Annotated in this window: 56 protein-coding genes and 1 tRNA gene (2 of these 57 cut by a window edge); 27 read left to right on the top strand and 30 right to left on the bottom strand. The window is 66.5% G+C overall.

Annotated elements, in window-relative coordinates:
• From AC07O0_RS27870 to AC07O0_RS27915, 10 genes are all read right to left on the bottom strand, one after another.
• On the bottom strand, nt 1–336 hold the 5' end (the start) of the coding sequence (locus tag AC07O0_RS27870) for a glycosyltransferase (protein WP_494627724.1). 831 nt of this gene lie to the left of the window's left edge; the window shows 336 of its 1,167 coding nt (coding positions 1–336); the start codon lies at nt 334–336; its stop codon lies off the left edge, out of view.
• Between the two features lie 178 nt (nt 337–514).
• Nucleotides 515–1,615, bottom strand: a complete 1,101-nt coding sequence (locus AC07O0_RS27875; RefSeq protein ID WP_494627726.1) for a glycosyltransferase family 4 protein — start codon at nt 1,613–1,615, stop codon at nt 515–517.
• Nucleotides 1,612–2,769: a DegT/DnrJ/EryC1/StrS family aminotransferase gene (locus tag AC07O0_RS27880; RefSeq protein ID WP_494627728.1), complete on the bottom strand. Its 1,158-nt coding sequence runs from the start codon at nt 2,767–2,769 to the stop codon at nt 1,612–1,614. The genes AC07O0_RS27875 and AC07O0_RS27880 overlap by 4 nt, the downstream gene beginning before the upstream one ends.
• Nucleotides 2,769–3,353 carry an acyltransferase gene (locus AC07O0_RS27885; protein ID WP_494627730.1) on the bottom strand — a complete coding sequence of 195 codons (585 nt, stop codon included), beginning with the start codon at nt 3,351–3,353 and terminating at the stop codon, nt 2,769–2,771. Before AC07O0_RS27885 ends, AC07O0_RS27880 begins: the two co-directional genes overlap by 1 nt.
• Nucleotides 3,354–3,373: 20 nt before the next feature.
• Entirely contained in the window at nt 3,374–4,312 is a 939-nt protein-coding gene (locus tag AC07O0_RS27890; protein WP_494627732.1) for a Gfo/Idh/MocA family oxidoreductase, read from the bottom strand.
• 61 nt (nt 4,313–4,373) lie between these two features.
• A complete protein-coding gene (locus AC07O0_RS27895) occupies nt 4,374–5,714 on the bottom strand; it encodes a nucleotide sugar dehydrogenase (protein WP_494627734.1) in 1,341 nt (446 codons plus the stop codon).
• 153 nt (nt 5,715–5,867) lie between these two features.
• Nucleotides 5,868–6,611, bottom strand: a complete 744-nt coding sequence (locus AC07O0_RS27900; RefSeq protein ID WP_494627736.1) for an FkbM family methyltransferase — start codon at nt 6,609–6,611, stop codon at nt 5,868–5,870.
• Between the two features lie 72 nt (nt 6,612–6,683).
• Nucleotides 6,684–8,414 carry an L-arabinonate dehydratase gene (araD, locus tag AC07O0_RS27905; RefSeq protein ID WP_494627738.1) on the bottom strand — a complete coding sequence of 577 codons (1,731 nt, stop codon included), beginning with the start codon at nt 8,412–8,414 and terminating at the stop codon, nt 6,684–6,686.
• A gap of 154 nt (nt 8,415–8,568) precedes the next feature.
• Nucleotides 8,569–9,483, bottom strand: coding sequence for a dihydrodipicolinate synthase family protein (locus AC07O0_RS27910; protein WP_494627740.1), 915 nt, complete (start codon nt 9,481–9,483; stop codon nt 8,569–8,571).
• Entirely contained in the window at nt 9,476–10,180 is a 705-nt protein-coding gene (locus AC07O0_RS27915) for a GntR family transcriptional regulator (RefSeq protein ID WP_494627742.1), read from the bottom strand. Before AC07O0_RS27915 ends, AC07O0_RS27910 begins: the two co-directional genes overlap by 8 nt.
• 206 nt (nt 10,181–10,386) lie before the next feature.
• Between AC07O0_RS27915 and AC07O0_RS27920 the strand changes: the two genes are divergently transcribed.
• From AC07O0_RS27920 to AC07O0_RS27930, 3 genes are all read left to right on the top strand, one after another.
• Complete coding sequence (locus AC07O0_RS27920) at nt 10,387–11,361, top strand: Bug family tripartite tricarboxylate transporter substrate binding protein (RefSeq protein WP_494627744.1); 975 nt, start codon at nt 10,387–10,389, stop codon at nt 11,359–11,361.
• A gap of 158 nt (nt 11,362–11,519) precedes the next feature.
• The gene (locus tag AC07O0_RS27925; RefSeq protein ID WP_494627746.1) at nt 11,520–12,236 is read left to right on the top strand and encodes a ribonuclease activity regulator RraA; all 717 of its coding nucleotides are present in this window, start codon (nt 11,520–11,522) and stop codon (nt 12,234–12,236) included.
• A gap of 124 nt (nt 12,237–12,360) precedes the next feature.
• Nucleotides 12,361–13,455 (top strand): SMP-30/gluconolactonase/LRE family protein, encoded by a 1,095-nt coding sequence (locus AC07O0_RS27930; protein WP_494627748.1) that lies wholly within the window; start codon nt 12,361–12,363, stop codon nt 13,453–13,455.
• Between the two features lies 1 nt (nt 13,456).
• On the opposite strand, the gene AC07O0_RS27935 is transcribed toward AC07O0_RS27930, so the two are convergent.
• Nucleotides 13,457–14,494, bottom strand: a complete 1,038-nt coding sequence (locus AC07O0_RS27935) for an LLM class flavin-dependent oxidoreductase (protein WP_494627750.1) — start codon at nt 14,492–14,494, stop codon at nt 13,457–13,459.
• Between the two features lie 245 nt (nt 14,495–14,739).
• On the opposite strand from AC07O0_RS27935, the gene AC07O0_RS27940 reads away from it, so the two are divergent.
• Nucleotides 14,740–14,937, top strand: a complete 198-nt coding sequence (locus tag AC07O0_RS27940; protein WP_494627752.1) for a hypothetical protein — start codon at nt 14,740–14,742, stop codon at nt 14,935–14,937.
• 96 nt (nt 14,938–15,033) lie between these two features.
• Here the strand turns inward: AC07O0_RS27940 and AC07O0_RS27945 are convergent, their stop codons facing one another.
• Nucleotides 15,034–15,498, bottom strand: coding sequence for a hypothetical protein (locus AC07O0_RS27945; RefSeq protein WP_494627754.1), 465 nt, complete (start codon nt 15,496–15,498; stop codon nt 15,034–15,036).
• A 220-nt stretch (nt 15,499–15,718) separates the two neighbouring features.
• On the opposite strand from AC07O0_RS27945, the gene AC07O0_RS27950 reads away from it, so the two are divergent.
• Complete coding sequence (locus AC07O0_RS27950; RefSeq protein ID WP_494627755.1) at nt 15,719–16,375, top strand: cyclic nucleotide-binding domain-containing protein; 657 nt, start codon at nt 15,719–15,721, stop codon at nt 16,373–16,375.
• A 12-nt stretch (nt 16,376–16,387) separates the two neighbouring features.
• Here AC07O0_RS27950 and AC07O0_RS27955 read toward each other — a convergent pair whose 3' ends face one another.
• A complete protein-coding gene (locus AC07O0_RS27955) occupies nt 16,388–16,588 on the bottom strand; it encodes a hypothetical protein (RefSeq protein WP_494627757.1) in 201 nt (66 codons plus the stop codon).
• Between the two features lie 130 nt (nt 16,589–16,718).
• On the opposite strand from AC07O0_RS27955, the gene ccoN reads away from it, so the two are divergent.
• Genes ccoN through ccoS form a run of 8 tightly spaced genes read left to right on the top strand, consistent with a single transcriptional unit; the run spans nt 16,719 to nt 24,522 of the window.
• On the top strand, nt 16,719–18,332 hold the full coding sequence (ccoN, locus tag AC07O0_RS27960; protein WP_494627845.1) for a cytochrome-c oxidase, cbb3-type subunit I: 1,614 nt from the start codon (nt 16,719–16,721) through the stop codon (nt 18,330–18,332).
• An 8-nt stretch (nt 18,333–18,340) separates the two neighbouring features.
• Nucleotides 18,341–19,105, top strand: a complete 765-nt coding sequence (gene ccoO, locus AC07O0_RS27965; RefSeq protein WP_494627759.1) for a cytochrome-c oxidase, cbb3-type subunit II — start codon at nt 18,341–18,343, stop codon at nt 19,103–19,105.
• Nucleotides 19,106–19,113: 8 nt separating this feature from the next.
• Entirely contained in the window at nt 19,114–19,269 is a 156-nt protein-coding gene (locus AC07O0_RS27970) for a cbb3-type cytochrome c oxidase subunit 3 (RefSeq protein WP_057191412.1), read from the top strand.
• A gap of 3 nt (nt 19,270–19,272) precedes the next feature.
• Nucleotides 19,273–20,157 carry a cytochrome-c oxidase, cbb3-type subunit III gene (ccoP, locus tag AC07O0_RS27975; RefSeq protein WP_494627762.1) on the top strand — a complete coding sequence of 295 codons (885 nt, stop codon included), beginning with the start codon at nt 19,273–19,275 and terminating at the stop codon, nt 20,155–20,157.
• Nucleotides 20,129–21,613: a cytochrome c oxidase accessory protein CcoG gene (ccoG, locus tag AC07O0_RS27980; protein WP_494627764.1), complete on the top strand. Its 1,485-nt coding sequence runs from the start codon at nt 20,129–20,131 to the stop codon at nt 21,611–21,613. Before ccoP ends, ccoG begins: the two co-directional genes overlap by 29 nt.
• Nucleotides 21,610–22,155, top strand: a complete 546-nt coding sequence (locus AC07O0_RS27985; RefSeq protein WP_494627766.1) for a FixH family protein — start codon at nt 21,610–21,612, stop codon at nt 22,153–22,155. The genes ccoG and AC07O0_RS27985 overlap by 4 nt, the downstream gene beginning before the upstream one ends.
• Before the next feature lies 1 nt (nt 22,156).
• Nucleotides 22,157–24,349, top strand: a complete 2,193-nt coding sequence (locus AC07O0_RS27990; RefSeq protein WP_494627768.1) for a heavy metal translocating P-type ATPase — start codon at nt 22,157–22,159, stop codon at nt 24,347–24,349.
• Nucleotides 24,346–24,522 (top strand): cbb3-type cytochrome oxidase assembly protein CcoS, encoded by a 177-nt coding sequence (gene ccoS / locus AC07O0_RS27995; RefSeq protein ID WP_494627770.1) that lies wholly within the window; start codon nt 24,346–24,348, stop codon nt 24,520–24,522. The genes AC07O0_RS27990 and ccoS overlap by 4 nt, the downstream gene beginning before the upstream one ends.
• 80 nt (nt 24,523–24,602) lie before the next feature.
• On the opposite strand, the gene AC07O0_RS28000 is transcribed toward ccoS, so the two are convergent.
• The 3 genes from AC07O0_RS28000 to mnmA all read right to left on the bottom strand — a co-directional run bounded on the left by AC07O0_RS28000 (nt 24,603) and on the right by mnmA (nt 26,580).
• Nucleotides 24,603–24,679 (bottom strand) — tRNA-Met (locus AC07O0_RS28000).
• 90 nt (nt 24,680–24,769) lie between these two features.
• The gene (locus AC07O0_RS28005) at nt 24,770–25,399 is read right to left on the bottom strand and encodes a class I SAM-dependent methyltransferase (RefSeq protein ID WP_494627772.1); all 630 of its coding nucleotides are present in this window, start codon (nt 25,397–25,399) and stop codon (nt 24,770–24,772) included.
• On the bottom strand, nt 25,396–26,580 hold the full coding sequence (gene mnmA, locus AC07O0_RS28010; RefSeq protein ID WP_494627774.1) for a tRNA 2-thiouridine(34) synthase MnmA: 1,185 nt from the start codon (nt 26,578–26,580) through the stop codon (nt 25,396–25,398). The genes AC07O0_RS28005 and mnmA overlap by 4 nt, the downstream gene beginning before the upstream one ends.
• 246 nt (nt 26,581–26,826) lie before the next feature.
• Here mnmA and AC07O0_RS28015 point away from each other — a divergent pair, with 246 nt between their 5' ends.
• The 8 genes from AC07O0_RS28015 to flbD all read left to right on the top strand — a co-directional run bounded on the left by AC07O0_RS28015 (nt 26,827) and on the right by flbD (nt 34,842).
• Nucleotides 26,827–28,422, top strand: coding sequence for a flagellar hook-length control protein FliK (locus tag AC07O0_RS28015; RefSeq protein ID WP_494627776.1), 1,596 nt, complete (start codon nt 26,827–26,829; stop codon nt 28,420–28,422).
• A 14-nt stretch (nt 28,423–28,436) separates the two neighbouring features.
• Nucleotides 28,437–29,114, top strand: coding sequence for a flagellar hook assembly protein FlgD (locus AC07O0_RS28020; RefSeq protein WP_494627778.1), 678 nt, complete (start codon nt 28,437–28,439; stop codon nt 29,112–29,114).
• Between the two features lie 112 nt (nt 29,115–29,226).
• Entirely contained in the window at nt 29,227–29,502 is a 276-nt protein-coding gene (gene sciP / locus AC07O0_RS28025; RefSeq protein ID WP_057191455.1) for a CtrA inhibitor SciP, read from the top strand.
• Nucleotides 29,503–29,702: 200 nt separating this feature from the next.
• Nucleotides 29,703–31,388: a flagellar basal-body MS-ring/collar protein FliF gene (gene fliF / locus AC07O0_RS28030; protein ID WP_494627780.1), complete on the top strand. Its 1,686-nt coding sequence runs from the start codon at nt 29,703–29,705 to the stop codon at nt 31,386–31,388.
• Between the two features lie 95 nt (nt 31,389–31,483).
• A complete protein-coding gene (fliG, locus tag AC07O0_RS28035) occupies nt 31,484–32,488 on the top strand; it encodes a flagellar motor switch protein FliG (RefSeq protein ID WP_494627847.1) in 1,005 nt (334 codons plus the stop codon).
• Between the two features lies 1 nt (nt 32,489).
• Nucleotides 32,490–33,074 carry a FliH/SctL family protein gene (locus AC07O0_RS28040; RefSeq protein WP_494627782.1) on the top strand — a complete coding sequence of 195 codons (585 nt, stop codon included), beginning with the start codon at nt 32,490–32,492 and terminating at the stop codon, nt 33,072–33,074.
• 5 nt (nt 33,075–33,079) lie between these two features.
• Nucleotides 33,080–33,433, top strand: a complete 354-nt coding sequence (gene fliN, locus AC07O0_RS28045) for a flagellar motor switch protein FliN (RefSeq protein ID WP_092156582.1) — start codon at nt 33,080–33,082, stop codon at nt 33,431–33,433.
• Nucleotides 33,434–33,477: 44 nt separating this feature from the next.
• Nucleotides 33,478–34,842, top strand: coding sequence for a sigma-54-dependent transcriptional regulator FlbD (flbD, locus tag AC07O0_RS28050; RefSeq protein ID WP_494627785.1), 1,365 nt, complete (start codon nt 33,478–33,480; stop codon nt 34,840–34,842).
• Between the two features lie 62 nt (nt 34,843–34,904).
• On the opposite strand, the gene AC07O0_RS28055 is transcribed toward flbD, so the two are convergent.
• The 3 genes from AC07O0_RS28055 to AC07O0_RS28065 all read right to left on the bottom strand — a co-directional run bounded on the left by AC07O0_RS28055 (nt 34,905) and on the right by AC07O0_RS28065 (nt 37,250).
• Complete coding sequence (locus tag AC07O0_RS28055) at nt 34,905–35,189, bottom strand: hypothetical protein (protein ID WP_494627787.1); 285 nt, start codon at nt 35,187–35,189, stop codon at nt 34,905–34,907.
• Between the two features lie 190 nt (nt 35,190–35,379).
• Nucleotides 35,380–36,810 (bottom strand): MFS transporter, encoded by a 1,431-nt coding sequence (locus AC07O0_RS28060; protein ID WP_494627789.1) that lies wholly within the window; start codon nt 36,808–36,810, stop codon nt 35,380–35,382.
• 83 nt (nt 36,811–36,893) lie between these two features.
• A complete protein-coding gene (locus AC07O0_RS28065; RefSeq protein ID WP_494627791.1) occupies nt 36,894–37,250 on the bottom strand; it encodes a hypothetical protein in 357 nt (118 codons plus the stop codon).
• A 225-nt stretch (nt 37,251–37,475) separates the two neighbouring features.
• Here AC07O0_RS28065 and flhA point away from each other — a divergent pair, with 225 nt between their 5' ends.
• Together flhA and AC07O0_RS28075 are read left to right on the top strand one after the other, a co-directional pair.
• Nucleotides 37,476–39,602, top strand: a complete 2,127-nt coding sequence (gene flhA, locus AC07O0_RS28070; protein WP_494627793.1) for a flagellar biosynthesis protein FlhA — start codon at nt 37,476–37,478, stop codon at nt 39,600–39,602.
• Nucleotides 39,603–39,802: 200 nt separating this feature from the next.
• Nucleotides 39,803–40,306 (top strand): hypothetical protein, encoded by a 504-nt coding sequence (locus tag AC07O0_RS28075; protein ID WP_494627795.1) that lies wholly within the window; start codon nt 39,803–39,805, stop codon nt 40,304–40,306.
• 12 nt (nt 40,307–40,318) lie between these two features.
• On the opposite strand, the gene AC07O0_RS28080 is transcribed toward AC07O0_RS28075, so the two are convergent.
• On the bottom strand, nt 40,319–40,873 hold the full coding sequence (locus AC07O0_RS28080) for a helix-turn-helix domain-containing protein (RefSeq protein ID WP_494627797.1): 555 nt from the start codon (nt 40,871–40,873) through the stop codon (nt 40,319–40,321).
• Between the two features lie 140 nt (nt 40,874–41,013).
• Here AC07O0_RS28080 and AC07O0_RS28085 point away from each other — a divergent pair, with 140 nt between their 5' ends.
• Nucleotides 41,014–41,901 (top strand): DMT family transporter, encoded by an 888-nt coding sequence (locus AC07O0_RS28085; protein WP_494627799.1) that lies wholly within the window; start codon nt 41,014–41,016, stop codon nt 41,899–41,901.
• A 4-nt stretch (nt 41,902–41,905) separates the two neighbouring features.
• Here the strand turns inward: AC07O0_RS28085 and AC07O0_RS28090 are convergent, their stop codons facing one another.
• The gene (locus tag AC07O0_RS28090) at nt 41,906–43,000 is read right to left on the bottom strand and encodes a lysylphosphatidylglycerol synthase transmembrane domain-containing protein (RefSeq protein ID WP_494627801.1); all 1,095 of its coding nucleotides are present in this window, start codon (nt 42,998–43,000) and stop codon (nt 41,906–41,908) included.
• A 178-nt stretch (nt 43,001–43,178) separates the two neighbouring features.
• The gene (gene copM / locus AC07O0_RS28095) at nt 43,179–43,562 is read right to left on the bottom strand and encodes a CopM family metallochaperone (protein WP_494627803.1); all 384 of its coding nucleotides are present in this window, start codon (nt 43,560–43,562) and stop codon (nt 43,179–43,181) included.
• A gap of 291 nt (nt 43,563–43,853) precedes the next feature.
• On the opposite strand from copM, the gene AC07O0_RS28100 reads away from it, so the two are divergent.
• The 3 genes from AC07O0_RS28100 to AC07O0_RS28110 all read left to right on the top strand — a co-directional run bounded on the left by AC07O0_RS28100 (nt 43,854) and on the right by AC07O0_RS28110 (nt 47,654).
• Nucleotides 43,854–45,641: a peptide ABC transporter substrate-binding protein gene (locus tag AC07O0_RS28100; RefSeq protein ID WP_494627805.1), complete on the top strand. Its 1,788-nt coding sequence runs from the start codon at nt 43,854–43,856 to the stop codon at nt 45,639–45,641.
• A gap of 146 nt (nt 45,642–45,787) precedes the next feature.
• The gene (locus tag AC07O0_RS28105; protein ID WP_494627807.1) at nt 45,788–46,747 is read left to right on the top strand and encodes an ABC transporter permease; all 960 of its coding nucleotides are present in this window, start codon (nt 45,788–45,790) and stop codon (nt 46,745–46,747) included.
• Nucleotides 46,713–47,654, top strand: coding sequence for an ABC transporter permease (locus AC07O0_RS28110; protein ID WP_494627809.1), 942 nt, complete (start codon nt 46,713–46,715; stop codon nt 47,652–47,654). Before AC07O0_RS28105 ends, AC07O0_RS28110 begins: the two co-directional genes overlap by 35 nt.
• Before the next feature lie 55 nt (nt 47,655–47,709).
• On the opposite strand, the gene AC07O0_RS28115 is transcribed toward AC07O0_RS28110, so the two are convergent.
• From AC07O0_RS28115 to soxZ, 8 genes are all read right to left on the bottom strand, one after another.
• On the bottom strand, nt 47,710–48,096 hold the full coding sequence (locus tag AC07O0_RS28115; protein ID WP_494627811.1) for a c-type cytochrome: 387 nt from the start codon (nt 48,094–48,096) through the stop codon (nt 47,710–47,712).
• A gap of 65 nt (nt 48,097–48,161) precedes the next feature.
• Nucleotides 48,162–49,436 carry an FCSD flavin-binding domain-containing protein gene (locus tag AC07O0_RS28120; RefSeq protein WP_494627813.1) on the bottom strand — a complete coding sequence of 425 codons (1,275 nt, stop codon included), beginning with the start codon at nt 49,434–49,436 and terminating at the stop codon, nt 48,162–48,164.
• Nucleotides 49,437–49,483: 47 nt separating this feature from the next.
• Nucleotides 49,484–50,011: a DsrE family protein gene (locus AC07O0_RS28125; protein WP_494627814.1), complete on the bottom strand. Its 528-nt coding sequence runs from the start codon at nt 50,009–50,011 to the stop codon at nt 49,484–49,486.
• A 34-nt stretch (nt 50,012–50,045) separates the two neighbouring features.
• Nucleotides 50,046–50,363: a c-type cytochrome gene (locus tag AC07O0_RS28130; protein WP_494627815.1), complete on the bottom strand. Its 318-nt coding sequence runs from the start codon at nt 50,361–50,363 to the stop codon at nt 50,046–50,048.
• The gene (locus tag AC07O0_RS28135) at nt 50,363–51,094 is read right to left on the bottom strand and encodes a c-type cytochrome (protein ID WP_494627817.1); all 732 of its coding nucleotides are present in this window, start codon (nt 51,092–51,094) and stop codon (nt 50,363–50,365) included. The genes AC07O0_RS28130 and AC07O0_RS28135 overlap by 1 nt, the downstream gene beginning before the upstream one ends.
• Nucleotides 51,078–52,352, bottom strand: a complete 1,275-nt coding sequence (gene soxC / locus AC07O0_RS28140) for a sulfite dehydrogenase (RefSeq protein ID WP_494627819.1) — start codon at nt 52,350–52,352, stop codon at nt 51,078–51,080. Before soxC ends, AC07O0_RS28135 begins: the two co-directional genes overlap by 17 nt.
• Before the next feature lie 43 nt (nt 52,353–52,395).
• Entirely contained in the window at nt 52,396–54,093 is a 1,698-nt protein-coding gene (gene soxB / locus AC07O0_RS28145; RefSeq protein ID WP_494627820.1) for a thiosulfohydrolase SoxB, read from the bottom strand.
• Nucleotides 54,094–54,304: 211 nt separating this feature from the next.
• Nucleotides 54,305–54,419, bottom strand: partial view of a thiosulfate oxidation carrier complex protein SoxZ gene (soxZ, locus tag AC07O0_RS28150; RefSeq protein ID WP_092160332.1) — the 3' portion only. 215 nt of this gene lie beyond the right edge of the window; 115 of the gene's 330 nt are visible here — the last part of the coding sequence; its start codon lies beyond the right edge, outside the window; the stop codon is at nt 54,305–54,307.

Here is a 54,419-nt window from a genome sequence, read left to right on the forward strand (position 1 = left end):
TTTCGCGGCGTCGGCGGCGACCAGCGTTTGCCAATCATTGGCGTGGATGATGTCGGGGCGGAGCGCGAGCAGGGCGGCCCTGGCAGCCCGGTGCTGTGGCAACAGCATGTGCAGGAATGGGGCGGAGGCCGGGGCGAAATTGGCGGGGAATTGTGTTGCGGCGAGCGCGAGCCGCTGGCCGGTGTGCCCTGGCGGGTTGGGCAGCCGAATCATCTTGACGGGCAGGTCGGGCGGTTCGCCGAAGCCGATTGCGATGACCTCGTGGCCAAGCGCCACCAGCGTCTCGAGCGTGCGCAGGACCCGATAGTCGCGCGAGATCGCGGTGTAGGACAGCACTGCGATCCGCAGCGTGCGCTCGGCCCGACTATTCACAGAGAGCACGGCCCCAGAGTTTCAGAATCGCGGTCATATCCAATTTGCCGAATCCGAGAATACTTCAACAGCCAGGATTTAAACTATCTCAAACGGCGCTTCGAGCAGGGGGAGTTCCGGGCGTGGCGACTCTGCCAACGGATCAGCCGGCCGGCACCACCGCCCGCAGAAGGCGGTCGACCTCGCCACCACGCTGCTGCCAGCTGGCCTCGCGCAGAACATAGGCTACGGCACTCTCCCCCAGCATGGCTGCCTTGTCCGGTTCCGCGGCAAGCGTTTTGACGGCCTTCGCGATCGCCGTAGCGGAGGCGGGAGGCACGATCAGACCGGCGCCGGCCTGCCTGACGATCTCGGCCTGGAACGGTAATTCGCTGGCGATCACCGGAACGCCGCAAGCCATGGCCTCGAACAGTTTCAGCGGCGCGACGCCAGAGGCGGAGCGGCCGTCCTGGTCCTCGATCACACAAAGTGCAGCGAGCGCGCCGCGCAGCAGGGCAGGGATCGCCTCATAGGGCTGCCGGCCGAGCCAGAGCAGGCGAGCGTCAGCCTTCGCAGCTTCGAGCTTGTGGCGTTCGATGCCGTCGCCAACGATGACGAGCTTCACATCCTCTGGCCAGGACGGGTCTTGCCGCGCCGCGAGCATGGTGCCGATGCCGTGCCAGGCGACGAGGCCGCCGACGAAGATCACATAGCGGCCGGCAATGTCGGAGCGAGGCCCGTTTGGCGTGAACAGCTCGGTGTTGGCGCCGTTGGAGACGACACTGACCCGGTCATGGCCGACGAAGGCACGGACCCATTGCGCCAGGCCCTCGGTGACGGCGACCAGATGAGCCGCCATGCGGTATTGCGTCCGGTAGAGCCAGGCGAAGACCGGCGAGAGCGGTTTCAGCGCCGGGTAGGTCACGCCGATGTCGGCCGGCTTGCCATTGATCTCATGCACGACCGGCATCTTGCGCCAGCGCGCCCAGAGCGCGAGCGGCAACGCCATGAAATGCGAGCGGACGAAGACCGCATCGAATTCGCGAAGGCGCCGTGCCAGTGCCCATTGCACCCGGCCATAGTCGAGCGCGCGTTGCAGGAAAGACGTGCGCGCGCTCGCTCCGCCGCGTGTCGTGGCGAAGAGCTCGACCTGCCAGCCCGACTGCCTCAGGCTGGCAATGATCTCATCGATATGGGTCTGCGACGCCTGACCAGGTCGCGGCGTCTCGAGCGAAAGATAAGCCAGCCGAAGCGGCCGGCTCATGCCACCGCGGCGGCGGGCGCCGCCAGAGCCTCGCGCACGGCGGCGATGATGTAGTCCTGCGTCGCCTCGTCGAGATAGGGGTGCATCGGCAGCGCCACGACCTCCTGCGCGACGCGCTCGGAAATCGGCAGGCCGTTGCCGGCGACGGGGAAGTGCTTGTAGGCAGTCTGCTGGTGCAGCGGCTTGGGATAGTAGACCGTGGTGGGCACGCCCTTGGCCTTGAGCGCCGCCTGGAAGGCGTCGCGGCGACCTGCGTCGACCCGAATCGTGTACTGGGCCCAGGTCGAGACGCTGTCCGCCATGACGTAAGGCGTCGTGACGAGGTCCTTCAGCGCTGCGGTGTAGCGCGCGGCCACGACCTGGCGCTGCTCGATCTCCTCGGCATAGATCTTGAGCTTCTCGATCAGGACGGCAGCCTGGATGGTATCGAGCCGCGAGTTCACGCCGACGCGGACATTGTCGTACTTGTACGAGCCCTTGCCATGAAAGCGCAGCGAACGCAGCAGTTCGGCGTGCTCGTCGCTGTCGGTCAGGATCGCACCGCCATCGCCATAGCAGCCGAGCGGCTTGGCCGGGAAGAAGCTGGTCGTGGCGAAATCACCGATCGCGCCGGCGACACGGCCCTTGTAGCGGGCGCCGTAGCCCTGGGCGGAGTCGGAGATCAGGACGAGGCCGTTCTCTTTGCAGAAGGCTTCGATCGGCTCGTAGTCGCAGGCCTGGCCGAAGAGATCGACGGTGATCAGGGCGCGCGGCTTGAGCTCATGCTTTTTTGCGGTCTCCAGCGCAGCGGCGATCGCCTTCGGGTCGATGTTGTAGGTGGCTTCGTCGATCTCGGCGAAGACCGGCGTCGCGCCCATCCAGGCGACGACCTCGGCGGTGGCGGCGAAGGTGAAGCTCGGGCAGAGCACGGCATCGCCCGGGCCGATGCCGAGCGCCTCGAGTACCAGGATCAGCGCGTCAGTGCCGTTGGCGACGCCGATCGCGTGCTTGGCGCCGCAGAAGGCGGCGAGCCCGGCCTCGAACTCGCCGACCTGCTCGCCGAGGATGTAGTTGCCGTCATGGACGACCTTGAGGATGGCCTCGTCCATCGCCTTGCCGATGCGCTGGCGCTGGGCCTTGAGGTCGATGAACTCGATCGTGGGACGCTCGCTCATCAGACGATCTCCTCCAGAGTGTCGGGCCCGGTCTCGCGATAGCGGCGGCCGGTTTCGGGGCAGGTGAGATCAGCGCCGAGCTTGGCGCCGTTATGGCTCATCCAGCCGATGCGGCGCGCCGGCACGCCGGCCATCAGGGCGAAGTCGGGCACGTCCTTGGCCACCACCGCACCGGCTGCGATGAAGCAATAGGCGCCGAGCGTGTGGCCGCAGACGATGGTGGCGTTGGCGCCGATGCTCGCGCCCGTCTTCACCAGCGTGCGGCGGAATTCCGACTTGCGGTTGAGGAAAGCGCGAGGGTTGTTGACGTTGGTGAAGACGCAGGACGGGCCACAGAAGACGCCGTCCTCGAGCTCGACGCCGTCATAGAGCGCGACATTGTTCTGGATCTTGCAGTCATTGCCGACGTTGACGCGCGGGCCGACCATCACGTTCTGGCCGAGCACGCAGTCCCTGCCGATCGTGGTCTCGCCGAGGACATGGACGAAATGCCAGACCTTGCTGCCGGCGCCGATCGTCACGCCGTCGTCGACATAGGCGCTTTCGTGGATCTTCACGCCGGGAAAGCGCGGATCGTCACGCATCTGCGGCCCGGCCATCGGCTTCAGGCCTTGAGATATTTGTCGACGAAGGGGTGGCGCTCGCCATTGGCGACGATCGGCAGATTGCGGAACTCAGAGACCACCTCGACGCAGAAACGGACGTCCTCGAGGCCGTAGCCCTTGCCGGCCAGGATCTCCTGGTAGCTGCGGGTGTGCAGGTCGGTGAAGCCTTCGGAGAACTCGACCTCCTCGCCGTCGAGGGTGATCGAGCGATAAGTCGTCTTCTTGCCCTTGACGCTGTCGGGCAGGTCGTTGGCGTCGACCGAGAGGAACCAGCGCACATCGGCCTTCTCGTAGGAGAGCAGGCCGCCGGCGCGCCCGGGCTCGCGCAGGCTCGCGGTCTGCGACTGCAACGGGCCGAAGACATAGGCGAGCATGTCGAAGAAATGGACGCCGATATTGGTGGCGACGCCGCCGGACTTGCTGTCGTCGCCTTTCCACGAGGCGAAGTACCAGCGGCCGCGCGAGGTGATGTAGGTCAGGTCGACGGCGTGGCGCTCGTTCGACTGGGCGATGCGCTCCTTCAGCGCCTGGATCGCCGGGTGCAGGCGCAGCTGCAGGATCGTGTTGATCTTGCGGCCGGTGTGCTGCTCGATCTCGGCGAGGCCGTCGATGTTCCAGGGATTGAGGACGAGCGGCTTCTCGCAGATCACATCGCAGCCGGCACGCAGGCCGAAACGAATATGGGCGTCGTGCAGGTAGTTGGGCGAGCAAACACTGACATAATCGATGTCTTCGCCGCGCCGGTGCAGCTTGTCGACATGCCGGTCGAAGCGCTCGAACTCGGTGAAGAAATGCGCCTGCGGGAAGTGGCTGTCGATGACGCCGACAGAATCATTCGGGTCGTAGGCCACCTTGAGGTCGCCGCCATTGGCCTTGATCGCCGTCATGTGGCGGGGAGCGATGTAACCGGCGGCGCCGATCAGCGCGAAGCTCGTCATGATTGTCCGTCTCGATCTCGTGCGTCGTGCCAGCAAGCTAAGCCCCGCCGGCGCCGTTCTATCAGGCCTTGAAGACGTTGTCCGCCTTGATGCCAGCGCGGGCGCAGGCGTTGCGGGTGTCGACCACCAGCTTGGAATCGACGACGATCGCTTGATAGTCGACGTCGTCGTGGTCGGTCGCGATCAGCACGGCGTCGAAGCCGGCGAGCGAGGCCTTGTCGACCGGAGCGCTCTTGCGGCCGGTCAATTCGGCGTGCTCGCGGGTCGGCGGGATCACCGGGATGAAGGGGTCGTGGAACTCGACATGGGCGCCGCGCTTCTCGATCAGCTCGATCAGCTTGAGCGAGGGGCTCTCGCGCATGTCGTCGATATTCTTCTTGTAGGCGATGCCGAGGATCAGGATCTTCGCGTCGCTGAGATTCTTGTGCCCCTTGGAATCGAGCAGGGCGGCGAGCTGGTCGACGACCTGATAGGGCATGCGGGTGTTGATCTCGCCGGCCAGCTCGATGAAGCGCGTGGCGATGTCGTATTCGCGCGCCTTCCAGGTCAAATAGAAGGGGTCGATCGGGATGCAGTGGCCGCCGAGGCCCGGGCCCGGATAGAACGGCATGAAGCCGAAGGGCTTGGTCTTGGCCGCTTCGATGACCTCCCAGACATCGATGCCCATCGCCGCGTAGACGGTCTTGAGCTCGTTGACGAGGGCGATGTTGACAGCCCGGAAGATGTTCTCGGTCAGCTTGACCGCCTCGGCCGTCGCGGTCGAGGAGACCGGGACCGCCTTGACGACGAGGGCGCCGTAGAGCGCGAGCGACATGGCGAGCGCGTCGGCGCCATCGCCGCCGACGACCTTGGGAATCGTCGAGGTGCCGAAATCGGGATTGCCCGGGTCCTCGCGCTCCGGCGAGAAGGCGAGGAAGAACTCTTCGGCGCTCTTCAGCCCCGTCGCCTTCTCCAGGATCGGGCGCATGACCTCGTCGGTCGTGCCGGGATAGGTGGTCGATTCGAGAACGACGAGCTGGTCCTTACGCAGGCGCTTGGCGATCGCCTCGGTGGTCTTCACCACATAGGACAGGTCGGGCTCGCGGTATTTGGTCAGGGGCGTCGGCACGGCGATCAGCAGTGCGTCGGGCTCCGCCATGCGGTCGAAATCGGTGGTCGCGACGAAGTTGCCGGTCTTCGCGCTCTCGATGATCAGGTCCATCGGGATGTGCTTGATCGCGCTGCGGCCGGCATTGAGGTCGTCGACGCGCTTCTGGTCGATGTCGAAGCCGATGACCTTGATGCCCTTGCGCAGGGCCGCGAGTGCGAGCGGGATGCCGACATAGCCAAGGCCGACGATGCCGATGACGATCGAGCGGTCGTTGACGCGTTCAATAAATCGCTGCGCGGTTGGCGAAGTCACAGAGCACCCCAAAATTGCGGAAAGATCGACTGGCGCCGATCTTTGCGCGTGCTTCTTCCAGAGTTGCCAAACTACGTCAACATCCGCTTGGGCATGGGCGCTGCAGCCCTGCTCTGCATCCCCGTGTTTTGCGGGGGCGTGCGACAGCCCACTTTAATCTTTGAAAATGCTCTTAAAATACCGATTGATCGCGATGTGATCGACAACGATGCCGCGGTTCCGTTCGGTCAGGATACCGGCGTGCCAGTACCAGTCGTCGAAGCCGACATTGAGTCGCTCATAGCCGGCCTGCGCCAGCAAAATTCGCATCTCTTCGCGCCGCGGCTCGACGAAGTTGTGCTCGATGGTGAGCAGAGCGATGCGATGATGTGCAAGGTCGATGGTGCGCAGGATATCGAGTTCCGATCCTTCCGTGTCGAGCGAGACATAGTCGAAGCCGGTTTCAGTGAAATCAGCCATGGCCGCGATCTCGGCGAAGCTGATGCTCTCGACCTGAATTAATCCATGCGTCGCGGCGGCCCTGGCGCGGTCGTCGGCATAGCGGTCACTGCCAGCGAATTCGGCCAAGGTCCCGATTTCCTGGGAGGGAATGAAGGACAGGGTCTGACCGGACTCGCGATAGACGGCCCGCTCCAGGCAGATCGCGCTACGGCGCTCGTGCAATCGGGCGAAAAGGGCGGGATTGGGCTCGACGCAGACGCCCCGCCAGCCATGCTCGCGTTCGAGGTAGTAGCTGTTGCTATGCAGCACGCCGTCGAAGGCGCCGATCTCGGCGAAACGGCCATCGCGCCGGCCATTGCACATGGCGAAGACCCAGCGTTCCTGCTCGATCTGCGAGTTCGTCGGCATCTCGTAGGCGATCACGGGATCGAAGCGATCCGGTCCTGAATCTGCCATCGCCCGCCTCGCCGCCTCCGCCGACGCGAGCGTAGAACGCGCCGGCGGCAAGGTGAAGCCGGGGCTGACCGATCAATGAATCTCCGGCTCCGCCACCTTCGCCGTGCCGGCGAGGTAGTCGAAATCGCAGCCCTTGTCGGCCTGCTGGATGTGGGCGGCCGACATCTTGCCCCAGCCGCGCGGATAGTCGCGGTTGGGCGGCGTCCAGTTCTTGAGGCGCTCAGCGATCTCGGCGTCCGTCAGGTTCACCGAGATGCTGCGGGCCTCGACATCGACGCTGATGATGTCGCCGGTCTTCACCGCCGCGAGCGGGCCCTTGATATAGGCCTCCGGCGCGATGTGGAGGACGCAGGCGCCGTAGCTGGTGCCGGACATGCGGGCGTCGGAGAGCCTGAGCATGTCGCGCACGCCCTGCTTCAAGAGCTTCTTCGGGATCGGCAGCATGCCCCATTCCGGCATGCCGGGACCGCCGACGGGCCCACAGTTCTTCAGCACCATGACGTGGTCGGTGGTGACATCGAGATTCTCGTCGTTCACCGCCTTCATCATCGCATCATAATCCTCGAAGACAAGAGCCGGGCCGGAGTGCTTGAGCAGGCGCTCCTCGGCGGCGGAGGGCTTGATGACGCAGCCGCCTGGAGCAAGGTTGCCCTTGAGCACGGCAAGGCCGTTGGCGGTCGAGACCGGCCTGTCGAGCGGGCGGATGACGTTGTCGTCATAGACCTTGGCGAGCGCGATCGTCTCGGAGATCGGCTTGCCGGTCACCGTCATGGCGCCGGTGTGGAGCTTGCTCTCGAGCTGCTTCAGCAAGGCGGGCAGGCCGCCGGCATAGAAGAAATCCTCCATCAGGAAGTCGCCGGAAGGACGCAGGTTGGCGATCACCGGGACCTTGCGCGAGAAGGCGTCGAAATCGTCGGGCGTCAGCGGCACGCCGGCGCGGCCGGCCATGGCGACGAGATGGATGATGGCGTTGGTCGAGCCGGCGACCGCCATATGGACGGTCAGCGCGTTCTCGAAGCTCTCGCGGGTCAGGATGCGGTCGGGCGTCAGGTCCTCCCAGACCATCTCGACGATGCGCTTGCCGGCGGCGGCGGCCATGCGCGGATGGGCGGCGTCGGCGGCGGGGATGGCGGAGGCGCCGGGGAGGGTCAGGCCGAGCACCTCGGCATGGCTCATCATCGTGGCTGCCGTGCCCATCACCATGCAGGTGCCGTGCGAGCGGGCGATGCCGCTCTCCATGTCGCGCCAGTCGGCATCGGAGATGTTGCCGGCCTCCTTCTCGGCCCAATACTTCCAGACATCGGCGCCGGAGCCGAGCGTCTTGCCGGCCCAGTTGCCGCGCAGCATCGGCCCGGCCGGCACGAAGATGAAGGGCAGGCCGGCGCTGCAGGCGCCCATGATCAGGGCCGGCGTGGACTTGTCGCAGCCGCCGAGCAGGACGGCGCCGTCGAGGGGGTGGGAGCGGATCGATTCCTCCGCCTCCATCGCCAGGAAGTTGCGATAGAGCATGGTCGTCGGCTTCTGGTACTGCTCGGAGGCCGACATCACGGGGATCTCGACCGGGAAGCCGCCGGCGGCCCAGACCGCCCGCTTCACCGCCTCGGCGCGGTCGCGCAGATGGGTGTGGCAGGGGTTGATCTCGGACCAGGTGTTGAGGATGCCAATCACCGGCTTGCCCATGAACTCGTCATGGTTCAGGCCCATCTGCAGGGCCCGCGAGCGGTGCCCGAAGGAGCGCAGGTCGCTGGCGCCGAACCAGCGCTTCGAACGCAGCGTGTCGGGCGTCTTGCGGGGATGGGACATCGGCGTTTCCTCGAACTCTTGGTGTTCTAACTTATGCTGGTAACGAGCACTGCCGTCATGCTCGCCCTTGTGGCGAGCATCCACGTCTCGACCGCGTTGCAGGACGGAAGACGTGGATGGTCGGGACAAGCCCGACCATGACGGGAAGAGACGTTTATTCCGCCGCGGCCCGTTGACTGCCCCAGCCCGAGACGATCTTGCGCAGTTCGGCGCGCTCGCTCTCGTTGAGTTCCGGCAGGCCGGGCAGGCGCACCGGGCCGACATTGGTGCCGAGCAGGCCGAGCGCTTCCTTGACCACGGTGACGTTGGCGCCGTTGCCGTATTTGGTCCGCAGCGTCTCGAAACCGGCGATCTCGTCGACGAGGCGGCGAGCGAGGTCGTAGTCATTGACCTCCAATGCCCGCCAGATCGCCAGCGAGCGCTCAGGCGCGACATTGACCAGGCCCGAGGTGAAGCCGCGGGCGCCGAGCGCGTGGAAGGGCGCGGCCCAGCCCTCGGCGAGGCCGCAGATCCAGTTGGCGCTCGAGCCTTGCGTGGTGCGGACGCATTCGGCGAGCAGCATCACGTTCGGCGAGGCGAACTTGACGCCGGCGACATTGGGATGGGTCGCGACGCGGGCGAGGTCCTTCACGCCGATCGCATCCGAGCGGATATAGGCGACGAGCGGGATCGTCAGCGCCTCGGCGATGGCGAGGATGTAGTCGGCCTGCGAGTGCGGGGCGGCGAAGGGGTCGAGCGGGTGGTGCACCATCACCGCGTCGCAGCCGGCCTTGGCGGCGAGCTTGCCGGTCGAAATCGCCTCGCGCAGCGAGCGGCCGATACCGGCGGTGACCAGCGCCTTGCCGGCGGCGGCTTCGGCGGCGACGGAGTGGCTGCGGATAACCTCATCCGTGGTCATCGGGTAGAACTCGCCGGTATTGCCGGCCGAGACGATGTTGTGGATGCCGGCCCCAGCGATGCGCGCGACGATCTTGCCGGTCAGCGCCCAGTCGGCCTCGCCATCGCTCTTCCAGGCGGTGACGTGCACGCCGGAAATGCCGCGCAGCGCGGCGCGAACCTTGTCACTCATCGTAATCCAATCCTTCCGCGTCGGCGCCGAAGACCTGGCGCACATGGCTCTTGGCGGAGCGCACGATATGGCTGCGCATGCGCTGCTCGGCCCTTGCCGGCTCGCGGGCAGCGAGTGCTTCGAAAATGCCCTTGTGCTCGACATAGCCCTGGCGCCGCTCGCTGGGCTCGCCGAGCAGGGCGATACGCTGGGCGTGGTCGTACATGCGCTGGCCGTCGAGGCGGCGCTCCAGGTAACCGCAGCCCGAGATGCGATGGATCATGCCGTGATAGGCCTCGTTCAGATTGACGAGGTCTTCGAGATCGCCGTGCTCGGTCGCCTGCGCCATCTCGTCTATCAGGCGGGCCATCTCGGCGATCTCGGCAGCACTGATCCGGTTGGCGGCGATATGGGTCATGACGCTTTCGAGTGCGGCGCGGCCGAGCGCCATCTCCAGCGCCTGCCGGGCAGAGAACTCGACGAAGACCCCGCGGCGGGCCTCGGTCCGCACCAGCCCCTCGCTCTCCAGCATGCGGATCGCGTCCTTCACCGGCGTGGTCGAGACGCCGAGCATGTCGGCGAGGCTGCGCTCGTTCAGCCGTTCGCCATAGCGGAACTTCCCCGCGACGATCGCCCGGCGCAGGCGCTCGTGCACATGCTCGCGCAGCGAGCGCAGCAGATGCGGCGAGACGGGTTCGATGGCGAGCGCTTCTGACATCCGGGTTCCTCTGGCGCGGCGCGGCCTTGCGATTCTGCTCGCGGCCTGCCTGTCGCCATTGCCTCACCAGACACCACAAAGCGCAAGTGACATCAAGTCTGAAATTTCAGATTTCAAATCTGAAATTGCGTGCTATGGAGTCGAGCAAGACGGCCGCCAGACGCCGGAACGGCGAGGCCGGAGGGATAATGACGAGGGAGGATTGGATGACATCGATCACACGCCGCAGCCTGATCGCCGCAGCCGGCGCCATGCTGGCCGCACCGGCTTTGGCGCAGAGCGGCTATCCCGGAAGCAGGGTCGTCACCATCGTCGTGCCCTTCGCCGCTGGTGGCACGACCGATCTGCTCGGCCGCATCCTGGCCGACCGGCTCGGTGCACGGCTCGGCGGCAAGTTCATCGTCGAGAACCGTGTCGGCGCGGGCGGCAATACGGGCGCGGCGACCGTGGCGCGTTCTGATCCGGACGGTTACACGCTGACCATGGGCACGGTGTCGAGCCACGCCATCAACCCCGGCGTCTACACGAAGATGCCCTATGACCACATCAAGGACTTCGCGCCGATCTCGCAGGTGGCGAGCGTGCCGAACATCCTGATGGTCAATCTCGATTTGCCGGCCAAGACTGTGCCGGAGCTGATCGAACTGCTGAAGAAGAATCCGGGCAAATATTCCTTCGGTTCCTCGGGAGCGGGCACCTCGACCCATATGGCGGCCGAACTGTTCAAGGTCTCGACCGGCACCGACATGGTCCACGTGCCCTACCGCTCGAGCGGGCAGGTGACGCAGGACCTGCTCTCGGGCCAGATCCAGCTGACCTTCGACAACATCACCATCGCCTGGCCGCATGTCGAAGCCGGGAAGATCCGGGCGCTCGCCACCGCGACGCCGAAGCGGCTCGCGGTCGCGCCGGACCTGCCGGCGCTGTCGGAGTTCATCCCCGGCTACGACGCCAGCTCCTGGCACGGCTTCTTCGCCCCGTCGAAGGTGCCGCCGGAGATCGTCGCGAAGCTCTCGACCGAGACGCAGGCGATCATGCGCGAGCCGGCGGTGATCGATCAGCTCAAGAAGCTCGGCGTTGATCCGGTCGGCTCCAGCCAGGCCGAATTCACCGCCCATATCGCCAGCGAGACCAAGCGCTGGGCGGACGTGGCGCAGAAGGCCAATGTGAAGATCGAATAACGCCGCTCTGTTCGTTTTATCGTCATCCCGGGCGACCGAAGGGAGACCCGGGATCCATGCCGGAACGGTTCAGGAATGGATCCCGGATCGGCGCGGCTTCGCCGCTTGTCCGGGATGACCCTTCTGGAATGGTTCGTGTAATCCGAAAGAAGCCGACAATGACCGAAGCCCTGACGCCCGAAAACCGCGAGAAGCTGAAGCGCGTCTCGACCGCTACCCTGACCACGGCGCTGTTCAAGCGCGGCCTGCGCAACCAGTTCATCCAGGATGTGCGCCCGCTCTCAGCCAACGCGCCGCGCATGGTCGGCGAGGCCTTCACCTTGCGCTACATCCCGGCGCGCGAGGATCTCGATCATCTCAGCGTGTTCGAGGGCACGCAGCATCCGCAGCGCGTCGCGGTCGAGACCTGCCCGCCCGGCCATGTCATGGTGATCGACAGCCGCAAGGATGCGCGCGCCGCCTCGGCCGGCTGCATCCTGGTGACGCGCCTGATGCAGCGCGGCGTCGCCGGCATCGTCAGCGATGGCGGCTTCCGCGACAGCCCCGACATCGCGGCGCTCGGTTTCCCCGCCTATCACAACCGCCCGAGCGCACCGACCAATCTGATCCATCACCACGCGCTCGACCTCAACGCGCCGATCGGTTGCGGCGACGTGCCGGTCTATCCCGGCGACATCATCGTCGGCGATGGCGAAGGCGTCTGCGTGATCCCGGCCGGCATCGCCAACGAGGTTGCGGCCGAAGCCTATGAACAGACCGCCTATGAGGACTTCGTCGAGGCCAAGGTCCGAGAAGGGCGCGGCATCTTCGGGCTCTACCCGGCCAATGCCGAGACCAAGGCCGAATTCGCCCGGTGGCGGCCGGACTGGAAATGACCTGAGACCGCTCCCGTCGCCAAGGTGACGGTAAAAGATCCGCCGAAGGGCGGTGAAGACCGGGCGCCGCCAATGCGACGCCCGAAGGCATAGCCGTGACAACAAGAGCACAGGGGGAAATGCCATGACCGATGCATCACGTCGTCAGTTTCTGGGGGGCAGTCTCGCCGCCGTGGCCGGTTCGGTCGTGGCCGGGCCGGCGCTGGCGCAAGCCTTCCCGTTCAAGCCGAACCAGCGCTATCCTGACCCGGCCGTCGACATCCTCGATCCGAGCTTCGCAAAATACCGGATCTATTCGAGCACGGTCGAGCAGCTCGGCACCGGCATGCGCTGGGCGGAAGGGCCGGTCTATTTCCCCGAGGGACGCTACCTTCTCGTCAGCGACATCCCGAACAACCGGATCATGAAATATGACGAGGTGAAGAACACATTCACCGTCTTCCGCGAGAACGCCAACTACGCCAATGGCAATGCCCGCGACCGGCAGGGTAGGCTGATCACCTGCGAGCACTCGGTGACGCGGCGCATCACCCGCACCGAGAAGAACGGCCGGATCACGGTGTTGGCCGACAAGTTCGAGGGCAAGCGGCTGAACGCACCCAACGACGTCGTCGTCCGCTCGGACGACACGATCTGGTTCACCGACCCGCTCTTCGGCATCAACGGCGAATGGGAAGGCTCACGCGCCAAGCCGGAGCAGGCGACGACGAACGTCTACCGGCTCGCTACCGACGGCAAGCTCACGGCGGTGATCACCGATCTGGTCAATCCCAACGGGCTCGCCTTCTCGCCCGACGAGAAGAAGCTCTATGTCGTCGAATGGCGGGGAACGCCGAACCGCAGCATCTGGAGCTATGACGTCGATGCGGACGGCAAGGCCTCGAACAAGGTCAAGCTGGTCGACGCCGCCGATTTCGGCGCGCTCGACGGCTTCCGCGTCGATCGCGACGGCAATCTCTGGTGCGGCTATGGCAGCAATGGCGCGCTCAATGCCGAGCCCGCCGATGTCGGCGGGCGCAAGGTCTTCAGCCTGCGCGGCAAGTCGGAGGACCTCGACGGGGTGATGGTGTTCAGCCCGGCCGGCAAGCCGCTCGCCTTCATCCACCTGCCCGAGCGCTGCGCCAATCTCTGCTTCGGCGGGCCGAAGGGCAACCGGCTCTACATGGCGAGCTGCCACTCGCTCTACGCCTTCTATGTCGAGGCGCACGGAGCGGTGTGACTTAGCTAGCGGCGACCAGCTCGCGCACCATCGGGATGACCTCGCGACCATAGAGCTCGATGCAGCGCAGGAGCTTGTCTTGTGACAAGGGACCTGCGCTGATCTTGAGCTGGAAGCGCCGCAGGCCGAGCGCCTTCACCGTCGCGGCGATCTTGCGCGCGACGGTCTCGGGCGAGCCGAGATAGAGCGCTCCGCCCGAAACCTCGCGCGCGAACTCCTCGCGCGACAGCGGACCCCAGCCACGCTCGGCGCCGATGCGGTCGCGCATCGTCTTGAAGGCGGGGAAGAACTCCTCGGCCGCCTGCGTGTCACTCGCAGCGACATAGCCCGGCGAATGCACGCCGATCGGCCGTTCGCCATGGCCGAGCCGTCCCATCGCGTCGCGATAGAGCTGGGCGTAGGGCGCGAAGCGCTGCGCCGGGCCGCCGATGATGGCGAGCATCAAGGGCAGGTCGTAGCGCGCCGCCCGCACCACCGATTCCGGGCTGCCGCCGACGCCGATCCAGGTCGTCAGCTCGCTCTTCTCGATCGGTGGGAAGACCTGCTGGTCCCGCAGCGGCGGACGCAAGGATCCTTCCCAGGTCACGCTCTTCTTGCGGATCAGCTCGACGAAGAGATCGAGCTTCTCCTCGAACAGCACCTCGTATTGGCGCAGGTCGAAACCGAAGAGCGGAAAGGATTCGGTGAAGGAGCCGCGGCCGAGGATGACCTCGGCGCGGCCGTTCGAGAGCGCATCGACCGTCGAGAAGCGCTGGAAGACCCGGATCGGGTCGTCCGAGCTCAGCACGGTGACGGCCGAGCCGAGGCGGATGCGATTGGTGCGGGTGGCGATGCCGGCAAGCACGGTCTCGGGCGAGGAGACCGCGAAATCGGCACGATGATGCTCGCCGATACCGAAGAAGTCGATGCCGATCTCGTCGGCGAGCACGGCCTGCTCGACGAGATCCCGAATCACCTGCGCATGCGGGAGCAGGACGCCATCCGGGCCGGCGGTGACGTCGCCGAACGTGTCGAGGCCGAGTTCGAGATTGGCGGGCATCAGCGAGTCCGAAGCGTTGCGAACAGCGCCGGTGGTCGGCGCCCGAGCGATCTGGCGCCGGAATCCCCATGGTTCAAGATGCGCTGGCGCCGAGGGGTCTATGCGAATTCGCCGAAATCGGTACCATGAGGAACAATAATATCTGCCGGACCCTCATTTGGGTGTGGCGGAGGGGATATGAATGATGTCGCCTCGGACCGAGCTCAGAGAGCGAATTCGGGCGCGACCATAAGGGGGAGAGGTTCATGGGCGGCGAAGCTGCGGCCGAGAGCGATCGCTCGATCGTCGGCAACCCGATGCTGCTGCCGTTCTTCGATTTGTCTTTCGACGAGATCGAACTGCTGTGCCGGGTCACGGCGCAGTGGCGCGACGGCCCCCAAGAGGCCGTCGACGGCGCGTGGTTGGCGAGTTTCATGGACGCACGGAAGGAGCCGACCCGATAGGCGAGGCGCTTCTTGTCGCGCTCGGCATGGTCGCCCTCGCGGCGGCGGCCTGGTGGGCGACCAATCGATGGCGGCTCTGACGCGGCCGCCCGCAGATCAGGCCGCCGGCTCGAGCCGGGCGCGGCCGAGGACCATTACGCGGTCGACCTGGAAGCCGCAGCGCCGAAGCGCATCGTGATCCTGCGGCCAGGCGGCGGAGCGTTCCAGCGAGATCGCGATACGCGGCAGGTCGAGCTGCGCCGCAAGCTGGTTGGCGAAACGGAGCAGCGCGTCGACCAGGCAGGTCCCGGGCAGGCGCAGCATCGCGATCTCGGAGATCTCCAGCGTCGTGCTCCCGGCGATCGTCCGGGCGGCGCGGAAGCCGAATAGAGCGTGCGGCATCCGGCGTGCATCGCGCAGCGCGAAGACGCCGCGCGGCTGCGCGCCATCCTGCGAATGGTCGCGCACGAAGGCGGCCCAGTCATCCGGCGTCACATCGGAGTGCAGCAGCGAGACGAGCCCGTAGACCGTATCGGCGCAGCCCGGCACGATGCGCGCGACTTCGAAGATGTCATCGCCCATCACGTGCGGCTCTCCCTGGTTTCAAGGCAGCAACCTCGTTTCGCCGGGCCTGTTGCCGCATTGATCTGGATCAAATCCGTGGTCCTGCGGCAGGAGGCAGGCTTTGTCCGCCAGATCGCATGCGATACGGTTCGCGCATGAGCAGGAAGGTGCGATCGTGAACTGTCAGCCCTCGGCGTGCAGCGCCGCCGCCCGCGGCGAAGGCGGATGCCGCGACTGCATGGTCCGTCTGGTCAGCGTCTGCGCTTCCCTGACGGATGACGAGCTCGCCTTGCTGGAGTCACTGGCGACGCCGACGCATTTTGCCTCCGGCGAGACGCTGTTCACGCAAGGAGCCGAGGCGCATTGCGTCTACAACGTCACCGGCGGTGTCGTGCGTCTGTACAAGCTGCTCTCGGACGGGCGCCGGCAGGTCGTCGGCTTCGCGCTGCCCGGCGATTTCCTCGGGCTCGCGATGCGTGACGCCTATGGCTTCTCGGCCGATGCCATCGGCGATGTCGCGGTCTGCGCCTTCTCGCGGGCGGCTTATACGGCGCTGGTCGACGCCAAGCCGCATCTGCTCAAGCGCCTGCACGAGTTCGCGACGCATGAGCTGACGCTCGCCCATGAGCAGATGCTGCTGCTTGGCCGCCGTACTGCCGAGGAGAAGCTGATCTGCTTCCTGCTCGGCATGCAGCAGCGCTGGGCAAGGCTCGGCAAGCCCTCGGTGACGGTGCCGCTGCCGATGACGCGGCAGGACATCGCCGATTTCCTCGGGCTGACGATCGAGACGGTGAGCCGCACCTTCACCCGCCTGGCGAAGGACAAGACGATCCTGATCGTGCCCGGCGGCGTGCGCGTGATGAACGCGGAGCGGATGAACGTCGTCGCGGCGTGACGGACCACTCCGTCATTCCGGGGCGTCGCGCAGCGACGAGCCCGGAATCCATGAACACAGGGCGGGAAGGATTGCGGCGACGCTGCGGTCTTTCTTTTTGTTGCCGTGTTCATGGGTTCCGGGCTCAGGCCTGTCGGCCTGCCCCGGAATGACCGGGAAACTGCTGCGCCGTCCCGCCGCAGCCTCCGCCTTTCCACCCTTGACCTGGATCAAAGCCCCCCGATCTGCCGGCCAGTAAGCCTCCCATCGAGGGCGCGATCCGTGCGCCCGCAATGAGCGGGAGTCGGTGGTGAGCGCGACGACGAGCCCAGTCAGGGCAATGACGGTCGGCGAGATGATCGGGATGCTGATCGCGGGAGCCTGCGTGCTGCCGCTGATCCTGATCGGCACGCTGACCGAGAACTCCGGCTACGCCTTCCACGCCCTGCTCGGCGCTGCGGCCGCCGCGGCCAGCATGATCCTGATCGGCAATCGCTGCTTCGACGGTTCGCCCGCGGTCCCGCCGCAGGAGATCGATGGCAAGCCGAACTACAATATGGGACCGGTCAAGTTCGCGACCGTCGCCTCGATGGTCTGGGGCATCGCGGGCTTTGCCGTCGGGCTGATCATCGCGCTGCAGCTCGCCTTCCCGGTGCTGAACTTCGACCTGCCCTGGACCAATTTCGGCCGGATGCGGCCGCTCCATACCTCTGCGGTGATCTTCGCCTTTGGCGGCAACGTCCTGATCGGCACCTCGTTCTACGTCGTCCAGCGCACCTGCCGGGCCCGCCTTGCCGGCGACCTTTCGCCCTGGTTCGTCGTGCTCGGCTACAACCTGTTCATCGTCATCGCCGGCACCGGCTATCTGCTCGGGATCACCCAGAGCAAGGAATACGCCGAACCAGAATGGTATGCCGATCTCTGGCTCACCGTCGTCTGGGTCGTCTATCTCCTGGTCTTCCTGGGCACGCTGCGGAAGCGCCGGGAGCCGCATATCTATGTGGCGAACTGGTTCTATCTCGGCTTCATCCTGACCATCGCGGTCCTGCACATCGGCAACAACGTCGCCGTGCCGGTCTCGATCCTGTCGCCCAAGTCCTACGGCCTGTGGTCGGGGGTGCAGGATGCGATGTTCCAGTGGTGGTATGGCCATAACGCGGTCGGCTTCTTCCTGACCGCCGGCTTCCTCGCGATTATGTATTATTTCGTGCCCAAGCGCGCGGAGCGGCCGATCTACAGCTATCGGCTCTCGATCATCCATTTCTGGGCCCTGATCTTCATCTATATCTGGGCCGGCCCGCATCATCTCCACTACACTGCGCTGCCCGACTGGGCGCAGACGCTCGGCATGACCTTCTCGATCATGCTGTGGATGCCCTCCTGGGGCGGCATGATCAACGGCATCATGACCCTGTCGGGCGCCTGGGACCGGCTGCGCTCCGACCCTGTCCTACGGATGATGGTGGTCTCGCTCGCCTTTTACGGCATGGCGACCTTCGAGGGGCCGCTGATGTCGATCAAGGCGGTGAACGGGCTCTCGCACTACACCGACTGGACCATCGGCCATGTCCATGCCGGCGCGCTCGGCTGGGTCGCCTACATCTCCTTCGGCGCGATCTACTGCCTGGTGCCCTGGCTGTGGAACCGCAAGGGGCTCTACTCGCTCAGGCTGGTGAGCTGGCACTTCTGGGTCTCGACGCTCGGCATCGTCTTCTACATCACGGCGATGTGGGTCTCGGGGATCCTGCAGGGCCTGATGTGGCGGGCCTACACCTCGCTCGGCTTCCTCGAATACGCCTTCATCGAGACCGTCGCGGCGATGCACCCGTTCTACGTGATCCGGGCGCTGGGCGGCGCGCTCTTCCTGATCGGCGCGTTGATCATGGCCTTCAATCTCTGGATGACCGTGCGCTGCGAGGAGGCGGCCGACACGCCTGAAGCTTATGCGCTGCCGCCCCGCCAGCTCGCCACCGCCTGAGGACCATCATGACGAGCATCGAACAGAAGCCGCCGCGCCGCTCGCTCTGGGCCAAGCACAAGATCTTCGAGACCAACTCGATCGTCCTGGTCATCGGCACGCTGCTGGTGATCTCGATCGGCGGCCTGGTCGAGATCGCGCCACTCTTCTACCTCCGCAACACGATCGAGACGGTGCAGGGCATGCGGCCCTACACGCCGCTCGAGCTCGCGGGCCGCGGCATCTATGTGCGCGAGGGCTGCTACAACTGCCACAGCCAGATGATCCGGCCGCTGCGCGACGAGGTCGAGCGCTACGGGCCCTACTCGCTCGCGGCCGAGAGCATGTACGACAAGCCGTTCCAGTGGGGCTCGAAGCGGACCGGGCCGGACCTCGCCCGCGTCGGCGGCAAGTATTCCGACGAGTGGCAGCGGGCGCATCTGGCCGAACCGCGCGCGATCGTGCCGCAATCGATCATGCCGGGCTATCCTTTCCTGGCGAAGATCGAGCTTGCCTTCGGCGACATCGCCGACGAGTTGCGCGCCAACCGCGCCGGCGGGGTGCCCTATAGCGACGAGATGATCGCGCAGGCGCAAAGCGACCTGAAGGCGCAGGCGACGCCGGACCATCCCGGCCAGGCCGATCTGGAGAAGCGCTATCCCAAGGCGCAGTCGCGCGACTTCGACGGCAATCCGCAGCGCATCACCGAAGCCGATGCCCTGATCGCCTATCTGCAGGCGCTCGGCACGATGGTCGACTTCAAGCTCTACGACGACAAAGCCAACATCCGCTGAGCCCGACCATGCAAACGACCTATCACTGGCTCGCCGGCTTCGCCCAATCCGCCGGGCTCCTCTACTTCGTCACCGTCTTCCTCGGGGTCTGCGTCTACGCCTTCTGGCCGAAGAACCGCGCCCGCTTCGAGGAAGCCGCGCTCAATCCGCTGCGCGAGGACTGACCGATGGACCAGAAGCACGAGGATCCGCATGTCGATGCCGCCACCGGCTACAGCACGACCGGCCATGAATGGGACGGCATTCGCGAGCTCAACACGCCATTGCCGCGCTGGTGGCTCGGCGTCTTCTACGCGACCATCGTCTGGTCGATCGGCTACTGGATCGTCTATCCGGCCTGGCCGCTGCTGACCGATGCGACCAAGGGCGTGATCGGCTATGCCAGCCGCGCCGAGATCAGCGCCGAGATGGCCAGGCTCAAGGCACAGCGCGCGGCGCAGGCCGCCGGGATGGCTGAGGCCACTCCCGAACAGATCAAGGCCGACCCGACGCTGTTCCAGATCGCGATGGCGCAGGGCAAGGCCGCCTTCGGCGACAATTGTGCGGCCTGCCACGGCGTCGGCGGCGCCGGCGCCAAGGGCTATCCCAACCTCAACGACGACGACTGGCTCTGGGGCGGCTCGCCGGCGGCGATCCAGCAGACCATCCGCCACGGCATCCGCGTCGCCGGCGACAACGACACCCGCGTCAGCCAGATGCCGGCCTTCGGGCGCGACGGCATGCTGAAGCGCGAGGAGATTGCTGCCGTCGCCAGCCATGTCCGCGAGCTCGCCGGCCTGACGACCGAGCCGAAGGCGGACCTTGTGCTCGGGCGCAAGGTCTTCGCCGACAACTGCGCCGCCTGCCATGGCGCGGCGGGCAAGGGCAATCAGGAGCTGGGCGCGCCGAACCTGACCGACGCGATCAGCCTCTACGGCATGGACATGGCCTCGCTCTCCGAGACCATCAGCAACAGCCGGAACGGGGCGATGCCGGCCTGGGCCGGGCGTCTCGACGAGACCACGATCAAAGCGCTCACCGTCTATGTCCACTCGCTGGGGGGAGGGCAGTAGCGTGAGCAGTGCCGAGACCGACCAGGACGACATCCCGCTCTTCGCGGCGTCGCGGAAGGTCTATCCGCAGAGCGTGTCCGGCCCGTTCCGGCGCGCGAAATGGCTGATTCTCTTCCTCTGCCTGGGCATCTACTACCTCCTGCCCTTCCTGCGCTGGGATCGCGGCCCGTATTTGCCGAACCAGGCGGTGCTGGCCGACATCGCCAACAACCGCTTCTATTTCTTCTTCATCGAGATCTGGCCGCAGGAGGTCTACTACTTCACCGGCCTTCTGATCCTGGCCTCCTTCATCCTCTTCCTGATGAACGCCGTCGCCGGCCGGGTCTGGTGCGGCTACCTCTGCCCGCAGACGGTCTGGACCGACCTCTTCCTCGCGGTCGAGCGCTTCTTCGAGGGTGACCGGCGCGAGCGCATGCGCCGCGACGCCGAGCCTTGGGGCTTCGACACGCTCTGGCGCAAGGGCGCCAAGCACGCGGTCTGGCTCGTCATCGCCTGGTGGACCGGCGGCGCCTGGGTGCTCTACTTCGCCGATGCGCCGACCCTGGTGCGCGAGCTTGCGACCTTCACCGCGCCGCTCTCGGCCTATGTCTGGATCGCGATCCTGACCTTCACGACCTATGCGCTCGCCGGGATCATGCGCGAGCAGGTCTGCAAGTACATGTGCCCCTGGCCGCGCATCCAGGCGGCACTGACCGACGACGAAGCGCTCAACGTCACCTACCGCTATGACCGTGGCGAGCCACGCGTCTCGGTGAAGCAGGCGGCGAAGCTGAAGGCGCAAGGCGCCGCGGCTGGCGACTGCATCGACTGCTCCCAGTGCGTCGCGGTCTGCCCGACCGGCATCGACATCCGCGATGGTGCGCAGGTCGACTGCATCCAGTGCGGCCTGTGCATCGACGCCTGCGACACCGTGATGACCAAGATCGGCCGGCCGACCCGACTGATTGCCTATGACACCGACGGCAATGTCCAGCGCCGGCTCGCCGGGCTTTCCGCGATCTATCGGCCGGTGCGCCTGCGCACGCTTGTCTACACGGCGCTGATCGTCATCGTCGGCGGCGCCATGCTCTGGCAGCTCGCGACCCGCAGCACCGCCGGCATCTCGGTGCTGCATGAGCGCACGCCGCTGTTCGTCACCCTGAGCGACGGCTCGATCCGCAATGCCTATGCGGTGCGCCTGCTCAACAAGCGCCCGGAGCACCGGCCCTTCGCCCTGACCGTCTCCGGACTGCCGGGCGTCCGGATCGAGGCGGTCGGTGTCGTGCCGAGCGCCGATCTGCGCCCCGTCGTTACGGTCGACGCCGATTCGACGCGCGAAGTGCGCGTGCTCGTCACCGTCCCGGCCGGCGTGCCGCTTGCAGCCTCGCAGGCGATCACCATCACCGCCTCCGATCTCTTTGCCGGCGAGACGGTACGAGCCGACGACCATTTCATGGCACCGGAGACCCATCGATGAGCTGCTGCGGAGTCATCATCATGCCCTATGAGAATCCGGCCTCGGCCGCTCCGCGTCGCCCCTTCCAGCTGACCGGCGGTATGGTCGCCGCCATGCTGATCCTGTTCTTCGGGGTGATCGTCTCGGTCAATGCGACGATCCTGACAATGGCGCTGCGGACGATGCCGGGGGTCGAGACCCGCAGCGCCTATGAGACGAGCCAGCACTTCAACGAGGCGATAGCCCGCCAGCACGTGCGCGATGCGCGCGGCTGGGCCGCCAACACGACGCTGACCCGGCAGGGCGAGGGCGCGGTGCTGACGGTCACCCTGGCCGATCGCAATGGCGAGCCGCTCGCCGGCCTTGCCACCAGCGCTCGCCTGCGCCACCCCGCGACCTCCGCCCGCGACCATGACCTCTCGCTGAGCGAAAGTCGGCCGGGGCGCTACGAGGCCAGCTTCGAGACGATCGAGGCCGGCTCCTGGATCCTCGAACTGCAGGCCAAGCGCGGAGAGGAGGTCGTCTTCGTCTCGCGCAGCCGCGTCAGCCTCAGGGAGCGCTGAGATGGCGGCGCAGGACCTCTCCGTCTTCGTGCGCCATCGCGATGGTGGCATCGCCAGCATGGAGCTGGCGGTCGACGGCATGCGCTGCGCCGGCTGCATGCAGGCGATCGAGGGCGGGCTTGCCCGCGAGCCGGCGATCCTCGGCGCCCGCGTCAACCTCGCGCTGAAGCGCGTTTCGGTCGAATGGTGCGAGGCGTTGCTGCGGCCCGAAGCGGTGGTCGACAAGCTCGCCGCGCTCGGCTTCAAGGCCTATCCCTTCGCGCCCGAGCGCCAGGAGGACGGGGCGATAGCTGAGGAGCGCTATCTGCTGCGCGCGCTCGGCGTCGCCGGCTTCGCCTCGATGAACATCATGCTGCTCTCGGTCGCGGTCTGGTCTGGCAACAGCGGCGACATCGACCCGACGACGCGCGACTTCTTCCACTGGCTCTCCGCCCTGATCGCGCTGCCGACGGCGGCCTATGCCGGCCGGCCCTTCTTCGAGAGCGCGCTCAGGGCGCTGAAGGCCGGCGCCGTCAACATGGACGTGCCGATCACCATCGGCGTCGTGCTCGCGCTGGTGATGTCGGTCGCCGAAACCTGGAACCATGGCCGCCACGCCTATTTCGACGGCGTTGCCATGCTGCTCTTCTTTCTGCTGATCGGGCGCTATCTCGACCAATTGATGCGGCGGCGCACCCGTGACCTTGCCGGTAATCTCGCCGCGCTCAAGGCCGAGACCGCGACAAGGCTCACCGCCGACGGCAGCACGATTGTGATGCCGATCGCGGCGATCGGGCCGGGCGATCTCGTGCTGGTGCGGCCGGGCGAACGCGTCTCGGTCGACGGCATCGTCGAGACCGGCCGCTCCGAGCTCGACCAGAGCCTCGTCACCGGCGAGACCGCCCCCATCGAAATCGGGTCCGGACAACGTGTCCATGCCGGCACGCTGAACCTGACCGGCGCCTTGACCGTGCGGGTCGAGGCGGCGGGGCAGGGCACGCTGCTCGACGAGATCGACCGGCTGATGGACCAAGCGGTCGGCAATCGCTCGCGCTATGTCCGTCTCTCCGATCGCGCCGCGCGGCTCTATGCGCCGGTGGTGCACACGTTGGCAGCCTCGACCTTCCTCGGCTGGCTCGCCTTCGGCCTGTCCTGGCCGGAAGCGCTGATGATCGCCGTCACCGTGCTGATCATCACCTGCCCCTGCGCGCTCGGCCTCGCCATCCCCGCGGTGCAGGTCGTCGCGGCCTCCGCCCTGTTCAGGCGCAAGATCATGCTGAAGGAGGGCGATGCGCTGGAGCGCCTGGCCGAGGCCGATATCGCCGTCTTCGACAAGACCGGCACGCTGACGCTGCCGGAACCGGAGATCTTCAATCCCGAAGCCTTGCCGGCCGAGCGGCATGCCGAGATCGGCGCGCTCGCGGCGGCGAGCGGGCATCCGCTGGCGCAGGCGCTCGCCCGCGCGCTCGGTGTGTCGCGTGCGGCAGAGGGCGTGCGCGAGGAGCGCGGGCAGGGCCTCCTGGTGGGGGAGGAAGACGATGAACGCCGTCTTGGCAGTGTCGCCTTCTGCGGCGCGCAAGCCGAGGCCGCCATGGTCGCGGCGCTGTATCCCGGCGCCTCGCTGATCGCCTATCGCCATGGCGCCTTCTGCATCGTGCTGGCGCTCGGGCAGGCGCTGCGCCCGCAGGCGCGCGAGACGATCGCCGCGCTGCGCAAGGCCGGGCTTCAGGTCGCGATCCTCTCCGGCGATCGGTTCGAGGCCGTCGCTCCGATCGCGGCCGAACTCGACGTCACCGAGCTGCATGCCGGCCTGATGCCGGGCGACAAGCTCGCTTTGCTCGAAAAGATGGCGGCTGATGGCCACAAGGTGTTGATGGTCGGCGACGGCCTCAACGACGCGCCGGCGCTGGCGGGGGCGCATGTCTCGCTCTCGCCGGTCAGCGCCACGCATCTGGCGCAGGCGGCGGCCGACATCGTCTTCCTCGGGGAGAGCCTCGCCCCGGTCGCGGCGGCGCTGACGATCGCGCGCAAGGCGCGCCGGCTGATGCTGCAGAACCTCTGGTTCGCCGTGCTCTACAACGCGGTCGCGGTGCCGATCGCCATCGCCGGGCTGGCGACGCCGCTGGTCGCCGCCGTCGCCATGTCCGGCTCCTCGCTGGTGGTGACGCTCAATGCGCTGCGTGCCCGCGGGGCGGCTGCAGAGGTTCGGCTGTGAACATCATCGTGATCCTATTCCCGCTGGCGCTCGGCCTCGGCCTTGCCGGGCTCGGCGCCTTCTTCTGGTGCATGCGCAGCGGCCAATACGCCGATCTCGACGGAGCCGCGTGGCGGGTGTTGCAGGATGATGATGCGGGCGAGCAGAGTGGTGACGGCGAACGCCAGAACTAGATGAAGTGCCTGCCAGCAGAACCATCACGCCGGCCCGCTCGTGCCGACGGAAGCTCACTACTGCTTGTCTGGGCTTGAGTTGGTAGCGGGAGAGGGACTCGAACCCCCGACACGCGGATTATGATTCCGCTGCTCTAACCAGCTGAGCTACCCCGCCCCGATGGCGACGCGCCGTGAACGGCGGTCAATCGCGACGGCGCGGATATAGGGGGCGGCGGGCGTCGGCGTCAAGCCTTGATGGTGCCGATCAGCTCAGCTTCCTCAGCCTGACCACCTTGAAATAGCCCTGGCCGACATGGACGGTCTCGTAGCGGCCGGTGGCGGCGGCCCAGTCGGTCAGGCGCGAGACCTTGAAATCGCTGCTCCAGCCGATCGCCCTGGCCAGCGGCGCGACCGCCTTCCAGAACGGCGCGGCGAAGCCGCCATCGTCGACGAGGCGGCTGGAGATGACGATCTCGCCGCCCGGGCGCAGCACCCGGTCCATCTCGGCAAGCGCCTGCTCGGGATCGGGCACCAGGGTGATGACGAACTGGGCGGTGACTGCGTCGAAGGAGTTGTCGGCGAAGCCGAGTCGGCAGGCGTCCATCACCATCAGGCCGCGGACATGGGTCAGGCCCTGGCTGAGCACCTTGCCACGGGCGACGCGCAGCATGTCGAGCGAGAGGTCGGCGCCGACGACCTGCCGGTCGCGCTCGAAATAGGGCAGGGTCAGTCCGGTGCCGACGCCGATCTCGAGGATGTCGCGGCCGCTGGCGCAGGCCGCCGCCACCGCCTCGCGCTGGGCGCGGGCGAGCAGGCCCTGATAGATCCGGTCGTAGAATTTCGCCCAGACCGCATAGACGCGCTTTTGCGCGTCGAGACCGTTCGTCATCGTCATGTGGTGGCGTAGGCGGGCTCGGGCTGCGGCGCCGGGCGCGGCGCCCGGTTGGCCATGATGACGCCGCCGCCGAGCACGCGGGCTCCGCTGCCGGCATGGTCGTAGATCACGCAGGCCTGGCCGGGCGAGACGCCCTCTTCGCCCTGCGCCAAGAGGACATGAACGCCCTTGTCGTCGGCGAGCAGGCGGGCCTCGCGCGGGGCACGGGTCGAGCGGACGCGGACCGCGACCTCAATGCCTTCGGACGGCAGGTCGGCGAGGGCGACGTCGCCGATCCAGTTGAGGTCGCGCAGGTCGACGCGGCTGACACTGAGCGCCTCGCGCGGGCCGACGATGACGCGGGCGTTCTCGGCGTCGAGCGCGACGACATAGAGCGGTTCGCCACTGCTGATGCCGAGGCCCTTGCGCTGGCCGACGGTGTAGCGCAGCACGCCCTCATGCTCGCCGAGGACGCGGCCGTCGAGATGGACGATGGCGCCCGGGCGGGCGGCGCCCGGCTTCAGGCGCTCGATCACCTCGGCATAGCGGCCGTTTGGCACGAAGCAGATGTCCTGGCTGTCGGGCTTGTCGGCGATGGCGAGGCCGAATTCGGCGGCGAGCGCGCGGGTCTGGGCCTTGTCGAGGCCGCCGAGCGGGAAGCGCAGCAGATCGAGCTGCTCCTGCGTCGTCGCATAGAGGAAATAGCTCTGGTCGCGGCTCTCATCGGCGGCGCGGAACAGGCCGCGATGGCCGGTGCCGAGGTCGCGGCTGGCAACATAATGGCCGGTGGCGAGCGCATCGGCCCCGAGCTCGCGGGCGAGGCCGAGCAGGTCGCGGAACTTGACGGTGCGATTGCACTCGACGCAGGGGATCGGCGTCTCGCCGGCGAGATAGCTCTCAGCGAAGCGCTCGATCACCGCATCGCGGAAGCGGCTCTCATAGTCGAGCACGTAGTGCGGGATGCCGATCGCCTCGGCGACGCGGCGGGCGTCATGGATGTCCTGGCCGGCGCAGCAGGCGCCGGCGCGGTGGACGGCGGCACCGTGATCGTAGAGCTGCAAGGTGACGCCGACGACATCATAGCCCTGGCGCTTCAGCAGCGCCGCCACCACCGAGGAATCGACGCCGCCCGACATGGCCGCGACGACCCGCGTCGCCGATGGCGGCTTGGCGATGTCGAGCGAGTTGAGGGAAACGGTCATCAGGGTTCCGGATGGGACGGGCGCAATGCGCTCGAGGATTTGGGCGCTCTATAGCGGTTTTGACAGGTGCGGGCCAGCACAAGGCCGGCAAATCCTGCCGGGTCGAGCTGGCAATGAAGCGATTCCTGCCGGGTCGAGAGCAGGCACTATTCATTCAAGCGACTGAATCCTAAAGGCTTTCCGGTTGGCTCGCCCTTTGCTCCTACGATAGCGGCCACATCACGGTTTTGTTCCGGAGAGTATCCCATGTCCGCCGCGCCGGTCTCGCGTTCGTCCGCGCTGCCCGAGATCCCGCTTCCCAGCCGCCGCGCGCCTGAGCGCAGCGAGCCCGAGCAGGCCTTCGCCCTGCCGCCGGAGCCTGTGGAGCGGCCGCGTCCGCGCGTCGACGATGATGGCAGCGCGCGCGAAAATGCGCCGCCGCGCGAGGCTTCGAAGCCGGATGGCGACGGCCGTCGGACGACGGCAGCCGACGCCAAGTCCACTAACCGTGCCGATGAGGCCGGCAAGGACGGGAAGACGGCGAAGGCAGCCGAGCCCGCCGACAAAGCGAAAGAAGACTCCGGAACCGATCAGGTCTCGACGAAGGACGCCACGGCTACCGATGGCAAGAAGGCCGAGACGGCCGCAGGCGAGAAGCCGGTGAAGGGCAAGACGGCGGAGGAAATCAAGGCCGGGCTCGACGGAGTGCCCGCGGTCGCCGAGGGCAAGCCGGAGGCACCGGCCGTTCCGGTCGTTACGCCGCAAACCGTGCCGGTTCCTCCCGTTGCGGCCGAGTTCCTCGCGCTGGCGGCTTTGACGCTCCAGGGCGGCGAGCCGGCCAAGCCGGACGGTACTGCTACGCCGGAGAGCAAGCCGGAAGGCCAGGTCGTTGCGGCGAGTACTGTTGCGAGCGCTGCTGCGCAGGCGGCGGCGAATGGTGTCGTCGTCCCGGTTCCGGCGGCGCTGGTGAAGGTCGAGGCCCAGGCCAATGCGGGTGGCGAGGCCACTGCGGTCGGCACCAAGGCCGGCGTGGCCACGGAGCTTCCGGCAGCCGGTGTCGCGATGAAAGTGGAAGCGAAGCTTGGCGAGGGCCAGCAAGGCGAGGCCAAGGCCGAGGGGCAGGCGGCGCCGAAGGATGGATCAGAGGCCGGCAAGGCGACGGCGGCCACCGCAGGCGGCGAGATCAAGCTCGCCGAGACGAGCCATGCAGGTCAGCCTGCACAGGCGGGCGCCAAGGACGATGCCACCCCGGCTGTCGGCACACAGCAGGCGAACGCCCCCTTGAGCCCGCAGGCGATCCTCGCTGCCGGGCCGCAGAGCCTGACCACGCCGCAGGCACCCTTGACCGAGCTCGACGCTGCCGCGCAGGCGACGGCCCAGGCTCAGGCCGAAGCCGCCCACCGGACGCTTTCGGGCGAGACCGGCCGGGCGACGCCGCTGCATGTCGTGCCGGTCGAGATCGGCGCCCAGGCACTTGCCGGCAACAAACGCTTCGACATCAGACTCGATCCGGCCGAGCTCGGGCGGATCGATGTCCGCCTCGAAATCTCCGACAAGGGCGAGGTCAGCGCCAAGCTGACGGTCGACCGGGTCGAGACACTGCATATGCTCCAGCGCGATGCGCGCACGCTTGAGCGCGCCTTCGAGCAGGCGGGGCTGAAGCCCTCCGAGGGCGGCATCGACATGAGTCTGCGCGATTCCAGCGACCAGCAGGCGGGCGCTCGCCAGCAGCGCCAGGATGACGAGACGCCGCGCGGCCGCCGCGCCTGGGTCCAGGCCACCGACGACAGCGCGCTCGTCACCGAAGTGGCGAGCCTGCCACGCAATGCCAGCCGCCTCGGCGGCGTCGATCTCAGTATCTGAAGGAGGGACGGGCAATGGCCGTTTCCAACACTGGCACCTGGAGCCCCCAGCAGATCGCGGCCGCGCAGAACAACACTGCGACCGGCAGCGGTACCTCGATCGCCAATAATTTCGATCAGTTCCTGACGCTGCTGACGACGCAGCTTCGGAACCAGAACCCGCTCGACCCGCTCGACACCAACCAGTTCACCCAGCAGCTGGTGCAGTTCGCCGGCGTCGAGCAGCAGCTCAAGCAGAACGAGACGCTGACCGCGCTGCTCGGCGTCAGCAAGGCGACGACGGGCGCGAGCGCGATCGGCTTCGTCGGGCAAACTGTCACCGCCGATGGTGCGGCAACGCAGCTCAAGGACGGCAAGGCCGAGTGGAAGCTCAACGCCTCCAAGGGCGGCACCGGCACGATCACGATCAAGGATTCGAGCGGCAAGGTGGTCTACAGCGGCACGAAGGCGCTGACGGCCGGCGACCAGACCTATAGCTGGGACGGCAAGACCTCGACGGGGGCGACAGCGCCCGAAGGGGAGTACACCATCACGATCGATGGCAAGGACGTGTCCGGCGCGGCGATCACGGTCAAGACCGAGATCACCGGCAAGGTCGACGGCATCGACTTCTCCACGACCGTGCCGACGCTGCTGATCGGTGCGATCAAGGTTCCGCTCGATCGGGTCAAGTCGGTGAAGAGCACCTCCTGACAGGATGCGCCATGCCCCATGCCGAAAGCCTGTGCGATTGCTTTAGGCAAAATTTAAGCCCGTCAGGATTAGGCTCCTGGGCAGTAGGTCTGTTGAGTTGTGTGAGAGTACCATGACCGAGCCGCTGCGACCGCGCGTCAAATATGTCATCGGGCCCGACGGGAGCCCGCTGACGATCGCCGATCTGCCGCCGATGAATACGCGCCGCTGGGTGATCCGGCGCAAGGCCGAGGTCGTCGCCGCCGTGCGCGGCGGCCTGCTCAGCCTCGAGGAGGCCTGCCAGCGCTACACGCTGACGGTCGACGAATTTCTGAGCTGGCAATCTTCGATCGACCAGCACGGCCTTGCCGGCCTGCGCACCACCCGTATCCAGCACTATCGTCAGTAAGCCTTTCTGGCAGCTGCAAAAATTCAAGGGGGCGTCGGTCGAATGGCCGGCGCCTTTCGCATTTGGCTGTGTGTCGTCCCAGCCGAACTGTCCCGTTTCTCAACAGCCGTTAACCGGGTGCTAACCATGCACCGGGAAAAACTTGCCTAGTGGTGTGTCTGCGCGTTGGTCTCGCGGGCACCGGGCGACGGAAAAACGGCGTGAACGGGCTAGTCGAACAGTTCCGGAGATTCGGCGCGGCGCGGCTGGCGGCGATGCTGGCGGTGACGCTGGCGCTGATCGGCTTCTTCGCCTTCGTCATGCTGCGCATGTCGCAGCCGGCGATGGGCGTGCTCTTCGCCGACCTGTCGAGCCAGGACGTCAGCGCCATCACCAAGGACCTCGACACGCGCGGGGTCAAATACGAACTGCGCGGCGACGGGCAGACCATCCTGGCGCCGCGCGCCGATGTGCCGAAGCTCAGGCTCGAGCTCGCTGGCAAGGGCATCCCGTCCGGTGGCGGCGTCGGCTACGAGATCTTCGACAAGGGCGACGCCTTCTCCTCGACCAGCTTCGTCCAGAACATCAACCATCTGCGTGCGCTCGAAGGCGAGCTCTCGCGCACCATCCGCTCGATCAGCCGCGTCCAGGCGGCCCGCGTCCATCTCGTCATTCCCGAGCGGCGCCTGTTCGAGCGCGACCGCGAGCCGCCGCGTGCCTCGATCGCGCTCAAGCTCGCCGGTGATCTCGACAACGCCCAGGTCCGGGCGATCCGCCATCTCGTTTCCTCCGCCGTGGACGGTTTGAAGCCCGAGCGCGTTTCGATCGTCGACGAGCGCGGCCGACTCCTCGCCGACGGCGCCCAGGGCGAGCAGGGCATGATCGGCGTCGCCCTCGACGAGCGCCAGGGCGTGATCGAGCGGCGGATCAAGGCGCAGGTCGATGACATCGTCGCCAGCATCGTCGGCCCGGGCCGCGCCCGTGTGCAGGTTTCGGCCTTGCTCGATTCGAACCGGGTCGAGAGCCGCTCGGAGACCTTCGATCCCGAGAGCAAGGTCATCCGTTCGAGCCAGAACCGCACGGAAGCCTCGGCCACCAGCGAACAGCGCGAGGGCGTCACCGTCGGCAACGAGTTGCCGGGCGCGCAGCAGAACCAGCAACAGCAGGCCGCGCAGCGCGACACCAACTCGAAGAACGAAGAGGTCGTCAACTACGAGATCTCGCGCACCACGCGGACCGAAGTGCAGGAGGGTGGGCGCGTCCGCAAGCTCTCCGTCGCTGTGCTCGTCGACGGCGTCTACAGCCGGCAAGGCAACGAAACGAACTATCAGCCCCGCTCGCAGGAAGAGCTGGAGCGCATTGGTCAGCTGGTGCGGACGGCGATTGGCTTCGACCGCCAGCGCGGCGACCAGGTCGAGGTCGTCAATCTGCGCTTTGCCGAGGCGCCGCAGGCGCCGACGGACCTCATCGAGCAGACCCTGATACAGCAGCTCCTTTCCTTCACCAGGGAGGACATGGTCCGTTTCGCCGAGATGGGCGTGATCGCGCTGCTCGTCCTGATCGTGCTGATGGTCGTGGTGCGCCCGCTGCTCAAGCAGGTGCTCGCGCCGGATCGTGAGCTCCGCGCCATCCCGAGCTTCATGCGCAACGGCGTAGTGGTCGTCGATCAGGGCACGGGTGATCCGTCGACCTTCTCCTCGGCCTCCAGCGGCGCGGGCTCCGGCGCCGGGGGAGAGCCAGGCCAGATCGATGTCGAGGCGCCGTCGGAGCGCATGCTCGCGATCGCGCAGATCAAGGGCCAGCTCAAGGCGCAGTCGGTCGAGAAGATCGGCGCCATGGTCGCGCAAAACCCGGCGGATTCCGTCGCGGTGCTGCGCGGCTGGATCCACGAGAAAGCACCAGCGTGACGGGAGCCTGAACCATGGCCGCGACACGCTCCATCGCAACCCGCAGCGGAAGCGCCGGCTCCGACAGCGATTCCGCGAGCTATAACGACGGCCCGATGATGCTCGACAGCATGACCGGGCCGCAGCGCGCCGCGGTCATCCTGCTCATCCTCGGCGAAGAGCACGGCCGGGTGATCTGGCAGGAATTCGACGACGAAGAGATCCGCATCATCACCCGCGCCATGGCGGAGCTCGGCACGGTCGATTCCGACCAGGTCGAGAAGCTGATGCTCGATTTCGTCGGCAAGCTGTCGAGCGCTGGCGCGATCACCGGCTCCTTCGACCGGACGATCTCGCTGCTCGAGAAAATCCTGCCGACCGACCAGGTCGCGCTGATCATGGAAGAGATTCGCGGTCCGGCCGGCCGCAACATGTGGCAGAAGCTCGGCAATATCGACGCAGTCGTGCTCGCCAACTTCCTGAAGAACGAATACCCGCAGACGATCGCCGTCATCCTGTCGCGCATCCGCCCCGATCACTCGGCCAGCGTGCTGCGCAACCTGCCGAACGAGCTTTCGATAGAGGTCGTCGGCCGGATGCTGCGCATGGAATCTGTGCAGAAGGAGGCTCTCGACCACATCGAGAACACGCTGCGCACCGAATTCGTCTCGACTCTGACGCAAACGCGCCGGCGCGACCCGCACGAGATGATGGCGGAGATCTTCAACGGTTTCGACCGCCAGACCGAAGTGCGCTTCCTCGCGGCGCTCGACGCCACCAACCAGGAATCGGCCGAGCGCATCCGCGCCCTGATGTTCACCTTCGAGGACCTAGGCAAGCTCGACTCGGCCGGGCTGCAGACCCTGATGCGCCAGGTCGACAAGGACACGCTGGCGCGCGCCCTCAAGGGGGCGAACGAAGATATGCGCGCCTTCTTCCTCGGGGCGATGTCGCAGCGTGCCGGCAAGAATCTGCAGGACGACATGCAGGGCCTCGGACCCTTGCGCCTCAAGGAGGTCGACGAGGCGCAGATGAAGATGGTGACCCTGGCCAAGGACCTCGCCGAGAAGGGCGAGATCGTGATCTCCAAGGGCAATGCCGAAGACGAGCTGGTGTACTGAGATGGCAGCAGCCAAGAAATTCATGTTCGCCACCGACTTCAGCGGCAACGGCCGCAAGGGGGTCGACGAGGCAGCGCTCGAGGCCGCCAAGGCAGATGCTTTCCGCAGTGGCCACGATCTGGCTCGGCGCGAGGCCGACCAGCAATTGGGCGCCTTGCTTGCGCAATTGGTGCGCCATGGCGAGCAGCTCCTGGCGCGACAGGACGAGCGGCTGGCCCAGATCGAGGCGCAGGCCGCACAGCTCGCTGTCGCGACCGCGCGCAGCCTCGCGGGAGCTGCCCTGGCTGACAAGCCGCTGGCGCAACTGCTCGCTGCGGCGCGCGAATGCTTGGCGCATGCCCGCCAGGCGCCGCATCTGGCGATCCGGGTGCATGAAAGCCTGGTCGAGACCGTCGAAGGCAAGCTCGCGGGCCTCGCCCGCGAGACCGGGTTCGCCGGCCGCATCGTCGTGCTCGGCGAGCCCGACATCGCGCTCGGCGATGGTCGGCTGGAATGGGCCGATGGCGGCATCGCGATCGAAAGTGCAGCGCTCGACGAAGCGGTCGACAAGGCAGTCAGGGCCGTCTTCGGCCCGGCAGCGGGGTAAGACAGATGCCAAACGAAAACGACCTCAACCTGCCGCCGCTCAACCCGGCCGATCTCTCCTTCGACCATAATGCCGCGGACTCGGTGGCGCGCTCCGGGCCGGTGCCGGTCAAGACAGCGGAGGACCTCGAGCAGGTCTTCGACGTGCCCGTCACGGTCTCCGCCGTGCTCGGCTCGTCGCGGATCGCGGTCGGCGACCTCCTGCGGGTCACGCCAGGCACGGTGCTGGAGCTCGACCGGCGCGTCGGCGAGGCGATCGACATCTTCGTCAACGAGCGCCTGGTGGCGCGCGGCGAGGTCGTAGTGGTCGAGGAGCGCCTCGGCGTGACCATGACGGAAATCATCAAGACCGACCGGTGACGAGCCGGCCGGAGCGACTGCATCTTTCAAGGAAGGCCTGAGCCATGCGCCTCATCATCGTCGGCAGCCTCAAGGGCCAGCTCATCACCGCCGCCAAGATCGCGGTGTCACAAGGCGCCGCCGTCACCCACGCCGAGAGCGTCGAGCAGGCGCTGGCGGTGCTGCGCGCCAAGGGCGGCGACCTCCTGATGGTCGATGTCGAGCAGCCGATCGCCAAATTGGTCGCGGCTCTGGATGCCGAGCGCATCCGCACCCCGCTGGTCGCCTGCGGCACCTCGACCGATGCCCGCGCCGCCGTCGCTGCGATCCAGGCCGGAGCGCGCGAATATGTGCCGCTGCCGCCCGATCCCGAGCTGATCGCGGCCGTGCTTGCCGCCGTCGCGGGCGACAAGGCGAGCCTGATCTGGCGCGATCCGGCGATGGAGCGTGTCGTGCAGCTCGCCAACCAGATCGCGCGCTCGGATGCGCCGGTGCTGGTCACCGGCGAGAGCGGCACCGGCAAGGAGATGATCGCGCAGCATCTGCACCAGAAGTCGCTGCGCAAGGACAAGCCGTTCGTCGCCGTGAACTGCGCCGCCATCCCCGACAACCTGCTCGAATCCGAATTGTTCGGCCATGAGAAGGGTGCCTTCACCGGCGCGATCGCGCGGCGTATCGGCAAGTTCGAAGAGGCCAATGGCGGCACGCTGCTGCTCGACGAAATCTCCGAGATGGATGTGCGCTTGCAGGCCAAGCTGCTGCGGGCGCTGCAGGAGCGGATGATCGACCGGGTCGGTGGCACGCAGCCGGTCAAGGTCGATCTGCGCATCATCGCCACCTCGAACCGCAATCTCGGCGATGCCGTGCGCGAAGGCTCCTTCCGCGAGGACTTGTTCTACCGGCTGAACGTCGTGCATCTGCGCCTGCCGGCGCTGCGTGAGCGGCCAGGCGACATCCTGGCGCTGGCCGATCATTTCGCCAAGAAATATGCCGAGCTGAACGGCATGCCGCTGCGGCCGATCGCGGCCGAGGCGCGCAAGCTCCTGCTCGGCAACGGCTGGCGCGGCAATGTCCGCGAACTGGAGAACACGGTGCATCGCGCCGTGCTGCTGGCCCAGGGCGTCGAGATCGGCACAGAGGCGATGCTGACGCCGGAAGGCGAGACGCTCGGTCCGGCAAGCGGTCGCGACGTGGCCTCGCGGGCGGCGCAGACGGCTGAGGCGGTGACGCGCGGCCTAGTCGGACGGACCGTCGCCGATGTCGAGCGCGACCTCATCCTCGACACGCTCGACCATTGCCTCGGCAATCGGACCCATGCCGCCAAGATCCTGGGCATCTCGATCCGGACGCTGCGCAACAAGCTCAGCGAATATGTCGCCGCCGGCGTGCCGGTCGCGGAGCCGGGCCAGGCGCGGACGACGTCTCTCTGACGCTCGACGATCGTTGAAAAAGAAGAGGGCCGGAGCGTGTGCTCCGGCCCGTCCGCGGCCGCTCAGTAGTAGTAGCGGCGGCGATAGTAATAGCGCCGCGGGCGGTAATAGTAGCGCGGGCGATAGTAGTGGCGCCGGTAGTAGCGCGGCCTGCGGTAATAATAGTACTGGCTGAAGTCGGCGTCGGCCTTGTCGAGGCCGTCCTTGAGCTCCTCAGGCAGCTCTTCCGGCTTCCTGGCCGGCAGCGGGGCGAGCTTGGGCTGCGCCGCTTCCGAAGCGGCGATGCCGCCGACGCTGGCCACGGCGAGACCGCCGAACAGCGCCATCACGAATGAACGTCGATCCATGTTCATGCCTCCAGTTGGTTCGATCCAGGCGCCGCGTTCCCACGAGCCTCACTCTATTCCCCTTCTTGACCATTCGTCACGTTGGCGATGTGACGATGGTTCACAAAAAGGGCCGACGGCGCGGGAGTCCGGCCGTTAGCTGGTTGTGACGGTTTGAGAGGCAATCGCCTCGTTGACAGTCGCAGCGTCCTCATATCGCTCCCAGCGGCTTGCTGACGTCTTCGAGCGAGCGGCGCTCGGCTTTCACCGCAAAGCGCCAGGCGATCAGGCCGGCGGCGATCATCAGCACGGCGCCGAACAGATAGCCGCCGAAGACGCTCATGCGCGAGCCGGTATCGATCAGCGCGCCGAACAGCCAAGGACCGGCGACGCCGCCGAGCCCGGTGCCGAGGGAATAGAACACCGCGATTGCCAGCGCCCTGATCTCCAGCGGATAGGTTTCGCTCACGGTCAGATACGCCGAACTCGCCGCGGCAGATGCGAAGAAGAAGACGATGCTCCAGCAGATGGTGAGCTGGTTGGCGGAGACCAGCTCACGGGCGAAGAGATAGCCGGTTCCGGCGAGCAGGACACCGGAGAGGATATAGGTCGCAGCGATCATCGGGCGCCGGCCGAGCGTGTCGAAAAGCCGCCCGATCAGAACCGGACCGAGGAAATTGCCGGCGGCGAAGGGCAGGATGAACCAGCCGATCAGATTGGACGGGACGGCGTAGAAGTCGGTGAGGATCAGCGCGTAGGTGAAGAAGATCGCGTTGTAGAAGAACGCCTGCGACGTCATCAGCGCCAGGGCGACCAAGGTGCGCGGCCGGTGTGTGACGAAGAGCGTGTGAGCCACTTCACTCATCGGTGTGCGCGAGCGCGGGCGCAGGGTGAGCGTGGGCAGCTTGGCGGCAGGCTGCGGCGGCGAGAAGGATTCGATGTGGGCGACGATGGCCTGGGCCTCGGCGATGCGGCCATGGCTCATCAGCCAGCGCGGGCTTTCCGGGATCCACTGCCGCAGGATCATGATGATCAGGCCGAGCACGGCGCCGATGAAGAAGGCGAGGCGCCAGCCGGTGTCGGGCGAGACGAAGGCGGGATCGAGCAGGACTATAGCGGCGACGCCGCCGATCGCAGCGCCGACCCAGAAGGAGCCGTTGATGACGAGATCGGTCCAGCCGCGCACGCGCGCCGGCACCAGCTCCTGGATGGTGGAGTTGATCGCAGTGTATTCGCCGCCTATGCCCATGCCCGTCAGGAAACGGAAGAGCAGGAAGCTCCACAAATTCCAGGAGAATGCGGTCGCGGCCGTTGCGGTGAGATAGACCAGCACGGTGATGGTGAAGAGCTTCTTGCGGCCGAGCCGGTCGGTGAGCCAGCCGAAGAAGACGGCGCCGATGACCGCGCCGGCGAGATAGGCGGCGCCCGCCATGCCGACTTCGGTGTTGGTGAACCGCAAGGTCGGGCTTTCCTTGAGGGCGCCGGAGACGGCGCCGGCGAGCGTGACTTCGAGCCCATCGAGAATCCAGGTGACGCCGAGCGCCACGACGACGAGCGTGTGAAACCGCGACCAGGGCAACCGGTCGAGCCTGGCCGGAATGTCGGTGACGATCTCGCCCGAGCTTTCGCGTCCTTCGTTCAAAAGGCTTTCCCTTCGACAGACGGTCTTGGCGCCGCTTCAAAGGCGACGGGCGGCTGGGTGCCGCCCGTCGATGGTGTCCGCTCTCAGCGGTAGATCACGCGCCGGCGCACGACGACCGGGCGACGGTAAGGCGCGGGCCGGCGCACCACCGTGGTGCGCCGGACGACAACCGGACGGCGATAGCCCGGGCGGACGACAGTGGTGCGGCGGACAACGACTGGCTGGCGATAGGCCGGGCGAACGACGGTCGTCCGGCGAACCACGGTCTGGCTGAAATCGGCATCGGCCTTGTCGAGGCCAGCCTTCAGATCCGGGGCGAGGTCTTCCGGGTTCGTCGAGGAGGCGGGAGCTGTCGTTGCAGCCTGTGCGATGCCCATGCCACCGACGCTGGCGGCGGCAAGACCACCGAAAAGGCTCAGCATGAATGAACGTCTGTCCAAGATTTTCCTCCAAAGGCTCCGGTGTCGAAACCGATCTCATCGACCCGCCGGAAGTTGGACGGCCGAATGCGGCCAGAACGCGGCCATTCGATAACAGCCCGTTCAGGGAAAGGTTCCAGACGGGATTTTTTCAGGCTTCTTAACCACTCGTTCACCATGCACTCGGCAAGAATTGCCGGGTACGACTGCCGTCCGTGGAGGGCGGCGCGTGGGAGCGGCTATCCGATGAGCGATGTGACGGCGGGCAGCAGCGGCGGCATGACGATGCCGACGCGCGGCCAGATGAGCACGCTGCTCAACCGGCCGGACCTGTTCCTTGCCATCGGCGTGATGGGCATCCTCGTGGTGCTGATCTTCCCGCTGCCGGCGATGCTGCTCGACATGCTGCTGGCGCTCTCGATCATCCTGTCGGTGCTCGTCCTGATGACGGCGCTGTTCATCGAGGAGCCGCTGGAGTTCTCGGCCTTTCCGACCGTTCTGCTGATCGTGACGATGCTGCGGCTGGCGCTGAACCTGGCCTCGACGCGCCTCATCCTCGCGCATGGCCATGAAGGCACCGCCGCCGCCGGCCACGTCATCGAGGCCTTCGGCAATTTCGTGATGAGCGGCAATTTCGTGATCGGGGTGATCGTCTTCACCATCCTGATCATCGTGAACTTCGTCGTCATCACCAAGGGTTCGGGCCGTATCGCCGAGGTCGCGGCGCGTTTCGCCCTCGACGCCTTGCCAGGCAAGCAGATGGCAATCGACGCCGATCTCTCGGCCGGGCTGATCGACCAGGAGGTCGCCAAGGTCAGGCGCAAGGCGCTGGAGGACGAGGCCAACTTCTTCGGCTCGATGGACGGCGCCTCCAAATTCGTGCGCGGCGATGCGATCGCCGGCCTGCTGATCACCTTCATCAACGTGATCGGCGGCATCATCATCGGCGTCGCGCAGCAGGGCATGAGCTTCGGCGCCGCGGCGCACAGCTATACGCTGCTGACCGTCGGCGACGGCCTGGTCAGCCAGATCCCGGCGCTGATCGTCTCGACCGCCGCGGGCCTGCTCGTCTCGAAATCGGGCGTGCGCGGCGCCGCCGACAAGGCGCTCGGCAAGCAGCTCTCGGGCTATCCCAAGGCGCTCGGCATGTCGGCGGCGGTGATGCTGCTGATCGCGCTCCTGCCGGGCATCCCGATGCTGCCCTTCCTCGTCCTTGCTGCCGGCTCGGGCTGGCTGGCGCGGCATTTCGGCCGGCTCGCCAAGGCGCGCGAGGCGGAGGCTGCGACACAGGGTCCGCAGGGAGCATCGCCGGTGGCGGCCGATGGCACGCCGAAGGAGGAGACGCTCAACGACTTGCTCAAGCTCGACGAGCTCAAGATCGAGATCGGCTACGGCCTGCTGCCGCTGGTCAACGCACCTGGTGGCGCCGACCGGCTGACCGACCAGGTCAGGGCGCTCCGGCGCCAGCTTGCCGCCGAGCTCGGCTTCGTCATGCCGGCGGTGCGCATCGTCGACAACGTCCAGCTCGAGGCCAACCACTACTTCATCAAGATCAAGGAGATCGATGCCGGGCACGGCATGGTCTATCCCGGCCAGTACATGGCGATGGACCCGATGGGCGGCAGCGTGACGCTGCCCGGTCACAACGTGCTGGAGCCGACCTTCGGCCTGCCGGCGACCTGGATCGACGGGGCGCTGCAGGATGAGGCGCAACTGCGCGGCTATACCGTGGTCGACGCGGCGACGGTGATCTCGACCCATCTCACCGAGGTGCTGAAATCGCATATGCCGGAGCTGCTCTCGCATGGCGAGGTGCAGAAGCTGCTGCGCGAACTGCCCAAGGACCATGCCGACCTCGTCAAGGAGATCGTGCCGCAGCAGATCTCGACCACCGGCATCCAGCGTGTGCTGCAATTGCTGCTCTCCGAGCGCATCTCGATCCGCGATCTCGGCACCATCGTCGAGGGTATCGCCGAGGTCGCCGGCAGCGTCCGGAATCCGCGCGACATCGCCGAGCATGTCCGCGTCCGGCTCGCCCGCCAGATCTGCGCGCAGTTCTCCAACCAGCACGGGCAATTGCCGATCATCACGCTGTCGCCGGCCTGGGAGAGCGTCTTCGCCGAATCGATCGTCGGCCAGGGCGAGGACCGGCACCTCGCCATGCAGCCCTCGCGGCTGCAGGACTTCGTCCATCAGGTGCGCGACAAGTTCGAGGAGGCGGCACGGCTCGGCGAGATGCCGGCGCTGGTCACCTCCGGCATGGCGCGGCCCTTCGTGCGCCAGATCATCGAGCGCTTCCGCCGCGAGACGCCGGTGCTCTCGCAGAGCGAGATCCACCCGCGGGCGAAGCTCAGGACGGTCGGGAGCGTCTAGCCTTCACCGTGTTCGGGGTCGGCATTCTGGCTCGCCCAGCAGCCGGCAGGAACTAGGCAAAAGCAGCCGCGTCACGGCTGCTTTTGCTTGCCGCCTCCCCGGACTTGCCGAAGGACGCGCGCCTATCATGTTGATTTTGAATGCAACCCAGGATGGTGCAGGATTTGCTTGACCTATCTCGCGTAGGAGAGGGGAGCATCATGTCCGTGGGTTCGATCGGCAATGCCTTCGGGTGGTTGGGCCATCATCCGAGCAGTGTGTCGCGGCGCGCTGCTTCGGACACGGGCGAGGCCGGCATCTTCTCCGCACCGCCCGCGACCGCAGGCTCTTCCTCGCTGTCGACGGGGGCGAGTTCGGCGACGGCGAGTCCCGGCGTCGGCAGCACCAGGGAGTGGGGCTGGGAAGCGAGCGGCCTACGCGCCGAAATCAAGGTCAATGGCGAGGTCATCGGGCGCGTCTACAACAACGGTGCGGTCGAACTCGCGGACGATTATGGGGAACTCGGCAAGCAACTCGGCTGGGGCAGCGCATCCGAAGGTGAGCTGAAGGGGCCTGAACAGGCCGACAGGCGTATCGCTCAGGCACTCGACGCGTTGAAGAAGGCAGGGGCCAAGGTGGAATTCGCAGCGACCGCGCTGACGCAGGAGCAATGGCTCGCCAGCTTGTCGGCGAACATCGGTCGGAATGTCGATCGTTCTATCTGAAGAGTGAGCAATCTACCGCCGCGCAACCACCACGAGATAGCGCGCCGGCTCGGTGCCGGGGTTGCTGAAGCGGCAATCGCTGGGCGGGCCGAGCTCCATGCAGTCGCCCGGGCCGAGCCGGGTGACGATGCCGCCCTCGTCGAAATCGAGCTGGCCCGACTGCATCCAGATCTGCTGGCGGATGAAGGCGTAGGAGCTGGCCGGATAGGCGATCGCCGCGCCGGGTGGCAATTCGCCGGCGACCAGCTCGAGATCGCCATTGCCGGCCGGCGAGATGGCGCGGCGGACGAAGCCGGTCTCGGGATCGCGCCAGAGCGGCTGGTCCTTGGCACGGCGGACACGTTCGCCAGCGTTCTCGATCCGCGCCAGCAGGTTCGACAGGGTCAGGCCGAAGGCGCCGGAAAGCCGGCCGAGCAGCACAGCCGTCGGGCTCGCCTCGCCGCGCTCAATCCGGCTGATCATGGCGCGCGAGACACCGGAGCGCTCCGCGAGATCGTTCAGGCTCCAGCCACGACCCTCGCGCTCGCCGCGTAGCCGCTCTGCCAATCTTGACGCGAGATCGTCCATCATCATACCCTTGATTCTCTTATAATAGAGTGCGGCAAGGGCGTTGGCCAGATGGCGCGGCAGGCGCCCTGACATCGACGCCATGGCCGCATGCCGGGTCGGCATTGGTCCTTTCTCCGCAGCATCGCTAAGCGCAGCCCATGTCCCGCAATGCCGCTCTCTTCGCGCTGATGTGCCTCGTCTGGGGCCTGACCTGGCTGCCGATCAAGGTCGGCGCGCAGCATGTGCCGCCGGTCTTCCTTGCGGCCTCGCGCTTCGTCATCGCCGGGGCGCTGATGCTGGCCTGGGCCGGCCGCGATGTGCTGAAGGTGCCGGCCGAGGCCTGGCCGCGGGTGATTATGACCGCGCTGCTGCTCAACACCGGCAACTACACCTTGCTGTTCTGGGGCACGGCCCAAGCGCCGACCGGGCTCGCGGCGATCGTCAACTTCGCCACCATCCCGATCTTCACCATCATCGCCAGCTATCTGATCGAGGGCCATGCGATCGGTGGGCGCAAGCTCGCGGCGATCGGGCTCGGGGCCGTCGGCCTCGGTTTCCTGTTCTCGACGCGGGCGCTGGGCGGGCTCGCCGCCGCGAAGGGCGGGCCGCTCGAACTCTGGGGACTGGCTGCGGTCGCGGCCGGCACGCTGCTCTATTGCTTCGGCGCGGTCTGGTCGCGGCCGGCGATGGGCCGCATCCCGACGCTGACGCTGGCCGGCTGGCAGACGCTGATCGGCGGCCTGGGGCTTTGCCTGATGTCGGCCATGCTGGAGAATGTCACTCCAGCCCATTTCGGTGCATTGGTGTCCTGGCCGGTCCTGCCGGCGCTGGCTGTGCTGGTCATCGGCGGCTCGCTGATCGGCTTCACCATCTATCTCAGGCTGGTGCGCGACTGGGGCGCCTTCCGGGCCGGGCTTTATGCTTTCATCAGCCCGGCGGTCGCGGTCGGAGCCGGCGTCTTTGCACTCGGCGAGCCGTTCGGCCCGGCCGAAGCGATCGGCAGCCTCCTGATGTTCGGCGCGGCGGCGATCGCGCTCAAGCGCTGAAACGTCACTCCGGCTTGTCGATGTGCAGGGCCGCGGCCTTGGCGGCTGCCTGCTCCTGCGCCTTCACCTGCGTCTCGTGCGCCAAGGCCTTGCGCAGTTGCGCGCGCTCGAAGGCGAGCACGATCGGCAGCGAGATCACCAGTGGAATGATCAGGTAGAACATCCGCCAGACCAGCAGTGCTGCAAAGACGGCCGGGGCCGGCACGCCCGGCATCACTGCAAGGAACACCGCCTCCATCACACCGACACCACCCGGCACCTGGCTGAGCAAACCGGCTGAGAACGAGATCAGGAAGGCGCCGAGCACGATGAAGAAGCCGGGATTTCCCTGTTCCGGCAGGGCGAAATAGATGATGCCGGCAGCGCCCATCAGCTCCAGCGGCGCGGCGAGATATTGCCGGGCGACGATCGGCAGGCGTGGATAGACCAATTCGAACGAGCCGATCCTGAGCGGCTTGAAGCGCAGCCAGGCGCCGATCGTGTAGAGCACGCAGAAGGCGAGCAGGCCAAAGCCGATCAGGCGGGCCTGCTTGTCGCCGATGCCGAACCAGGTCGAAAGCCGGTGCAGCGGGCGCAGAATCTGCGGCTCGCCGATCAGAACGAGCCCCATCAGCAGGATGGTGCCGAAGGCGAAGGTGAACGAGCAGAGCGCGACCAGGACCGCGATCTCGGCCGCCGTCAGGCCCTTAGCGTGATAGGCGCGGTAGCGCACCATGCCGCCGGAGAAGACCGAGGCGCCGATATTGTGCGAGAGGGCGTAGGTGACGAAGGAACAGAGCGAGATATAGGCCCAGGAGATGCCTTTCTCGCGGTGCAGGTGCAATAGCGCGATCCGATCGTACCAGGCGAGAGCGGCATAGGCGACGAGTGTCGCCAGCGCGGCATGGAAGAAGGCGGCCGGTGGAATGACCGCGATCTTCTGGCCGATGCCGGTGGCGACGATCTTGATCGCATCCCAGAGGCCGGACTGCTCGAGCTGGGCCGCGACGGCCTCGTTGGTCAAGGCCTCGGTCTTGAGCTTGTCCCAGAGCAAATCGATCGACCAGACGACCGCGACGAGGCCGATCAGCGGCCAGAGATAATCGAGGTATTTTTTCATCGAACCCGCGAGCAGCCGGAGGCGAGATCAGAGTCCATCTACGATCCACGGCTTGTGCTTGCAGGGTGTGCGTGGACGCAAGTCGCGCCGCCTCTCTGCCAAAGCCGGCCCCGCAGGGCAAGCGGCAGGCGCGAAACCCGCTGCGGACCGGGGCGAATCCGGGGCGGTGTGGCAAAGATCACTTGCCCTGCTTCTTCAGCCAGTCGCGCAGGAAGGCGATCTCCTTCTCCTGCTCGGTGATCACGCCCTCGGCGAGCTTGCGCAATTCGGGGTCCTTGCCGTGGGCGAGCACGACCTTGGCCATGTCGACCGCACCCTGATGGTGCGGGATCATGCCGCGGGCGAAATCGACGTCGGCGTCGCCGCTGAAGGCGATGCCCATCTCCTTGTGCATCTTGTCGTTGGCGCTCTTGTAGGCCTGCGTCGCGGCGGTGTCGGCGGCGGCAGGGGCGGCTGCGCCATGGCTGCCATGGCCCTGATGGCTCTGCGCTACGGCAAGGCCGGCCAGGATGAGCACGCTGAACAGGGCGGTGCCCGCGAAGAGGCTGCGGGTAACGGTCATGCTGATGTCCTTTCGGGAAGCCGGATCCGGCGTGCCCGAATCCTCCGCGGCGATCGTGTCACCAGCGCGGCAGAGCCATGCGGCTCGAGGTCCCGGGCTGCCTCGAGCACCCGTGCGCGACACTCCGCCACTCCCGATCCGAGATTGGAATGCCTCTCAGTTGATCGCCTTTGTGTACACGCCGGTTGACGCTTTTTGTGGCACATGTCTTGCTGCGCCCCCTGACGAGACAAAAGAGGCGGAAAGCCTCGATCGGATCAGACTGATCGATATCAGCAGAGGGGACCAACGATGGACGAGAACAAGCTGCGCGGGCTGGTCGAGGGCGTGAAGGAGGGCACGATCTCGCGGCGCGCCTTCATCAGCAGACTGGCGGCGGTCGGCATCACGGCGCCGATCGCATCGCAGATCCTGGCCTGGAACGACGTCGCCATGGCGCAGGCGTCGCTGCAGTACAAGCCGACCAAGGCCGGTGGCGGCGGGCCGCTCAAGATCCTGCTCTGGCAGGCGCCGACGCTGCTCAATCCGCATTTCGCGAGCGGTACCAAGGACCAGATCGCCGGGCGCATCTTCTTCGAACCGCTCGCCGGCTGGGACAAGGAAGGCAACCTCACCCCGCAGCTCGCGGCCGAGGTCCCGACCCGGGCCAATGGCGGGCTCTCCGCCGACGGCACCGTTGTGACCTGGAAGCTGAAGCAGGGCGTCAAATGGCATGACGGCAAGCCCTTCACCGCCGACGACGTCGTCTTCACCTGGGAATACGCTGCCGATCCGGCGACCGCCGCCTACACCACCGGCTCCTACACCAACATCAAGGTCGAGAAGGTCGACGATCACACCGTCAAGGTGATCTTCAAGGAGCCGACGCCGTTCTGGGCCGATCCTTTCGTCGGCGTCGTCGGCCAGATCCTGCCGAAGCACCATTTCGGTGAGTACAAGGGCGCCAAGTCGCGCGAGGCGCCGGCGAACCTCAAGCCGATCGGCACCGGCCCCTACAAGTTCGCCGACTTCAAGCCGGGCGATATCCTGACCGGCACGCGCAACGAGGACTACCACGTCAAGAACCAGCCGCATTTCGACACGATCGAGGTCAAGGGCGGTGGCGACGCGGTCTCCGCGGCGCGCGCCGTGCTGCAGACCGGCGAATTCGACTATGCTTGGAACCTGCAGGTCGAGGACGAGGTCCTGAAGAAGATGGAGACCGGCGGCCGCGGCAAGGTCAGCGCGGTCGCTTCGGGCGACATCGAGTTCATCATCCTCAACACGACCGACCCGTGGACCGAGGTCGACGGCGAGCGCTCGAGCGTCAAGACCAAGCATCCGACCCTGTCGGATCCCAAGGTGCGCGAGGCGATCAACCTCCTGATCGACCGCGATTCGATCCAGAAGTTCATCTATGGCCGCGGCGGCACCGCGACGGCGAGCTTCGTCAACGAGCCCAAGCAGTTCAAGTCGCAGAAGCTGAAATACGAGTTCAACGTCGAGAAGGCCAACAAGCTCCTCGACGACGCCGGCTACAAGAAGGGCTCGGACGGCATCCGCGAGAAGGACGGCAAGAAGCTCAAATACGTCTACCAGACCTCGATCAACGCCCCGCGCCAGAAGACGCAGGCGATCATCAAGCAGGCCTGCCAGAAGGTCGGCATCGACCTTGAGCTGAAGTCGGTGACGGCGTCGGTGTTCTTCTCCTCCGACGTCGCCAATCCCGACACCTACACCAAGCTCTATGTCGACATGGAGATGTACACGACGACGCAGCCGCAGCCCGATCCGGAACGCTTCCTCAACCAGTTCGTCTCCTGGGAGATCGCCAACAAGGAGAACAAATGGCTGGGCCGGAACGTCTCGCGCTATTCGGACAAGGCTGCCGACGAGGCCTACAAGGCCGCCCAGAAGGAGCTCGATCCGGCCAAGCGCGCCGCGCTGCTGATCAAGGTCAACGAGATCTTCTGTGAAGCCAATGTGATCCTGCCGCTGCTTTCGCGCACCCGCGTTGCCGCCTCGGTGACCAACCTGATGCACGACCACAGCGGCTGGGACGTCGACACCTGGAACGTGGCTGCCTGGTATCGCAGCTGAGGCCGGCTAAACCGCTCGCGGACGATTGATACCGTCCGCGAGCGGCCCCTGCCGCTTCCGCGCGAGCTGCCTCGGTCCGGTGGTGTCTCTTCGCCATCAGCCCGCGCGGTTCGCTTTAGCGACACCCCGCTTCACGGGAACCCTTGATGGCGACTTATCTTCTACGGCGATTGCTGATCGCCATACCGAGCCTGCTCGGCATCAGCCTGATCCTGTTCACGGTCCTGGCGCTGGCGCCGGGCGATCCGTTCTCGGAGATGGCGACCAATCCCAACGTCCCGCCCGAGGTGCGCGAGGCTCTGCGCGCCAGCTTCGGCCTCAACGACCCGATCATGGTGCGCTATCTGCGCTGGCTCTCGGCGATGGCGCAGGGGGACTGGGGCTTCTCCTTCGCCAGTCGGATCAATGTCGACGACCTGATCCTGCAGCGCGTCCCGACCACCCTCTTCGTCGTCGGTACCTCGCAGATTCTGGCGTTGTGTATCGCGCTGCCGGTCGGCATCTATGCGGCGACGCGGCCCTATTCGATCTTCGACCAGATTGCCAACACGCTCGCCTTCGTCGGCTTCTCGCTGCCGACCTTCTTCACCGGCCTGCTCTTGATCCTGCTGTTCTCGATCAAGCTCGACTGGTTCCCCTTCGTCTACCGCTCCGATATCGCCGCGACCGGCTGGCGCTGGTACTGGGAAATGTTCCGCCAGGCGATCATGCCGATCACCGTGCTCGGCCTGTTCCAGGCGGCGTCCTATACCCGCTATGTCCGCTCGGCCGTGCTCGACGTGATCCGGCTCGACTACGTCACCACGGCGCGTGCCAAGGGCCTCAGTGAGAAGCGGGTCACGCTGCGCCACATCACGCGCAACGCTCTGATCCCGGTCGTGACGCTCGTCGCCTTGCAGATGCCGGCGGTCTTCGGCGGCGCCATCGTCACCGAGCAGATCTTCCGGATCCCCGGCATCGGCTCGCTGCTGATCGACGCGATCCTCGCCAACGACACCCCCGTGATCATGGCCGTGACCTTCGTCTTCGCCTGCCTGGTCGTCCTCTTCAACCTCATTGCGGACCTGCTCTATGGCTGGCTCGACCCTCGCATCTCCTTCGGCTGATCCCATCGTGGCAGCCGCCGGGACGACCGTATCGGTCTCGCCCGGCCGTGAAACCTGGCGGCGCTTCCGCCGCCACCGGCTCGCCATGGCGAGCGCGTTTATCCTCGGCTCCTTGATCCTGGGTGTCGTCGTCGGTCCCTGGCTCTGGCCCGTGCCGATCAATGACATCGATTTCACGGCGCAGCTCCAGGGCCCGTCCTGGGCGCACCCCTTGGGCACCGACGATCTCGGTCAGGATATCCTGGCGCGGATGATGTATGGCGGGCGCATCTCGCTCGCCGTGGGCCTCGCCGCGATGGTGGTCGCGACCCTCGTCGGCGTCGTGATCGGCGCGACCGCCGGCATGTCGCGCAAGATCGCAGACCCCGTGCTGATGTGGGTGACGGATCTCTTCCTGTCGCTGCCGCAGCTGCCGCTGCTGCTGCTGATCATCTACCTGTTCCGCGAGCAGCTGAAGGCGGTCTTCGGCGTCGAGGGCGGCGTCTTCATCCTGATCGTCGTCGTCATCGGCGGGTTACGCTGGATGCCGGTCGCGCGGCTGGTGCGGGCGCAGTTCCTGTCGCTGCGCGAGAAGGAGTTCGTCGAGGCAGCCAAGGCCCAGGGCGCCACCAAGTTCCGCCAGATGACGCGCCATATCCTGCCCAACGCGGTCGGGCCGGTCATCGTCGCTTCGACGATCGAGGTCTCCTCGGCGATCATCGCGGAATCGACGCTGTCCTTCCTCGGCCTCGGCTTCCCGCCGGATATCCCGACCTGGGGGCGTCTGCTCTTCGACGCCAAGGACCACCTCGACTCTGCGCCGCACTGGGCGCTGTTCCCGGGCGCGGCGATCTTCCTGACCGTTCTGTCGATCAACTTCATCGGCGACGGTCTGCGCGACGCGCTCGACCCACGCCGCGTCATCTGACGCGGCACGGCGATCGATCGTCGCAGGAAAAATGGCGGAGGCGCGACGCCTCCGCTCACATCTTCTTGCCGTCCTTGCCGAACTGCTTGAGGAAGGCGGTGAGGTCCGCGATTTCCTTCTCGTTCTTGATGCCGGCGAAGACCATCTTGGTGCCGGGGATCTTGGCCTTCGGGTCCTTGATGTATTCGGCGAAGACCGCCTCGTCCCAGGTGATGTTCGCACCCTTGTTGGCGGCCGAATAGCTGTAGCCCTCGACCGCGCCGGTGTGCCGGCCGAACAGGCCGTTGAGCTGCGGGCCGACGAGGTTCTTGGCGCCTTCGCCGAGCTGGTGGCAGGCGCGGCACTTGTTCCAGGAGCGTTCGCCGGCGGCGACGTCCTGCGCCTGGGCGCTGGTCGTGATGAAGGCGGCAGCAAAGGCAGCGGCAATGACAGGCAATTTCATGCGTTTCAGACCCTGATGAGGAGAGGGGCGCGCCGCCGCGCGAGGCGACGGCGCGGTGAACGGTGTCAGCCGAACATGTCGGCGGTGATCGCCGCATACCAGCCGACATTCTCGGCCTGGTTTTCCTTGCGCAGCTCGGCGCTTTCGCGCGGCTGCGAGACGAAGGTCTCAGCTGCCGCGATCTTGCCGTCCTTGGGCTCGTAGCGGCCGCCGACCTTGATGGTGTCGTCGGTCTCGATCAGCGACCAGCAGGTATTGATGTAGCGCGCCGGGAAGGTGCGGGCATTGGCGAGCTCGCCACGGATCACCATCGCCGCGACCTTGGCCTGGCTGTTGGCGGCGAAGGCGGATTTCGGCATGTCGCCGGCGATGCAGGCATCGCCGAGCACGAAGATGTTGGGGTCGACGACCGACTTCATCGAGGCGGGGTCGATCGTGCAATAGCCGCCGGCCGGCGCTAAGCCCGCCGAGCGGGCGATCTCGCCGGCCATCTGCGCTGGGATGACGTTGATGAAGGCGCAGTCCTTATAGGTCTCGAAACCGGTGACAACGGTGTTGGTCTTGGGATCGACCGACTTGATGCCGTCATGCACCTTCGGCCCGAGCCACTCGATCATCGCGCCATAGTGCTTCTCCCACCCCTCCTGGAAGACACCCTGCTTCGAGAAGCTGTCCTTCGGGTCGAGGATGAAGATCTTGCAGTCGCGCTTGCCGCTCGCCTTGAGCATATGGGCGAACATCGAGGCGCGCTCATAGGGGCCCGGCGGGCAACGATAGGGATTGGGCGGGGCGATCATCAGGATCGTGCCGCCATTTGGCACCGCGTCGAGCTTCTGCCTGATCAGCTGCGTCTGCCGGCCGGGCTTCCAGCCATGCGGCATCGCCTCCTCGGCCTCCTTCGACCAGCCGGGGACGGAATCGTATTTCAGGTCGATGCCGGGCGAGGCGACGAGGCGGTCATAGGGCAGGCGGTCGCCGGTCGAGAGCACGACTTCCTTCTTGTCGCGGTCGATCTGGGTGGCGCGGGCGCGGGCGAGCGTGATGCCGTGGTTCTTCGCCAGCGCGTCGTAGCGATGGGTGATCTCCTCATAGGACTTGAGGCCGCCGATGAAGAGATTGGAGTGGAAGCAGGTCTGGTAGACCTCGTTCTCCTCGACCAATGTCACCGCGATGGTGCCGTTCGAGTCCTTGGCGATGTATTTGGCCGCGGTCGCGCCGCCGGCGCCGCCGCCGATCACCACGACGCGCGGCTTGGCCTGGCCGAGCACGGCAGGCGAGGCGATGGCGAAGCTGCTCGCAGCGGCGAGCCCGGACAGGAATGTGCGGCGATTGGTCGACATGGTTCCCTCTCCCCTTCCCATGGTTGATGGCGGACCTCTCGCGGGTCCTAACCGACCTTCAGATAGGCGAAGCCCTTGGCCTGCATCGCGGCGACGGCGGCGACACCGGAGGGCACAAAGCCGACGAACTCGGCCTTGCGCGCCTTGCCCTTATCGATCTTCAGACGGTTGAAGGTGATCTCACAGAGATGAATCCTCAGGCCGTTCTTGGCGACGTCCTCGACGCGCTCGAAGATCTTCGGGATGGTGGCGGCTTCCTCGCTCCAGCTTGTGCCGTCGAGGTTCTCCAGGAAGAATTTTACGCCAGGACCATGCGCGACGATGGCGAGCTGCAGCGCGAACGGGTCGGCGCCATAGGCGGAATAGTGATTGGCGATGTTCTGCAGCATCTGGGTGAAGCGCTGCGGCTCGCCGAAATCGCAATGATAGAGGCAGGCGATGTCGGCCTCCTTCTTGAGGTCGGCGAGCGCCGTCTGCCGGGGCGCTGCGAGTACCGGCGTGGCCGCTGCGACCACACCGCTCGCCGCTGCCAGCATCAACGCCCGGCGCGAGGCCTGCTGGTGTTCCTCCGACATCACGTCCCCTCCGCTGTTCAGGCCATATGCCCGGCTAAGGATTGGGTTTCAGGCTCTCGTAATAGGCTGCCAGCGCCGCGATCTCTTCGCCGGAGAGCCGGGCGGCGACCGCCTGCATCACCTGGTTGTCGCGCTGCCTTTCCCGATAGGCGTTCATCAGCGCGACGAACTGCTCGGCCGGATGGCCGATGATCGCCGGGATACCGCCGACCTGCTTGCCGCTGCTCTGGTGGCAGCTCGTGCATTCGGCGGAGAGATATTCCCCCAGCGCTCTGTCTCCGGCGGCGTTCGCCGGTGCGCAGGCCAGGAGGAAGCCGAGCCCCGCGAGACGAACGGCGCCGGCTCCTGGCATCAGTCGACCTTCGGCGCCGTCTTCGAATCCGGCGTCACGTCGAGGATCACCGCCCGTCCGGTGATCTTCACCTCCGGCTTGCAGTTGGTCATGCACGGCTCCTTGCCCCAGAAGGCTTTCTCCGTGGTTTCGCGGTCGTCATCGTAGAAGGCGGCCGCGTTCGGCAGCTTCACACTGGTAAAGTTCTTATCGGACAGTTCGAAGTCCTCGTCCTTCACGATGTCGTTCAGATAGAGCAAATAGGCGGTGACCGCGTAGAGCTCGTCCGGCGACAGCGACTGGGCGTTGCCATAGGGCATGGCCCGGCGGACATAGTCGAACACGGTCGAAAGATCAGGCCAGAACGAGCCGATCGTCTTCTCCGGCCGGTCGGATTTCAGTGAGCCCATGCCGCCGGCCAGCACCGGCCAGCGGCCATTGCCCTGGCCGAACTCGCCATGGCAGCTGGCACATTGCGCCTGGAAGATCTCGTCGCCCTGCTTGACCGTGCCCTTGCCGACCGGCAGGCCCTTGCCATCGGGCCTGACCGCGATGTCCCAGGCCTTGATCTCCTCGGGCAGCGCCTCGCGGCCGAGACCGAGCTTGGCGGCCGGGGCGGGAGCAGGAGCGGCCTTGGCGGGCGGATGCGCGGGCTTTGCCGCCGGCTTGGTCTGGGCGATCAGCGGCGCGGCGGCGAGCACGGCGACCGCCGCAAGGCCCGCGAGCAGGACGGGACTAACCGATCTCGACATTTTCGGTCTCCCCGTTCGCCTTCACATGCCAGGTCTGGATGCCGTTGTTGTGGTAGATCGAGTTGGTGCCGCGGATCTTGCGCAGCTCCTCCTTGGTCGGCTGGAGATAGCCGGTCGAGTCCATGGCGCGTGACTGGATCAAGAGGTCCTGCCCGGCCCAGTCGAAGTCGACATAGAAGCGGGTCAGCGACTTATCGAGCACCGGCCCGTCGATCCTGGCGTGCTGCCAGTTCTTGCCGCCGTCGAGGGTGACGTCGACGCGCTGGATCGTGCCGCGCCCCGACCAGGCGAGGCCGGAGAGGACGTTGCGGCCCTTCTGCTTCAGCGGCGCCTGCGGCGAGGGATTGGTCACCACCGATTTGGCGTCCATGAAGAAGGTGAAGCGGCGCGAGCGGCCATCGGCCAGGAGGTCGGTGTATTTCGAGGTCTCCTCGCGCGCCTGCCAGGGCTGGTCGCCGACCTCGATGCGCCGGAGCCATTTGACCCAAAGATTGCCTTCCCAGCCGGGAATGACGGCGCGTAGCGGATAGCCCTGCTCGGGCCGCAGCGCCTCGCCGTTCATGGCGAAGGCGATCAGCACGTCGTCGAGCGCCTTCTCGATCGGTAGCGAGCGGTTCATGCCGGAGGAATCGGCGCCTTCCAGCAGCAGCCATTTGGCGTTGGCCTTCACCCCCGCCTCGGCCAGCAGCGCCTTCAACGGCACGCCGGTGTACATGACGTTGTGGACCATGCCGTGGGTGAACTGGCAGCCATTGAGCTGCGCGCCGCGCCATTCCATCCCGGAATTCGCGGCGCATTCGAGGAAATGGATGCGGTTCTGCCGCGGCATCCGCTTGATGTCTTCCATGGTGAAGACCAGCGGCTTGTCGACGAGGCCGTGGATCATCAGGCGATGATTGGCCGGGTCGATGTCGGCGATGCCGCCATGATGGCGCTCGAAGCAAAGGCCAGACGGGGTGATGATCCCGTCGAGCTCGTGCAGCGGCGTGAAGTTGACCGAGGATTCCGGCGAGGCCGTCAGCCAGGAGACGTCGCGGCGGACCACATTCTTCTCGAAGCGAGACGGCGTGCCATAGGGCCGCTTGTCGACGCCCTCGCCGAGATAGCGGTTCCAGTCCTGGACCTCGGTGATCAACGGATCGGGCTTGGCCGTTTCGGCGCGGGCGGAACCTGCGCCGGCAAGGCCGGCTCCAGCGACCGCAGCCCCGCCGAGGAAGCGGCGGCGGCTCAGCGCATCGGGTTTTGCGGGAGAGGTCATGCCTCGTCTCCTTGTCCTGTGACGACCGTGATGGCGGAGGCGCTCATGCCCCGCTCACCTTCACGGCGTCGTTCGGCTTGATGGTGATGGTCTTGGTCGCGACGACGTGGTTGCGGACCACATCCCAGATCGGCGGTCCTTGTGTGCCCTCGTTGACGCTGGCCCAGCCGGCGACGACATATTTGCGGGAAGCGTCGATCGGCTGGCCTGATTTCAGATGGCTGAGGCCGGAGATGCGGCTGCCCATCGGCTTGCCGACGTCGATGGCGTAGCCCATGCCGCCAATGCGGACCATGTCGCCACCACCCTGGAAATAGGGGTCGGGGTGGAAGATGTTGTCGGCGACGTCCTCGAGGATCTCCTTGAGCTGCGTGCCGGTCATCTCCATCCGGTAGCAGTTGGGATAGGTGATCGCGGTCGCATTGCTGATCGCCTCCCAGGTGATCGGCTCGCCCGGCAGGAGCGAGCCACCCCAGCGGAAGCCGGGCGAGAGCGCGATCTCGGCGTCGCGCTGCGAGAGCATGGCGTCGCAGATCAGGTCGTCGAAGCTGCCGTTGAAATTGCCGCGCCGGTAGAGCAGCGACTCGGTGCGGCCGATCTCTTTGGCGAGATCGGCGGCGAAGGGCGCGCGCAGCTTCGTCACCAGCGCCGCCATCTCCGGATCGGGCGCTATCGCATCGGCGAAGACCGGCATCAGCTTGAAGCGGATATCGGCGACCTTGCCGTCCTTCACCGCGATGTCGAGGCGCGAGACGAACTTGCCATGCGAGCCGGAGGCGACGAGGGCAGTCTGCCCGACGCGGATCAGCCCGGGCATGGCGTCATGGGTATGCGCGGTCAGGATGATGTCGATGCCCTTGACCCGGCTCGCCAGCTTGCGGTCGACGTCGAAGCCGTCATGCGAGAGCAGCACGACGATCGCGGCGCCCTCGGCACGGGCTTCCTCGACCTGCTTCTGGATTTCCTCTTCGCGGATGCCGAACTCCCAGTCCGGGAACATCCAGCGCGGATTGGCGACGGCGGTGCGCGGCAGGGCCTGGCCGATCACCGCGACCTTGACGCCGCCCTTCTCGAAGACCTTGCGCGGCGGGAAGACTGGCTCGTTCCATTCCTTGTCGCGGATGTTCTGGGCGAGGAAGGCGAAGGGCGCGGCCTCGACGATTTCCTTGACCCGCTCGGCGCCGAGCGTGAACTCCCAATGCGAGGTCATCGCGTCGAGCTTCAGGGCCGACATCACGTCGACCATGTCCTGGCCCTTGGTCTGGAGCGCGCTCCAGCTGCCCTGCCAGGTGTCGCCGCCGTCGAGCAGGAGAACCTTGTCGTTGCCGCGCTCGGCCCTGACCGCCTTGACCAGCGTCGCGATCCGGTCGAGCCCGCCCATCCGGCCGTAATTGCGGGCGAGCGCGACGAAATCGTCCGAGGTCAGCGCGAAGGCGTCGGCCGAGCCGGCAGCGATCCTGAAATGCTCGCGGAAGGCGGCATCGGTCAGATGCGGCGGCAGGCCCTTGACCTCGCCGACGCCGAGATTGACTGCGGGCTCGCGGAACTGCAGCGGCATCAGTTGGGCATGGATATCGGCCACATGCAGGATGGTGACCTGGCCCTGCGGCTCGAAGCGCAGGATATCGGCCTGCGACAGCCTCTGCTGGGCGGCGGCGCGCCCGAGCGGGCCGAGGCCGGAGCCGGCAGTCATAGCCGCGGCGACCGCCGTCGCCTGCAGGAAGTCTCGTCTCGAGATCATGACTCATCCTTTGGATGCGCGCACATCGCGATCCAGGGGCTCAATCGAAGTCCTTGTCGTCATTCCGGGGCAGGCCGGCAGGCCTGAGCCCGGAATCCAGAACCGATGCGCCTGTTCATCGAGGCTGGACGGTCGGCGTCAGGTCCGGAAGCGATATCGGTTCTGGGTTCCGGGCTCGCCGCTGCGCAGCGCCCCGGAATGACGGTTGGCGTCAGCCGACCGTCAGCTTGTTCTTGGCGGTGTATTCGGAGCCGTTGTCGTCCTTCCAGGTGAAGGTGAACTCGCCCGATTCGGTCGCCTTGAAGAAGAAGGACTGGTAGGGGTTG

The sequence above is a fragment of the Allobosea sp. GW821-FHT10B12 genome (genome assembly GCF_059415545.1).

What these genes read in the sequence shown, in the direction of transcription:
- AC07O0_RS27875 (WP_494627726.1), bottom strand. Translation starts at nt 1,615, where the DNA reads ATGAGCCGGCCGCTTCGGCTGGCTTATCTTTCGCTCGAGACGCCGCGA.
- AC07O0_RS27880 (WP_494627728.1), bottom strand. Translation starts at nt 2,769, where the DNA reads ATGAGCGAGCGTCCCACGATCGAGTTCATCGACCTCAAGGCCCAGCGC.
- AC07O0_RS27885 (WP_494627730.1), bottom strand. Translation starts at nt 3,353, where the DNA reads ATGCGTGACGATCCGCGCTTTCCCGGCGTGAAGATCCACGAAAGCGCC.
- AC07O0_RS27890 (WP_494627732.1), bottom strand. Translation starts at nt 4,312, where the DNA reads ATGACGAGCTTCGCGCTGATCGGCGCCGCCGGTTACATCGCTCCCCGC.
- AC07O0_RS27900 (WP_494627736.1), bottom strand. Translation starts at nt 6,611, where the DNA reads ATGGCAGATTCAGGACCGGATCGCTTCGATCCCGTGATCGCCTACGAG.
- araD (WP_494627738.1), bottom strand. Translation starts at nt 8,414, where the DNA reads ATGTCCCATCCCCGCAAGACGCCCGACACGCTGCGTTCGAAGCGCTGG.
- AC07O0_RS27910 (WP_494627740.1), bottom strand. Translation starts at nt 9,483, where the DNA reads ATGAGTGACAAGGTTCGCGCCGCGCTGCGCGGCATTTCCGGCGTGCAC.
- AC07O0_RS27915 (WP_494627742.1), bottom strand. Translation starts at nt 10,180, where the DNA reads ATGTCAGAAGCGCTCGCCATCGAACCCGTCTCGCCGCATCTGCTGCGC.
- AC07O0_RS27920 (WP_494627744.1), top strand. Translation starts at nt 10,387, where the DNA reads ATGACATCGATCACACGCCGCAGCCTGATCGCCGCAGCCGGCGCCATG.
- AC07O0_RS27925 (WP_494627746.1), top strand. Translation starts at nt 11,520, where the DNA reads ATGACCGAAGCCCTGACGCCCGAAAACCGCGAGAAGCTGAAGCGCGTC.
- AC07O0_RS27930 (WP_494627748.1), top strand. Translation starts at nt 12,361, where the DNA reads ATGACCGATGCATCACGTCGTCAGTTTCTGGGGGGCAGTCTCGCCGCC.
- AC07O0_RS27935 (WP_494627750.1), bottom strand. Translation starts at nt 14,494, where the DNA reads ATGCCCGCCAATCTCGAACTCGGCCTCGACACGTTCGGCGACGTCACC.
- AC07O0_RS27940 (WP_494627752.1), top strand. Translation starts at nt 14,740, where the DNA reads ATGGGCGGCGAAGCTGCGGCCGAGAGCGATCGCTCGATCGTCGGCAAC.
- AC07O0_RS27945 (WP_494627754.1), bottom strand. Translation starts at nt 15,498, where the DNA reads ATGGGCGATGACATCTTCGAAGTCGCGCGCATCGTGCCGGGCTGCGCC.
- AC07O0_RS27950 (WP_494627755.1), top strand. Translation starts at nt 15,719, where the DNA reads ATGGTCCGTCTGGTCAGCGTCTGCGCTTCCCTGACGGATGACGAGCTC.
- ccoN (WP_494627845.1), top strand. Translation starts at nt 16,719, where the DNA reads ATGCTGATCGCGGGAGCCTGCGTGCTGCCGCTGATCCTGATCGGCACG.
- ccoO (WP_494627759.1), top strand. Translation starts at nt 18,341, where the DNA reads ATGACGAGCATCGAACAGAAGCCGCCGCGCCGCTCGCTCTGGGCCAAG.
- AC07O0_RS27970 (WP_057191412.1), top strand. Translation starts at nt 19,114, where the DNA reads ATGCAAACGACCTATCACTGGCTCGCCGGCTTCGCCCAATCCGCCGGG.
- ccoP (WP_494627762.1), top strand. Translation starts at nt 19,273, where the DNA reads ATGGACCAGAAGCACGAGGATCCGCATGTCGATGCCGCCACCGGCTAC.
- ccoG (WP_494627764.1), top strand. Translation starts at nt 20,129, where the DNA reads ATGTCCACTCGCTGGGGGGAGGGCAGTAGCGTGAGCAGTGCCGAGACC.
- AC07O0_RS27985 (WP_494627766.1), top strand. Translation starts at nt 21,610, where the DNA reads ATGAGCTGCTGCGGAGTCATCATCATGCCCTATGAGAATCCGGCCTCG.
- AC07O0_RS27990 (WP_494627768.1), top strand. Translation starts at nt 22,157, where the DNA reads ATGGCGGCGCAGGACCTCTCCGTCTTCGTGCGCCATCGCGATGGTGGC.
- AC07O0_RS28005 (WP_494627772.1), bottom strand. Translation starts at nt 25,399, where the DNA reads ATGACGATGACGAACGGTCTCGACGCGCAAAAGCGCGTCTATGCGGTC.
- mnmA (WP_494627774.1), bottom strand. Translation starts at nt 26,580, where the DNA reads ATGACCGTTTCCCTCAACTCGCTCGACATCGCCAAGCCGCCATCGGCG.
- AC07O0_RS28015 (WP_494627776.1), top strand. Translation starts at nt 26,827, where the DNA reads ATGTCCGCCGCGCCGGTCTCGCGTTCGTCCGCGCTGCCCGAGATCCCG.
- AC07O0_RS28020 (WP_494627778.1), top strand. Translation starts at nt 28,437, where the DNA reads ATGGCCGTTTCCAACACTGGCACCTGGAGCCCCCAGCAGATCGCGGCC.
- sciP (WP_057191455.1), top strand. Translation starts at nt 29,227, where the DNA reads ATGACCGAGCCGCTGCGACCGCGCGTCAAATATGTCATCGGGCCCGAC.
- fliG (WP_494627847.1), top strand. Translation starts at nt 31,484, where the DNA reads ATGATGCTCGACAGCATGACCGGGCCGCAGCGCGCCGCGGTCATCCTG.
- AC07O0_RS28040 (WP_494627782.1), top strand. Translation starts at nt 32,490, where the DNA reads ATGGCAGCAGCCAAGAAATTCATGTTCGCCACCGACTTCAGCGGCAAC.
- fliN (WP_092156582.1), top strand. Translation starts at nt 33,080, where the DNA reads ATGCCAAACGAAAACGACCTCAACCTGCCGCCGCTCAACCCGGCCGAT.
- flbD (WP_494627785.1), top strand. Translation starts at nt 33,478, where the DNA reads ATGCGCCTCATCATCGTCGGCAGCCTCAAGGGCCAGCTCATCACCGCC.
- AC07O0_RS28055 (WP_494627787.1), bottom strand. Translation starts at nt 35,189, where the DNA reads ATGGATCGACGTTCATTCGTGATGGCGCTGTTCGGCGGTCTCGCCGTG.
- flhA (WP_494627793.1), top strand. Translation starts at nt 37,476, where the DNA reads ATGAGCGATGTGACGGCGGGCAGCAGCGGCGGCATGACGATGCCGACG.
- AC07O0_RS28075 (WP_494627795.1), top strand. Translation starts at nt 39,803, where the DNA reads ATGTCCGTGGGTTCGATCGGCAATGCCTTCGGGTGGTTGGGCCATCAT.
- AC07O0_RS28080 (WP_494627797.1), bottom strand. Translation starts at nt 40,873, where the DNA reads ATGGACGATCTCGCGTCAAGATTGGCAGAGCGGCTACGCGGCGAGCGC.
- AC07O0_RS28085 (WP_494627799.1), top strand. Translation starts at nt 41,014, where the DNA reads ATGTCCCGCAATGCCGCTCTCTTCGCGCTGATGTGCCTCGTCTGGGGC.
- AC07O0_RS28090 (WP_494627801.1), bottom strand. Translation starts at nt 43,000, where the DNA reads ATGAAAAAATACCTCGATTATCTCTGGCCGCTGATCGGCCTCGTCGCG.
- copM (WP_494627803.1), bottom strand. Translation starts at nt 43,562, where the DNA reads ATGACCGTTACCCGCAGCCTCTTCGCGGGCACCGCCCTGTTCAGCGTG.
- AC07O0_RS28100 (WP_494627805.1), top strand. Translation starts at nt 43,854, where the DNA reads ATGGACGAGAACAAGCTGCGCGGGCTGGTCGAGGGCGTGAAGGAGGGC.
- AC07O0_RS28105 (WP_494627807.1), top strand. Translation starts at nt 45,788, where the DNA reads ATGGCGACTTATCTTCTACGGCGATTGCTGATCGCCATACCGAGCCTG.
- AC07O0_RS28110 (WP_494627809.1), top strand. Translation starts at nt 46,713, where the DNA reads ATGGCTGGCTCGACCCTCGCATCTCCTTCGGCTGATCCCATCGTGGCA.
- AC07O0_RS28115 (WP_494627811.1), bottom strand. Translation starts at nt 48,096, where the DNA reads ATGAAATTGCCTGTCATTGCCGCTGCCTTTGCTGCCGCCTTCATCACG.
- AC07O0_RS28120 (WP_494627813.1), bottom strand. Translation starts at nt 49,436, where the DNA reads ATGTCGACCAATCGCCGCACATTCCTGTCCGGGCTCGCCGCTGCGAGC.
- AC07O0_RS28125 (WP_494627814.1), bottom strand. Translation starts at nt 50,011, where the DNA reads ATGTCGGAGGAACACCAGCAGGCCTCGCGCCGGGCGTTGATGCTGGCA.
- AC07O0_RS28130 (WP_494627815.1), bottom strand. Translation starts at nt 50,363, where the DNA reads ATGCCAGGAGCCGGCGCCGTTCGTCTCGCGGGGCTCGGCTTCCTCCTG.
- AC07O0_RS28135 (WP_494627817.1), bottom strand. Translation starts at nt 51,094, where the DNA reads ATGTCGAGATCGGTTAGTCCCGTCCTGCTCGCGGGCCTTGCGGCGGTC.
- soxC (WP_494627819.1), bottom strand. Translation starts at nt 52,352, where the DNA reads ATGACCTCTCCCGCAAAACCCGATGCGCTGAGCCGCCGCCGCTTCCTC.
- soxB (WP_494627820.1), bottom strand. Translation starts at nt 54,093, where the DNA reads ATGATCTCGAGACGAGACTTCCTGCAGGCGACGGCGGTCGCCGCGGCT.